Origin of the sequence: Mycobacterium sp. DL99, assembly GCF_004762045.1 — a bacterium.
GTDB lineage: Bacteria > Actinomycetota > Actinomycetes > Mycobacteriales > Mycobacteriaceae > Mycobacterium.
Genome location: NZ_SJOM01000007.1, coordinates 5,360,362 through 5,416,227, shown reverse-complemented (window position 1 = coordinate 5,416,227; position 55,866 = coordinate 5,360,362). Strand labels below are relative to the sequence as shown.

57 protein-coding genes, 1 tRNA gene and 1 pseudogene (1 of these 59 only partly in view) are annotated in these 55,866 nt (G+C 65.9%); 27 read left to right on the top strand and 32 right to left on the bottom strand.

Features of this window, described 5'->3' with window-relative positions:
* Positions 1-5: 5 nt before the first annotated feature.
* The 5 genes from EYZ64_RS26410 to EYZ64_RS26390 are packed head-to-tail and all read right to left on the bottom strand — an operon-like array spanning position 6 to position 6,199.
* Entirely contained in the window at positions 6-1,487 is a 1,482-nt protein-coding gene (locus tag EYZ64_RS26410) for an acyl-CoA synthetase (protein WP_135458167.1), read from the bottom strand.
* Complete coding sequence (locus EYZ64_RS26405; RefSeq protein ID WP_135458165.1) at positions 1,484-2,269, bottom strand: SDR family NAD(P)-dependent oxidoreductase; 786 nt, start codon at positions 2,267-2,269, stop codon at positions 1,484-1,486. Before EYZ64_RS26405 ends, EYZ64_RS26410 begins: the two co-directional genes overlap by 4 nt.
* Before the next feature lies 1 nt (position 2,270).
* Complete coding sequence (locus EYZ64_RS26400) at positions 2,271-3,824, bottom strand: AMP-binding protein (RefSeq protein WP_135460269.1); 1,554 nt, start codon at positions 3,822-3,824, stop codon at positions 2,271-2,273.
* An 18-nt stretch (positions 3,825-3,842) separates the two neighbouring features.
* Positions 3,843-4,580, bottom strand: coding sequence for a GntR family transcriptional regulator (locus EYZ64_RS26395; protein ID WP_135458163.1), 738 nt, complete (start codon positions 4,578-4,580; stop codon positions 3,843-3,845).
* A gap of 5 nt (positions 4,581-4,585) precedes the next feature.
* Entirely contained in the window at positions 4,586-6,199 is a 1,614-nt protein-coding gene (locus EYZ64_RS26390) for an SMP-30/gluconolactonase/LRE family protein (protein ID WP_135458161.1), read from the bottom strand.
* Between the two features lie 162 nt (positions 6,200-6,361).
* On the opposite strand from EYZ64_RS26390, the gene EYZ64_RS26385 reads away from it, so the two are divergent.
* The 13 genes from EYZ64_RS26385 (at position 6,362) to EYZ64_RS26325 (ending at position 20,299) form a co-directional block, all read left to right on the top strand.
* Positions 6,362-7,219 (top strand): SDR family NAD(P)-dependent oxidoreductase, encoded by an 858-nt coding sequence (locus EYZ64_RS26385; protein ID WP_135458159.1) that lies wholly within the window; start codon positions 6,362-6,364, stop codon positions 7,217-7,219.
* Between the two features lie 29 nt (positions 7,220-7,248).
* Positions 7,249-8,580 (top strand): aromatic ring-hydroxylating oxygenase subunit alpha, encoded by a 1,332-nt coding sequence (locus EYZ64_RS26380; RefSeq protein WP_135460268.1) that lies wholly within the window; start codon positions 7,249-7,251, stop codon positions 8,578-8,580.
* Positions 8,581-8,645: 65 nt separating this feature from the next.
* On the top strand, positions 8,646-9,818 hold the full coding sequence (locus tag EYZ64_RS26375) for an LLM class flavin-dependent oxidoreductase (protein ID WP_135458157.1): 1,173 nt from the start codon (positions 8,646-8,648) through the stop codon (positions 9,816-9,818).
* Complete coding sequence (locus tag EYZ64_RS26370; protein ID WP_135458155.1) at positions 9,815-11,662, top strand: flavin-containing monooxygenase; 1,848 nt, start codon at positions 9,815-9,817, stop codon at positions 11,660-11,662. The genes EYZ64_RS26375 and EYZ64_RS26370 overlap by 4 nt, the downstream gene beginning before the upstream one ends.
* Positions 11,659-12,501 (top strand): TauD/TfdA dioxygenase family protein, encoded by an 843-nt coding sequence (locus EYZ64_RS26365; protein ID WP_135458153.1) that lies wholly within the window; start codon positions 11,659-11,661, stop codon positions 12,499-12,501. Before EYZ64_RS26370 ends, EYZ64_RS26365 begins: the two co-directional genes overlap by 4 nt.
* Positions 12,498-13,418, top strand: coding sequence for an SDR family NAD(P)-dependent oxidoreductase (locus tag EYZ64_RS26360; RefSeq protein ID WP_135458150.1), 921 nt, complete (start codon positions 12,498-12,500; stop codon positions 13,416-13,418). The genes EYZ64_RS26365 and EYZ64_RS26360 overlap by 4 nt, the downstream gene beginning before the upstream one ends.
* Positions 13,415-14,566, top strand: a complete 1,152-nt coding sequence (locus EYZ64_RS26355; RefSeq protein WP_135458148.1) for a CaiB/BaiF CoA transferase family protein — start codon at positions 13,415-13,417, stop codon at positions 14,564-14,566. The genes EYZ64_RS26360 and EYZ64_RS26355 overlap by 4 nt, the downstream gene beginning before the upstream one ends.
* A gap of 33 nt (positions 14,567-14,599) precedes the next feature.
* Positions 14,600-15,754, top strand: coding sequence for an acyl-CoA dehydrogenase family protein (locus EYZ64_RS26350; protein ID WP_135458146.1), 1,155 nt, complete (start codon positions 14,600-14,602; stop codon positions 15,752-15,754).
* A 5-nt stretch (positions 15,755-15,759) separates the two neighbouring features.
* A complete protein-coding gene (locus tag EYZ64_RS26345; RefSeq protein ID WP_135460267.1) occupies positions 15,760-16,683 on the top strand; it encodes an acyl-CoA dehydrogenase family protein in 924 nt (307 codons plus the stop codon).
* Positions 16,680-17,843: an acyl-CoA dehydrogenase family protein gene (locus EYZ64_RS26340; protein ID WP_135458144.1), complete on the top strand. Its 1,164-nt coding sequence runs from the start codon at positions 16,680-16,682 to the stop codon at positions 17,841-17,843. The genes EYZ64_RS26345 and EYZ64_RS26340 overlap by 4 nt, the downstream gene beginning before the upstream one ends.
* Entirely contained in the window at positions 17,843-18,877 is a 1,035-nt protein-coding gene (locus EYZ64_RS26335; RefSeq protein ID WP_135458142.1) for an acyl-CoA dehydrogenase family protein, read from the top strand. The genes EYZ64_RS26340 and EYZ64_RS26335 overlap by 1 nt, the downstream gene beginning before the upstream one ends.
* Before the next feature lie 18 nt (positions 18,878-18,895).
* Positions 18,896-19,453, top strand: a complete 558-nt coding sequence (locus EYZ64_RS26330) for a hypothetical protein (protein ID WP_135458140.1) — start codon at positions 18,896-18,898, stop codon at positions 19,451-19,453.
* Positions 19,454-19,525: 72 nt separating this feature from the next.
* Positions 19,526-20,299 (top strand): VOC family protein, encoded by a 774-nt coding sequence (locus tag EYZ64_RS26325; RefSeq protein ID WP_286175143.1) that lies wholly within the window; start codon positions 19,526-19,528, stop codon positions 20,297-20,299.
* 38 nt (positions 20,300-20,337) lie between these two features.
* On the opposite strand, the gene vph is transcribed toward EYZ64_RS26325, so the two are convergent.
* Positions 20,338-21,201, bottom strand: a complete 864-nt coding sequence (vph, locus tag EYZ64_RS26320; RefSeq protein WP_135458136.1) for a viomycin phosphotransferase — start codon at positions 21,199-21,201, stop codon at positions 20,338-20,340.
* Complete coding sequence (locus EYZ64_RS26315) at positions 21,198-21,641, bottom strand: cupin domain-containing protein (RefSeq protein WP_135458134.1); 444 nt, start codon at positions 21,639-21,641, stop codon at positions 21,198-21,200. The genes vph and EYZ64_RS26315 overlap by 4 nt, the downstream gene beginning before the upstream one ends.
* 19 nt (positions 21,642-21,660) lie before the next feature.
* Between EYZ64_RS26315 and EYZ64_RS26310 the strand changes: the two genes are divergently transcribed.
* Both EYZ64_RS26310 and EYZ64_RS26305 read left to right on the top strand, forming a co-directional pair.
* Entirely contained in the window at positions 21,661-22,080 is a 420-nt protein-coding gene (locus tag EYZ64_RS26310; RefSeq protein ID WP_167857979.1) for a hypothetical protein, read from the top strand.
* Positions 22,077-22,682 carry a GNAT family N-acetyltransferase gene (locus EYZ64_RS26305; RefSeq protein WP_167857978.1) on the top strand — a complete coding sequence of 202 codons (606 nt, stop codon included), beginning with the start codon at positions 22,077-22,079 and terminating at the stop codon, positions 22,680-22,682. Before EYZ64_RS26310 ends, EYZ64_RS26305 begins: the two co-directional genes overlap by 4 nt.
* Here EYZ64_RS26305 and EYZ64_RS26300 read toward each other — a convergent pair.
* On the bottom strand, positions 22,679-23,125 hold the full coding sequence (locus EYZ64_RS26300) for an Hsp20/alpha crystallin family protein (RefSeq protein WP_135458132.1): 447 nt from the start codon (positions 23,123-23,125) through the stop codon (positions 22,679-22,681). The two genes, EYZ64_RS26305 and EYZ64_RS26300, sit on opposite strands and share 4 nt — an antisense overlap.
* A gap of 532 nt (positions 23,126-23,657) precedes the next feature.
* On the opposite strand from EYZ64_RS26300, the gene EYZ64_RS26295 reads away from it, so the two are divergent.
* The gene (locus tag EYZ64_RS26295) at positions 23,658-24,830 is read left to right on the top strand and encodes a Cmx/CmrA family chloramphenicol efflux MFS transporter (RefSeq protein ID WP_135458130.1); all 1,173 of its coding nucleotides are present in this window, start codon (positions 23,658-23,660) and stop codon (positions 24,828-24,830) included.
* On the opposite strand, the gene EYZ64_RS26290 is transcribed toward EYZ64_RS26295, so the two are convergent.
* From EYZ64_RS26290 to EYZ64_RS26280, 3 genes are read right to left on the bottom strand one after another with little or no spacing between them, the layout of a single operon-like run.
* The gene (locus EYZ64_RS26290) at positions 24,796-25,665 is read right to left on the bottom strand and encodes a winged helix-turn-helix transcriptional regulator (protein ID WP_210115699.1); all 870 of its coding nucleotides are present in this window, start codon (positions 25,663-25,665) and stop codon (positions 24,796-24,798) included. The two genes, EYZ64_RS26295 and EYZ64_RS26290, sit on opposite strands and share 35 nt — an antisense overlap.
* A 34-nt stretch (positions 25,666-25,699) precedes the next feature.
* Positions 25,700-27,151, bottom strand: coding sequence for a carotenoid oxygenase family protein (locus EYZ64_RS26285; protein ID WP_135458126.1), 1,452 nt, complete (start codon positions 27,149-27,151; stop codon positions 25,700-25,702).
* A gap of 2 nt (positions 27,152-27,153) precedes the next feature.
* Positions 27,154-28,368 (bottom strand): acetyl-CoA acetyltransferase, encoded by a 1,215-nt coding sequence (locus tag EYZ64_RS26280; protein ID WP_135458124.1) that lies wholly within the window; start codon positions 28,366-28,368, stop codon positions 27,154-27,156.
* 649 nt (positions 28,369-29,017) lie between these two features.
* Here EYZ64_RS26280 and EYZ64_RS26270 point away from each other — a divergent pair.
* Complete coding sequence (locus EYZ64_RS26270; RefSeq protein ID WP_135458120.1) at positions 29,018-29,836, top strand: mycofactocin-coupled SDR family oxidoreductase; 819 nt, start codon at positions 29,018-29,020, stop codon at positions 29,834-29,836.
* A 56-nt stretch (positions 29,837-29,892) separates the two neighbouring features.
* On the opposite strand, the gene EYZ64_RS26265 is transcribed toward EYZ64_RS26270, so the two are convergent.
* On the bottom strand, positions 29,893-30,612 hold the full coding sequence (locus EYZ64_RS26265) for a DUF1326 domain-containing protein (protein WP_135458118.1): 720 nt from the start codon (positions 30,610-30,612) through the stop codon (positions 29,893-29,895).
* A gap of 105 nt (positions 30,613-30,717) precedes the next feature.
* Between EYZ64_RS26265 and EYZ64_RS26260 the strand changes: the two genes are divergently transcribed.
* On the top strand, positions 30,718-31,155 hold the full coding sequence (locus EYZ64_RS26260; protein WP_135458116.1) for a rhodanese-like domain-containing protein: 438 nt from the start codon (positions 30,718-30,720) through the stop codon (positions 31,153-31,155).
* Positions 31,156-31,179: 24 nt separating this feature from the next.
* Here the strand turns inward: EYZ64_RS26260 and EYZ64_RS26255 are convergent, their stop codons facing one another.
* From EYZ64_RS26255 to EYZ64_RS26235, 5 genes are all read right to left on the bottom strand, one after another.
* Positions 31,180-31,563 carry a hypothetical protein gene (locus EYZ64_RS26255; protein ID WP_286175142.1) on the bottom strand — a complete coding sequence of 128 codons (384 nt, stop codon included), beginning with the start codon at positions 31,561-31,563 and terminating at the stop codon, positions 31,180-31,182.
* Between the two features lie 127 nt (positions 31,564-31,690).
* The gene (locus EYZ64_RS26250; protein ID WP_135458112.1) at positions 31,691-32,632 is read right to left on the bottom strand and encodes an oxidoreductase; all 942 of its coding nucleotides are present in this window, start codon (positions 32,630-32,632) and stop codon (positions 31,691-31,693) included.
* 372 nt (positions 32,633-33,004) lie between these two features.
* The gene (locus tag EYZ64_RS26245; protein ID WP_135458109.1) at positions 33,005-33,418 is read right to left on the bottom strand and encodes a hypothetical protein; all 414 of its coding nucleotides are present in this window, start codon (positions 33,416-33,418) and stop codon (positions 33,005-33,007) included.
* Positions 33,419-33,832: 414 nt separating this feature from the next.
* Positions 33,833-33,908: transfer RNA gene (locus EYZ64_RS26240), tRNA-Arg, on the bottom strand.
* A 267-nt stretch (positions 33,909-34,175) separates the two neighbouring features.
* Positions 34,176-34,790, bottom strand: a complete 615-nt coding sequence (locus EYZ64_RS26235) for a TetR/AcrR family transcriptional regulator (protein ID WP_210115580.1) — start codon at positions 34,788-34,790, stop codon at positions 34,176-34,178.
* A 127-nt stretch (positions 34,791-34,917) separates the two neighbouring features.
* On the opposite strand from EYZ64_RS26235, the gene EYZ64_RS26230 reads away from it, so the two are divergent.
* Positions 34,918-38,106, top strand: a complete 3,189-nt coding sequence (locus EYZ64_RS26230; RefSeq protein WP_135458104.1) for an arabinosyltransferase domain-containing protein — start codon at positions 34,918-34,920, stop codon at positions 38,104-38,106.
* Positions 38,107-38,150: 44 nt separating this feature from the next.
* On the opposite strand, the gene EYZ64_RS32115 is transcribed toward EYZ64_RS26230, so the two are convergent.
* Positions 38,151-40,322, bottom strand: coding sequence for a hypothetical protein (locus tag EYZ64_RS32115; RefSeq protein WP_167857977.1), 2,172 nt, complete (start codon positions 40,320-40,322; stop codon positions 38,151-38,153).
* Between the two features lie 261 nt (positions 40,323-40,583).
* Entirely contained in the window at positions 40,584-41,045 is a 462-nt protein-coding gene (locus EYZ64_RS26215) for an SRPBCC family protein (protein ID WP_135460264.1), read from the bottom strand.
* A gap of 130 nt (positions 41,046-41,175) precedes the next feature.
* On the opposite strand from EYZ64_RS26215, the gene EYZ64_RS26210 reads away from it, so the two are divergent.
* On the top strand, positions 41,176-41,685 hold the full coding sequence (locus EYZ64_RS26210; RefSeq protein ID WP_135458099.1) for a DinB family protein: 510 nt from the start codon (positions 41,176-41,178) through the stop codon (positions 41,683-41,685).
* A gap of 77 nt (positions 41,686-41,762) precedes the next feature.
* On the opposite strand, the gene EYZ64_RS26205 is transcribed toward EYZ64_RS26210, so the two are convergent.
* The 3 genes from EYZ64_RS26205 to EYZ64_RS26195 form a co-directional block, all read right to left on the bottom strand.
* Positions 41,763-42,218 (bottom strand): nuclear transport factor 2 family protein, encoded by a 456-nt coding sequence (locus EYZ64_RS26205; RefSeq protein WP_135458098.1) that lies wholly within the window; start codon positions 42,216-42,218, stop codon positions 41,763-41,765.
* Between the two features lie 25 nt (positions 42,219-42,243).
* Positions 42,244-42,849: an NADPH-dependent F420 reductase gene (locus EYZ64_RS26200; protein WP_135458097.1), complete on the bottom strand. Its 606-nt coding sequence runs from the start codon at positions 42,847-42,849 to the stop codon at positions 42,244-42,246.
* Positions 42,850-42,924: 75 nt separating this feature from the next.
* Positions 42,925-43,440, bottom strand: a complete 516-nt coding sequence (locus EYZ64_RS26195) for a MarR family winged helix-turn-helix transcriptional regulator (RefSeq protein ID WP_286175140.1) — start codon at positions 43,438-43,440, stop codon at positions 42,925-42,927.
* Positions 43,441-43,574: 134 nt separating this feature from the next.
* Here EYZ64_RS26195 and EYZ64_RS26190 point away from each other — a divergent pair, with 134 nt between their 5' ends.
* Complete coding sequence (locus tag EYZ64_RS26190) at positions 43,575-43,952, top strand: DoxX family protein (RefSeq protein ID WP_135458096.1); 378 nt, start codon at positions 43,575-43,577, stop codon at positions 43,950-43,952.
* 24 nt (positions 43,953-43,976) lie between these two features.
* Here the strand turns inward: EYZ64_RS26190 and EYZ64_RS26185 are convergent, their stop codons facing one another.
* Together EYZ64_RS26185 and EYZ64_RS26180 are read right to left on the bottom strand one after the other, a co-directional pair.
* The gene (locus tag EYZ64_RS26185; RefSeq protein ID WP_210115579.1) at positions 43,977-44,627 is read right to left on the bottom strand and encodes a DUF2182 domain-containing protein; all 651 of its coding nucleotides are present in this window, start codon (positions 44,625-44,627) and stop codon (positions 43,977-43,979) included.
* Between the two features lie 140 nt (positions 44,628-44,767).
* On the bottom strand, positions 44,768-45,403 hold the full coding sequence (locus EYZ64_RS26180; protein WP_167857976.1) for a DUF1326 domain-containing protein: 636 nt from the start codon (positions 45,401-45,403) through the stop codon (positions 44,768-44,770).
* Positions 45,404-45,533: 130 nt separating this feature from the next.
* Here EYZ64_RS26180 and EYZ64_RS26175 point away from each other — a divergent pair, with 130 nt between their 5' ends.
* The 3 genes and pseudogenes from EYZ64_RS26175 to EYZ64_RS26165 all read left to right on the top strand — a co-directional run bounded on the left by EYZ64_RS26175 (position 45,534) and on the right by EYZ64_RS26165 (position 47,590).
* Entirely contained in the window at positions 45,534-46,502 is a 969-nt protein-coding gene (locus EYZ64_RS26175; protein WP_135458092.1) for an NADP-dependent oxidoreductase, read from the top strand.
* Positions 46,499-46,894 (top strand): annotated as a pseudogene (locus tag EYZ64_RS26170) (nitroreductase family deazaflavin-dependent oxidoreductase); the annotation flags it as partial. The gene EYZ64_RS26175 and the pseudogene EYZ64_RS26170, both read left to right, overlap by 4 nt.
* 24 nt (positions 46,895-46,918) lie before the next feature.
* Positions 46,919-47,590, top strand: coding sequence for a class I SAM-dependent methyltransferase (locus EYZ64_RS26165; RefSeq protein WP_135460262.1), 672 nt, complete (start codon positions 46,919-46,921; stop codon positions 47,588-47,590).
* Between the two features lie 69 nt (positions 47,591-47,659).
* Here EYZ64_RS26165 and hchA read toward each other — a convergent pair whose 3' ends face one another.
* Together hchA and EYZ64_RS26155 are read right to left on the bottom strand one after the other, a co-directional pair.
* Positions 47,660-48,541 (bottom strand): glyoxalase III HchA, encoded by an 882-nt coding sequence (gene hchA, locus EYZ64_RS26160; RefSeq protein WP_135458090.1) that lies wholly within the window; start codon positions 48,539-48,541, stop codon positions 47,660-47,662.
* A gap of 64 nt (positions 48,542-48,605) precedes the next feature.
* Positions 48,606-49,421, bottom strand: coding sequence for an LLM class F420-dependent oxidoreductase (locus tag EYZ64_RS26155; protein ID WP_167857975.1), 816 nt, complete (start codon positions 49,419-49,421; stop codon positions 48,606-48,608).
* A 62-nt stretch (positions 49,422-49,483) separates the two neighbouring features.
* Here EYZ64_RS26155 and EYZ64_RS26150 point away from each other — a divergent pair, with 62 nt between their 5' ends.
* Positions 49,484-50,581 (top strand): glutamate--cysteine ligase 2, encoded by a 1,098-nt coding sequence (locus EYZ64_RS26150; RefSeq protein WP_135458086.1) that lies wholly within the window; start codon positions 49,484-49,486, stop codon positions 50,579-50,581.
* Positions 50,582-50,630: 49 nt separating this feature from the next.
* On the opposite strand, the gene EYZ64_RS26145 is transcribed toward EYZ64_RS26150, so the two are convergent.
* From EYZ64_RS26145 to EYZ64_RS26120, 6 genes are all read right to left on the bottom strand, one after another.
* Positions 50,631-51,857: an Nramp family divalent metal transporter gene (locus tag EYZ64_RS26145; RefSeq protein ID WP_135458084.1), complete on the bottom strand. Its 1,227-nt coding sequence runs from the start codon at positions 51,855-51,857 to the stop codon at positions 50,631-50,633.
* 93 nt (positions 51,858-51,950) lie between these two features.
* Positions 51,951-52,181, bottom strand: a complete 231-nt coding sequence (locus EYZ64_RS26140; protein WP_167857974.1) for a hypothetical protein — start codon at positions 52,179-52,181, stop codon at positions 51,951-51,953.
* Between the two features lie 54 nt (positions 52,182-52,235).
* Positions 52,236-52,502: a hypothetical protein gene (locus EYZ64_RS26135; protein ID WP_135458082.1), complete on the bottom strand. Its 267-nt coding sequence runs from the start codon at positions 52,500-52,502 to the stop codon at positions 52,236-52,238.
* A gap of 24 nt (positions 52,503-52,526) precedes the next feature.
* Positions 52,527-53,603 carry an NAD(P)H-dependent amine dehydrogenase family protein gene (locus EYZ64_RS26130; RefSeq protein ID WP_135458081.1) on the bottom strand — a complete coding sequence of 359 codons (1,077 nt, stop codon included), beginning with the start codon at positions 53,601-53,603 and terminating at the stop codon, positions 52,527-52,529.
* A gap of 8 nt (positions 53,604-53,611) precedes the next feature.
* Positions 53,612-54,403, bottom strand: coding sequence for an SDR family oxidoreductase (locus EYZ64_RS26125; RefSeq protein ID WP_135458078.1), 792 nt, complete (start codon positions 54,401-54,403; stop codon positions 53,612-53,614).
* Positions 54,404-54,536: 133 nt separating this feature from the next.
* Positions 54,537-54,818 (bottom strand): hypothetical protein, encoded by a 282-nt coding sequence (locus EYZ64_RS26120; protein WP_135458077.1) that lies wholly within the window; start codon positions 54,816-54,818, stop codon positions 54,537-54,539.
* A gap of 142 nt (positions 54,819-54,960) precedes the next feature.
* Between EYZ64_RS26120 and EYZ64_RS26115 the strand changes: the two genes are divergently transcribed.
* Positions 54,961-55,440, top strand: coding sequence for a glucose-6-phosphate dehydrogenase (locus tag EYZ64_RS26115; RefSeq protein ID WP_135458074.1), 480 nt, complete (start codon positions 54,961-54,963; stop codon positions 55,438-55,440).
* 173 nt (positions 55,441-55,613) lie between these two features.
* A protein-coding gene (locus EYZ64_RS26110; protein ID WP_286175138.1) for a hypothetical protein crosses the window boundary here: on the top strand, positions 55,614-55,866 show its 5' portion. Its footprint extends 50 nt past the window's final position; 253 of the gene's 303 nt are visible here — the first part of the coding sequence; it begins with the start codon at positions 55,614-55,616; its stop codon lies off the right edge, out of view.

Sequence of the window (55,866 nt, the reverse complement as noted above, 5' to 3'; positions counted from 1 at the left end):
CATGGCTACTTCAACTGGTCCCGGAGTTCCCGCTTGAGCACCTTGCCGTAGCTGTTCTTGGGCAGCGCGTCGATGAACTCGTAGCGCTTGGGCCGTTTGAACCGGGCGATGCGTTCCAGCAGGTGAGCGTCGAGCGCTGCCGCGTCGATCTCGCCGGTTCCGGCGGCGACCACGAACGCCACCACCACCTCACCCCAGTCCGCATCTGGTGCCCCCACCACGCCGGCCTCGACCACGCAGGGGTGTTCCAGCAGTGCTTCTTCCACCTCGCGGGGATAGATGTTGCTGCCCCCACTGATCACCACGTCCTTGGAGCGATCGCGCAGGGTGAGGTAGCCGCGCGCATCGAAGGAACCCATGTCGCCGGTGTGCAACCAGCCGTCCTTGAGCGTGGCGGCGGTGGCGACCGGGTTGTTCCAGTAACCCGACATGACGACGTCCCCGCGGCAGACGATCTCGCCGATCTCGTCGACCGCAGCTGGGGTGCCGTCTGCGGTGAGCACGGCGACCTCGACGCCGGAACGCGGATACCCCACCGAGCCCAGCGTCGCATCGTCGGCATCAATGTGGTCGCGACGGCGCAGCCCGGTGATCGTCATCGGCGCTTCGCCCTGCCCGTAGAGCTGCACGAAGATCGGGCCGTAGGCCGCCAGCGATTTCTTGAGGCTGTCGACGTACATCGGTCCGCCCCCGTACACCACGGTTTTCAGGTTCTCGGGCCGGGGCCGGCCGGTCTGGATCAGGCGCTGCACCATGGTCGGTGCCAGAAAGGCGCTACTGCCGGGGTGGTGGCCGCACAGATCCAGAAACTCGCCGGGTTCGAACGCCGCGGATTCGGGCACCACCTGACGGGCGCCGCGCAGCACGTAGGGCGGGATGTACAGGCCGGAGCCGTGCGACATCGGGGCGCCGTGGATCAGGCTGCAGTTCTCGTCCGGGTCATCGAAATCGGCCAGGTGCGCCACCGTCATCGCCATCAGGTTGCGGTGGGACAGCATGGCGCCCTTGGACTTTCCGGTGGTACCACTGGTGTAGAACAGCCAGGCAAGGGAGCTCGGGGCAGTGGTCGGCGGGTCTGCCGGCTCAGCGCCGAACCGGCCCGAGTAGCTGTCGGTGCCGATGGTCTCGACGGGTACGTCGGTTACCGTGGCCAGGCCGTCGGCGAGCTTGGCCGACGCGAACACCTGCGCCGCACCGGAATCGGCCAGGATGTCGGCCATCTCGCGGGGATGCAGCTTGTAGTTGATCGGCACGAACACGCACTCGGCCGCCCAGATGGCGAACATCAGCTCGACGATCTCGGGCCGGTTCTCGCTGGCGACGGCGACGCGGGTGCCGAGATCGCCGAGCGACTTCAGCGAGGTGGCCAGCCGCAGCACGCGGTCGCGCAACTGTGCCCAGGTGAGCAGTTGACGTTCGCCCAGGAAGACCGCGCCTCGGTCACCGAACCGGGCGGCGGCCTGATCGAGCACCGCGAAAACGTTCATGACTGAGACCCATCCTCAATCCATTTGGCGCGCAGCGCGAAATCGGAGAGATACTTCGTCGAGCTCCAGCCGCCGTCGACGACGATGGTCTGCCCGTTGATGAAGCTTCCGCCGTCGGAGCACAGGAACGCCACGGTGGCGGCGATGTCCTCGACCCGGCCCAGGCGGGTGTGCGGGGTCATCTCGGTCTGCATCTTGCGGAAGCCCGGATCGTCGAGACGTCGCTCGACCATCGGGGTGACGGTGACGCCGGGGGCCACCGCGTTGCACCGGATGCCCTGCGCGCCGTATTGGCACGCGATGTGGGTGGTCAGTGCGGTCAATCCGCCCTTGGCGGCCGAGTACGCTCCGCCGCGCAGCCCACCGACGACGGCGAAGGTAGAGGTCACGTTGATGATGGCCGAGCCAGGTCCCATGTGGGGCAGCACATCTCGCGCCAACCGAAAGGGCGCCCGCAACATGATCCCCAGGAAGCGGTCCAAGGTTTCGTCATCGGTCTCGTGCAGGGGTTTGGGGCTGCCGATGCCGGCGTTGTTGATCAGGAAGTCGATGCGGCCCCAGCGGGACAACGCCGCCTCGACGATGCGCTGTGGTGCGTCATCCTCGGTGAGGTCGACGGCCAGGGTCGCGATCCGGTCCGGGTCACCCACCGCTCGTTCGAGTTCGGCGAGCCGGTCCTGGTCTCGGCCGGTTCCGAGCACGGCCATGCCCGCGTCGGCAAGCGTGGTGGCACAGCCGAATCCGATGCCGCTGCTGGCTCCGGTGACGATCGCGACCTGCATTCTATTCGCCCTTCAACCGTGCTCGGATCTGATGCTTCAGTACTTTGCCCGCGTCGTTCTTCGGCAGAGCATCCCAGATCTCCACCTGCTCGGGTGTTTTGAACCGGGCCAGACCATGCTCGGCCAGGACCCGGCCCAGGTCGGTCACGTCGGGGCGCGGACCGTCGGCGGTCACCAGTACCGCGCAGGCACGTTCCCCGGTGCGGTCGTCGGGCAGGCCGACCACGGCTACCTCGATGATGCCGAGGTGACCGATCAGAAGGTCCTCGACTTCCTTGGGGGAGATGTTCTCGCCGTTGCGGATGATGAGGTCCTTGGTCCGACCGGTCACTTGAAGGTAGTCGCCGTCGACCCATCGCCCGAGGTCCCCGGTGCGGAAGAAGCCGTCCTCGTCAAAGGATTCGATCTCGTCCTCTGGGTGCAGGTACCCGAGCAGCATCTGCGGGCCTCGGGCCCGGATCTCGCCGGAGACCAGCCGGATCTCGGCGATGCCGGGACGGCCGTCGGTCTCCGCGGCGTGCTCGGTGCCCACGGGGATCAATGAGCCGACAGTGGTGACCGGAACCTCGGTGGAGCCGTACACCCGGCTGACCGCAGACCGCTCGAAGTAGTCCGAGGCCCGCCGGATGAGCGAGGGCGGCACCGATGCGCCACCGCAGATGAACACCTTGAGATCGGGCAGCCGGGTGCCGGATCGTTCGGCGGCCCCCAGGAGCTGCTCCAGAAACGGTGTGGCCCCGGCCATGTGGGTGCACTTGCGTTCGGTCAGCAGGACCACGCCGTCCTCGGCGTTCCAGCGCTGCATCAGCACGGCGGTGCTGCCCAGTAACAAGGGGCATTCGAAGGCGTAGATGGAGCCACCGATGTGGGCGATGGGGGACGGCACCAGGAAGGTATCCCCGGGATCGATCATCCAGTGCTCGCGCAGCTGCAGGATCAGTGCGTTGATCGAGTTGTGGCTGTGCAGAACGCCTTTGGGGCGTCCGGTGGTGCCTGAGGTGTACATGATCATCCGGACGTCGTCCGGGTCGAGCCTGGGCAGGTCCCGGTCGGGCGCGGCGGGCAGGGTGTCGAATGCGCGGTGCGGGCCCGGATCCCCGCGCAGCACCACCACTTCCGGAGGTGTGTCCATCTGACTGCACACCCGGGTGAGCATCGCGGCGTAGTCGTGGTTACCGAACTGGGCGGGGATGAAGATTGCGCGACTGTGCGCATCGTCGAGGATGAAGCACAGTTCCCGGTCGCGCAGTGAGGGCAGGATCGGGTTGACCGTCATGCCGGCGAGTGTGGCGCCCAGGTAGATGGTCGCGGCCTCGTGCCAGTTGGGCAGCATGAAGGACACCACGCTGCCCACCGGCATCCAATCGGTGAGCTGCAGTGCCAGTGCCCGTGCCCGGTCGTGCAATTCGCGGGCCGTCAGGGTGACGTCACCGTCGACCACCAGTACCCGGTCGGGGGTGTCACGCGCCGCGTCGGCGAGGGCGTCGGCCAAGGTGGTGGACACCCACAACCCTCGGGCGTAGGCGTCCGCCGCACGCGCCTCGTCCCGTCGCACCAGATTTCGCACGGTGCCTCAGCCCTTGACCCGGCGCATCGTCATGGAGTGGCGGAACCGGTCCGACGGGTGGGTGTTGACGGTGACCTGGGCGATCTCCCCGTCGGAGGTGGTGTAGGTGCGTTGCATCTGCAGGGCCGCGGTGCCTGCGGCGACCTTGAGGCCCGCGGCGAGCTCCGGCGACGTGACGATCGCTGAGATCTCCTGGTGCACTTGGACGATGCTGACCCCGAACAGATCCTCGATCAGCGGGAAGATCGGACCGGAATGTCGCTGCAACAGCCGCCCGACGGCGGCGAAGCTGCGGTTGATGAAGTACTCGGTGCGGCACACCGGTGCCGGATCGCCATCGGCTTGCCGGTAGCCACGGACCGCCAGCCATTGCTCGCCGAGCGGGAGTCCGGTGCGTTCGGCCAACTCGCCGTCGATCGTGACCATGGCGTTGGACTCGATGGTGAACTGGGCGCCGGTGGCGAAGGCCAGCAGGTCGTTGATCGAGACCACGTCCTGGGCATAGGTATTGGTCGCGGCCCGCTGGGCCACCGTGGTGCCGGCCCGCGGCCGCGACGTGACGAGGTTGTCGTCGCGCAGACGCCGCAGCGCCTCGCGCACCGTGTAGCGGCTGACTTCGAAGCGCTCGCACAGTTCGTGTTCGGTGGGCAATTGTGAGCCGACGGGGTACACCCCGTCGACGATCTCCTTGCGTAGGGTGCGTGCGACCTGGAGATAACGGTGGTCGGCGGGAGTGACGGTCATGGGTGTCAGCCCCTGCGCAGCGCCAGCACGCTGCCGTCGCCGTCGGCCGAGATGTACAGGGTTCCATCGCCTCCGGCGGTGATCCCGGCGAACGGGCCCTGCGGGCCGGAGAAGGGGGGCATGCCCTTGAGCGGCTTGGGGGTCACTCCGGGCGGCGGGCCGACCGGCAGCCCGGTGGCGATCGTGGTGCGGCCCGCATCGTTCAGGTCGTAGCCGATCAGTTCTTTGCTGCCCGAATCGACGATGTAGAGCACGCCGTCGCGCACGAGAATGCCGTGCGGCGTGTGCAATCCGTCGACGAGCGGGGCGGCACTCCCACCGCTCACCCGGAGAACGGCACCGGCCACCGACACCAGCGGTGCACCGTCGGGTCCGATCACCACCCCGACCGGGGTGTCCAGGCCGGAAGCCAGCACGCTCACCGAGCCGTCGCGCACCGAAAGCAGCCGTCCCGCACCCTGTTCGACGACGACCACCGAGCCATCGGGCGCCTGTGCCACGCCGTAGGGCTGGTCGATACCGCTGGCGAGTACCTGGCTCACCTCATCTTCGGCGCCGCCCGGGCGGAACCGAGCCACCGTATCCGCAGCGGTGGTGACGATGAATTCTCCTGGCCCCGAGGCGATCACCCCGCGGAGGAAGCCCGGATAGCCGGGGGAAAACAGCATTGCGGCGGTCTGCAGGCCACCGTCGGGGCCCACCCGGTAGAAGTAGGTGCCGTCGGCGACGTAGAGATCGCCGTCGGAGCCGACGGTCAGATCCAGCGGCCAGTTGAGCCCGCCCGGCAGCAGGGCCTCGGTGCCGCCGCCCGACAGGATCTCGGTGATCTCGCCGGTGAAGTTCGAGACGAACAGCCGGCCGTCGACAAAGGTGCAGTTGTCCAGGCCGGGGTTCAGCTGGGCCAGCAGCGTCTGCTCGCCGTTGCGCGGGTCGATACGCAGCACCTGGCCGCTGGCCACCTGGGTGGAGACGATCAAGCCGTCGGCGTCGAACTTGACCGAGTCCGGTACTCCGAGCCCGCCGGCCACCACCTGGGGGGAGCCCCCGTCAGGATCGATACGCCAGATCTCGTTCGCGCCCATCACCGGGAAATACAGCAGCCCGTCCGGGCCCACCTCCATGGCATTGGGCGAGGGCACGTTCTCCAGCAGGACGCGCGGGGCGCCGCCGGACAGGTCGAACTCCATCAGCCGGCCGCCTTCGCGGCATTCTCCGACGAACAGCCGACCCTGATGGACGGTGATGCCGTTGGCCGAGGGGATGTCGTCGCGCAGCACGCGGGTGGTGCCGTCGGCTGCGCGCACGCTGACCCGGCCGTCCATCACCTCGGTGGCGTAGAGGTTGCCGCTCGAGTCGAACGCCACGTCGTCAGGGGCGATGATGTCGCCGCCCTTGGCACTGACGGTTTCCAGCCGGCCGGTTCCCAGGTCGAGCGCGCTGATCTGGCTGCCGGTGACCTGGGCGACGTAGATACGGCCGTCCGGGCCGGTGCGCAGGCCGTTCGCGCCGAAAAGTCGGCTGGGGCCCGTGACCTGCTCCAGCGTCCAATTCTCGGCCACGGACGGGTTTGCGGTGTACCTCGCGTTGGCGATGCCGGGATTTGCCGATAGGGCGCTCATGACCTCGGACGTTAGCAACTTGCCGTAGTCCAGACAATAGCCATCGAAACCTCAGATCCACCCTTGACGGTTGAATAACTGCTGCGGAATAGTGTTCTCCAATATGAAGATCGTCATTTGTTGTCCGGACAATTAAGACAATCGAGTCGGCAAGGGTTGCGAATGGACAGTTCCCTGAGCTTGGACGGCCGGGTTGTGGTGGTGTCGGGCGCCGGTGGTGGCGGCATCGGCACCACCGTCACGCGGATGGCGGCCGAGGCCGGGGCCACGGTGGTGGCGGTGAGCCGATCGCGGGACAACCTCGACACGCACGTCGCACCGCTGGCCGACAAAGGACTGAACGTGGTGACGGTGGCCGCCGACGCATCCACCGATGAGGGCATCGCGACGGTGCTGAATGCGGTGCGTCGCGTTCAATCTGACGGGCGGGGGACGCTGTACGGGCTGGTGAATGTCGCCGGCGGCGCGGCGCCGTCCACCTGGATGCCCGCCACCCGGGTGTCACGGGCCGACTGGCGCGAATTGTTCACCGCGAATCTGGAAACCATGTTCTTCATGAGTCAGGCGGTGGCCGAAGAGATTCGCGGCCAGGGGACCCCGGGCTCGATCGTGTCGGTGTCCTCGATCAGCGGAATGAACACCGCGCCCTATCACGTCGCCTACGGCACGGCGAAGGCCGCGATCGTGGCGGCCACCCGCACGATGGCCGCAGAGCTTGCCGCCGAAGGTATCCGGGTCAATGCCGTTGCTCCCGGGGTGACCGAAACCGCCGCCTCGGCAACTTATGTCGATGCCGACCCTGACCGTGACCAGCGGGCGATCGCGATGGGCCGGCGCGGTACTCCCGAGGAGCAGGCCGGGGCCATCCTGTTCCTGCTCTCGGATCTGTCGAGTTACATCACCGGCCAGACCATCCTGGTCGACGGCGGGCTCAACCTGCGTTGGACCCATCTCGGCGCCGACAACACCTCGCTGTTCCTCAAGGACGACGACTTCCGCGCGGCCATAAGGAGGCATTAGTGACCGAACCAGAAGAACTGTCCGACCCGATGACCATCGCGGTCGATGCCTACATCTCACCGGAATACGCACGCAATGAACGGGATCGGCTGTGGCGCAAGGTGTGGCAGCAGGTCGGCCGGATCGAGGATCTGCCGGAGGTGGGCAGCTACCTCACCTACGACATCCTCGACGATTCGATCTTGGTGGTACGCACCGCGCCCGGCTCGTCGGCGGGATCCTTCGCCGCCCATCACAACGTGTGCATGCACCGCGGGCGGCGGCTCGTCGACACCCCGGCCGGCGCCAAGAATGCCTGCGCGCGCACCCGTAAGTCGTTCATGTGCGGGTTCCACGGCTGGACCTATGACCTGAAGGGGGCCTGCACCCACATCCGGGAGCAGGACGATTGGCAGGGCGCACTGACACCGGAGAACACCCACCTGTCCGGAGTCCGGGTCGACACCTGGGGTGGCTGGCTGTTCATCAACATGGACCCCGACTGTGAACCGTTGGCGGACTTCCTGTTTCCGGCCGCCAAGATCCTCGACCCGTTCGGTCTGGAGAACATGCGCTACAAGTGGCGCAAATGGCTGAACTTCGACTGCAATTGGAAAGTCGCGATGGAGGCCTTCAACGAGACCTACCACGTGTTCACCACCCATCCCGAGTTCAACCAATTCGGCGAGTTCAAGGGCTGGGCCAAGGCGCAGGGCCGGCACTCCAACATCGGCTACGACGCGCCGAAGGACATGGAGGAGACCAAATCCAAGATCCGGCTCGGCACCGGTGATCCGCGCATCTCCACGGCCGAGATGCAGGTCTACACCATGGAAGAGACCAACGCGACGACCACGCAGACACTGGTCAACGCGGCCAAGCGGCTGGTCGACGAGCTGCCCGAGGGCACGCCCGCCGACAAGGTGCTCGAGCACTGGCTGTCCTCGGCCCGCCGCGACGACGAGGCCCGCGGCGTGGTCTGGCCGACGATCCCGCCCGACATCCTCGGACAGAGCGGCACCGCGTGGCAGATCTTCCCGAACTTCCAGATCGGCCAGGGCCTGACCAGCGCACTGTGCTACAGCGCCCGGCCCGATCCGAGCTACGACCCGGACAAGTGCATCTTCGAGGTGAGCGTGTTCGAGCTCTATCCCAAAGGCGAAGAGCCGCAGACCGAATGGGAATACACCCCGTCCGGCAGCCCGAACTGGCGCTCGGTGCTGCCGCAGGACTTCTCCAACATGGCCGCAGTACAGCAGGGCATGAAGTCCGCAGGATTCCCCGGGACCAAGCCGAACCCGTACCGCGAACGCAGCACCGTCAACCTGCACCACCAACTTTCCAAGTACATGGGCACCGGAGAGCCCACCGACATCCAGTGATTTGTGGAGTCTCAGCCGTCGCGGACACGGCTAGAACTCCACAAATCGCCCACTAAGGAGACAACATGAAGGTCAATCTGGGCACGGGGGCGCAGAACTCCCACGACTGGGAGCGTGTGCTCGCCGGTGACTTCAACACCCCGCCGGCCACCCCGGACTACAAGTGTGTGCAGGCCGCGCTGGCCCTCGGCGATCTCGCCGAGCCGCTCGGCTTCGACGGGATCTGGTTCCCCGAGCACCACGGCACGCCATATGGCATGACACCCAACCCGATTCAGGCCCTCACCTATTTCGCCGGACGCACCGAGCGGGTCAGCCTGGGCACGTTCGTGGCGGTGGTGCCGTGGTGGAACCCGATCCGGTTGGCCACCCAGATCGCCTACCTCGACATCGTCTCCAACGGTCGCTACACCACGATCGGATTGGGCCGCGGGGTGTCCAAGGGCGAGTTCGCCGCGGTGGGCGTTCCGCGTGAGGAGAGCCGCGACCGCTTCAACGAGACGCTCGACATCCTCAAGCTGGCCTTCTCCGGTGAGCGGTTCTCCTACGAGGGCAAGATCTTCTCGTTCCCCGAGATGTCGCTGCGCCCGGAACCGATCAGCATCGACCTGTTCGACCGCATCTACAGCTCGTCCTCGACGGCTGAGTCGCTGGAGATCCTGTCCCGGCGCGGCATGGTCCCGCTGTTCGTCGGCAACAAGCCGATCACCGATGCCGGTGAAGAGGTGCGCAAGGTCAACACCTTCCGCGCCGAGGAGGGCTTGGGCCCCTGTCAGCCCAAGAACGTGATGTTCATGTACTGCGTGGGCTCCGAGGACGAAGTTCCCCAGACCGAGGAATGGATCTGGACCGCCAACCGGGACGTCAACGTGCACTACGGTTTTGCCGACGCATCCAACTTCCAGGGTGTCAAGGGGTACGAGGCCTACGCCGCGCGGGAGGCCAGTGCGACGGCCGTGCTGGCATCCGAGGTCGGCAACCAGAAGAAGGGCGGCCCGCCCGGATACCACGCGTCCAACCTGCTGATCGGCACCCCCGAGACGGTGTTCACCAAGCTCAAGGCCGCGCAGGAGGCCTGCTCGTTCTCCGAGGTCACCATCGTTCCTCAGTTCGGCACCATGCCCTACGAGAAGGCCATGGAATCGGTCAAGCTGTTCGCCGCCGAGGTGCTGCCTGCGGTGCACGACATGCCCGCCCCGCTGCACGCCGCCGCACTTCCGGAGAAGGCCAACGTATGAGCCAGCCGAACACCTGCGGCCCCACCGACACTCCCGCCGATTTCGACATCGACGCAATCCGGGAGCGTTACGCCGCCGAGCGGGCCAAGCGGCTGCGGCCCGAGGGTGCCGACCAGTACCTGGAACTGGAAGGTGATTTCGCGGAGTTCTACGAGGTCGACCCGTACACGACGGTGACCGAGCGAGACCCGATCGTCGAAGACGCGGACGTCGTCATCCTCGGCGGTGGCTTCGCCGGCCTGCTGGCCGGAGCGTATTTGAAGAAAGCCGGTGTCGAGGGGATCCGCGTCATCGAGATGGCCGGTGACTTCGGTGGGGTGTGGTACTGGAATCGTTTCCCGGGAATCCAATGCGACAACGACGCCTACTGCTACATCCCGTTGCTCGAAGAGCTCGACTTCATGCCGTCGAAGAAGTTCGCCGACGGCGCCGAGATCTTCCAGCACTGCCGCAACATCGGTAAACACTTCGGTCTCTACGACGGTGCGCTGTTCTCCACCCAGGTGCGCGAACTGTGTTGGGAGGATGACACTCAGCGCTGGCGGATCAGCACCGACCGGGGCGACGACATCCGGGCCCGCTTCGTCGTCATGGCCCAAGGTTCATACAACCGTCCGAAGCTGCCGGGCATCCCGGGCATCAAGGACTTTGGTGGCCACGTGTTCCACTCGGCGCGCTGGGATTACGACTTCACCGGCGGGGACGCCGACGGCGGCCTGCACAAGTTGGCGGACAAACGGGTCGCCCTCGTGGGCACCGGCGCGACGGGTATCCAGCTCGTGCCGCATCTGGGCCGTGACGCCAAGCAGCTCTTCGTCTTCCAGCGCACCCCGTCGTCGGTCGACCAGCGTTCCAATCCAGCCACCGATCCGGCCTGGGCCGCGACCTTGCAGCCGGGATGGCAGGAAGAGCGCAAGCGAAACTTCCACAACTGGTCGCCGTTCGTCGGGGTGGTGTTCGGCGAGCCGGATTTGGTCTGTGACTTCTGGACCGAGCTCGGGCGCAATCTGACGGCGCGGATCGCGGCCAGCGGTGACCCGGCATCGGTGACCATCGAGCAGATCATGGCGTTCCGTGAAGAAGAAGACTTCAAGATCATGGAGCGGCTGCGGCGTCTGGTGGCCGACATCGTCGAGGACCCCGCGACCGCCGAGGCGCTGAAGCCGTACTACCGATTCATGTGCAAGCGGCCGACTTCAAGCGAGCAGTATCTGGCTACCTTCAACCGTCCCAACGTGAAACTCGTCGACGTGTCGGCATCCAAGGGTGTGGAAAGACTGACCGAGAAGGGGATCGTTGCCGACGGTGTCGAGTACGAGGTCGACTGCGTGATCTTTGCGAGCGGATTCGAGATCTCCACCGAGATCAGCCGCCGGTTCGCGATCGAGCGCATCGTGGGCCGCGACGGATTGTCGTTGTTCGACTACTGGCAGAACGACTACAAGACCCTGCACGGGATGACCAGCCGCGGATTCCCCAATCAGTTCTTCATGGGCTTCATCCAGGGCGGCGTCTCGGCCAATACCACTGCGATGTTCGAACAGCAGGCCAAGCACATCGCCTACGTCATCGCCGAGGCGCAGAACCGGGGTGCCACCACGGTCGAACCCACACAGGATGGCCAGGACTCCTGGGTCTCGACGGTGCGCGAACTCTCGATCGACAACTCGGCGTTCGAACTGTCGTGCACGCCCGGGTATTACAACAACGAGGGACGCGGTGGCGCAGAGCGCAACGGCGCGTTCCTCGGAGATTTCTACTCGCCAGGGTTCTATGCCTTCGACGATCTGATCGCGCAGTGGCGGGCGAATGGCGACCTGGATGGATTAGAGCTCACCACATGACGACGACAACTGCCCTGCAGACCCGGGATATCAAGCCGCGCATCGGAACCGAGATCCGGGCCGACAAGGCCACGCTGCTCTCGGGTGAACACTCCGGGCGGATCCGTGAACTGCTTGAGCAGCGCGGGGTTCTGGTGTTCCCGCAGATCGGGTTCACCGACGACGAGCAGATCGCGTTCACCGAGACTCTCGGCACGTTCGCCCCGGAGCACCACGGCGAGAAGCTCTACAAGGTCTCCCTCGACACCGAGGTGAACAAGCAGGCCGACTATCTCAAGGGTTCGCTGTACTGGCACATCGACGGAACGATGAACGAGGTGCCGATTCTGGCGTCGCTGCTGCAGAGCGTGGCACTGGGCAACCCGGAGGAAGGCGACACCGAGTTCTGCAACACCTACGCCGCCTACGACGACCTGTCCGACGAGGACAAGGCCGACATCGAGGGTCTGCGGGCGATGCACTCGGCGTGGAACACGCTGTTCTACTACGACCCGGAGCCCAGCGCGAAGACTCTGCGCCGCATGATGGCGATCGGTGACCGTGAACTGCCGTTGGTGTGGACCCACCAGTCGGGCCGCAAATCACTGGTTCTCGGCGCCACCGCGCGCCACATCGTCGACGCCGACGGCCCGATCGACTTCCGCAAGAGCGCCGAACTGCTGGTACGGCTGCGGGATTGGGCCACCCAGCCGGACTTCACCTACCGGCACAAGTGGACTGTCGGCGACCTGGTGATCTGGGACAACACCGGGACCATGCACCGGGCCACGCCGTATGACCCGACGTCGGGGCGGCTGTTGCAGCGCACCAAGCTCGAGGGCGAGGAGCCCTTCGCTTGAGCACCCTCAGATTCGACGAGCGCGTCGCAGTCATCACCGGCGCCGGCCGGGGACTGGGCCGCGAGTACGCCCTGCTGCTCGCGTCGAGGGGCGCGAAGGTTGTCGTCAACGATCCCGGTGGCGCTCTCACCGGGGACGGCATCGACTCGGCGCCCGCGCAGGATGTCGTCGACGAAATCGTCTCAGCCGGTGGGCAAGCCGTCGCGGTCACCGATTCGGTGGCGACACCCGAAGGCGGCCAGGCCATCATCGACACCGCGATCGAGCGCTTCGGTCGCGTCGACATCGTGATTCACAACGCGGGCACCGTCCGGCGCGCATCGCTCAAGGAGATGAGCTACGACGATTTTGAAGCCGTGCTCGACGTGCATCTGCGCGGCGCGTTTCACGTTGTGCGCCCGGCATTTCCACTCATGAGTGAAGCCGGATACGGCCGGGTGGTGCTGACCTCGTCGATCGGCGGGTTGTACGGGAACCATGAGGTGGCCAACTACGCGGCGGCTAAGGCCGGGATCCTCGGGCTGTGCAATGTGGTGGCGCTGGAGGGCGCCGCCGACGGCGTGTTGTGCAATGCGATCGTGCCGGGCGCGGTGACCCGGATGGCCGAAGGACTGGACACTTCGGCGTATCCGCCGATGGGCGCGGACCTGGTGGCACCGGCCGTGGGCTGGCTGTCACACGAATCCTGTTCGGTGACCGGCGAATTCTTCGTGGCGATCGCCGGGCGGCTCGCCCGCGCCGTCGTCGCCGAATCGCCGGGGGTCTATCAGCCGTCGTGGACTGTGGAGGAGGTCGGTGAGCAGATGGACCGCATCCGCGATGCAAGCGAACCGGTGATCTTCCCGGTGGTTCCCGACGGTCACGCCGATCACATCCGGTACAGCTTCGGACGAGCAGCGGAAGAGGTCGACTCATGACATCCGGTCCACTGCAGGGTGTTCGGGTCATCGACCTCACCGCCATGGTGATGGGGCCGTACTGCACGCAGATCATGGCCGACATGGGCGCCGACGTCATCAAGGTCGAGACACCGGCGGGCGACAACACCCGCTACATCTCGGTCGGACCCGCCCCGGGCATGAGCGGGGTGTTCGTCAACGTCAACCGCGGCAAGCGCAGCGTGGTGCTGGATCTGCGATCGGAGCAGGGCAAGGCCGACCTGCGCGCCCTGATCGCCGACGCCGATGTGTTCATCCACTCGATGCGTGCCAAGGCCGTCACCAAGCTCGGCTTCGGCTATGACGACGTGGCCGCGATCAACCCGGGCATCGTCTACACGAACTGCTACGGCTATGGCCGGCGCGGACCGGACGCCGACCGGCCCGCCTACGACGACACCATCCAGGCCGAATGCGGATTGCCCGCGGTGCAACAGCAATTGACCGGTGAGGCGTCCTACGTCGGCACGATCATGGCCGACAAGGTGGCCGGGCTGACCGCGCTCTACGCGACCACGATGGCGCTGTTCCACCGGGAGCGCACCGGCGAGGGCCAGGAGGTCGAGGTCAGCATGTTCGAGACCATGGCCTCCTTCATGCTGGTCGAACATGCCAACGGCGCCATGTTCGACCCCCCGCTGGGCCCGGCGGTGTACCCGCGGGCGGTCACCCCCAACCGCAAGCCGTACGAGACCAAGGACGGTCACATCGCGGCGCTGATCTACAACGACAAGCACTGGAACGCCTTCATCGACCGGGTGCAACCCGCTTGGAACACCGAACAGTTCGCGTCCCTCGAGCAGCGGGCCAGGCAGATCGACACGGTATACGGGCTCGTGGCCCAGACCCTCAAGGAACGCACCACCGCGGAGTGGCTGGATCTGTTCGCGGAGTTGGAGATTCCCGCGGCCCCCATGCTCACCCCGGACTCGCTGTTCGAGAACGAGCACCTCAACGCCGTCGGACTGTTCGAGACCATCGATACCCCGCACGGCCCGGTCCGGATGCCTGGTGTGCCCACCTGGTTCTCCCGGACCCCGGGCCACGTCGCCGGGTACGCACCGGAACTGGGCGCCGATACCGCCTCGGTGCTTGCCGAGCTCGGCCCACGCGACATCGCCGGATAACGGGCGGACACAGCAGGAACAGGAAGGCCAGGAGTGGATTTCGATTTTGGCGAGGCGGCCGACACACTGCGGGGTGAGTTGCGCGCGCTGATCGCCGACCAGGTGCCCGCCGATTTTCTCGGCGCGTTCACCGATGACCCCGCCGATCTGGCGGTGGCGCAGCAGTTCTGCCGGACGCTGGCACAGCAGCATCTGCTGTGCATGTCGTGGCCGAAGGAGTTCGGCGGCGGCGACGCCTCGGTCTGGGAGCAGACCGTCGTGCGTGAGGAGATGTGGGCGCACCACGAGCCGCGCGGTGCCCAGTACATGGGCGTCAACTGGGTCGGGCCGATCATCATGCGGCACGGCACCGAGGAACAGCAGCGTAAGCACCTGCCGCCGATCGCCAATGGTGAAGTGATCTGGTGCCAGGGCTTTTCCGAACCTGAGGCCGGGTCCGACCTGGCCTCGCTGCGCACGTTCGCCCGCCGGGAGGACGACGGCTGGCGGGTCAACGGTCAGAAGATCTGGACTTCCTACGCCACCATGGCGCAGTGGATCTTCCTGCTGGCGCGCACCTCAAAGGGCGAGAAGAAACAGCAGGGCATGACTATCTTCCTGGTGCCGATGGATTCCCCGGGAATCCAGGTGCGCCCGATCCGCACCATGATGGGCCCGCATCACCTCAACGAGGTGTTCTTCGATGACCTCAAGGTGACCGAGGCCGATGTGCTCGGCACCGTGGACCAGGGCTGGTCGATCGTGCAGGATGTGGTGTCCTTCGAGCGCGTCGGCATCGCCCGTTACGCGCGCTGCGAGCGACTGCTGCAGGCCGCGCCAGAGGTGCTCGGAGACAAGTGGGAGCAACTGCCCGCCGAACTGCGGGGCCGGTGGACGCGGATGCTCACGCATTGCCGCCGGGCCCGGCTGATGGCCTACCGGGTGGTGTCGATGCAGGCCACCGGGCGGGTGAATCCCGGTGACTCCGCGGCATATCGGATCGCGGTGACGCGGTTGGATCAGGAGAGCGCCGAGGTGCTGATGGAGATGGCCGCAGCCCTGCCGCGTGGCGGCGACAGCCGAGCCGAGTACTTCCGCGCCGAGGTCGAAGACCATTGGCGGTACTCGCAGGCCTCCACGGTGTCCTCGGGCAGCATCGAGATGCAGCGCATCCTGCTGTCGCGGACCATGCTGGCCGGAAAGGCGTGACGGCGATGATTCTGGATCTCAGCGATGACGCCAAAGAATATGGCCGCGAGGCACTGAAGGCATTCGAGTCAGCTGGCGGTGATCAGCTGCTGGCCCAGGCCGACGCGAAGCCGGACACCCGGTCCGGGCTGGTCACTCCCGTGTTGGAAGGCCTGGGTGTATTCGAGCTCGAACCACGCAGTGATGCGGACTCATTGGAAGCCGCGGCGGCGGTGTGCCGCAGTGCCGGATATTGGGCGCTGCCGTATCCGGTGGCCGAGCGATTGGCGCGCCCGGCGGATCTCGACGTCGACGGGCTGGTCGTCATCGACGCCGCTGCGCCCGAGGCCGCGCTGCAGGGGCTGGACAACCGTTGGGTCGCAGTCACATTGGATGGCACACGCAGCACCGTGACCGCCACCGGTGCCTCCGGTCCGTCGTTCGCCACCGCGCTCGAGCTCTCGACTGTGGACAGCACGGGCCTGGCTGACGTGGCGCTGGCCCTGGTGCTGCCGTCGTGGACCTTGCTCGGCATGCTGGACCGGGCCATCGATCTGACGGTCGCACACGTCAGCCTGCGCAAGCAGTTCGGTCAGCCGCTGTCGTCGTTCCAGGGCGTGCAGTTCCAGCTGACCGATGCCGAGGTGGAGCGCAGCGGCGCTGACATCCTGGCCAAGTACGCGCTGTGGAGCCTGGTCATAAACCCCGCCGACGAGGCGATCAACGATGCGCTGGCCTTGCGCCTGGCCGCGATCGAGGCGGCCGAGGTGGTGTTCCGGGTGTGCCATCAGCTGCACGGGGCCGTCGGCTTCTGCGATGAAACCACGCTGTCCTGGCTGTCGCGTTACAGCCAGCCGTTGCGCCGCTTGCCATTCGGGGTGTCCAGAACCCGCGACACCCTGACCGCCCGGCTCGGCCGGCGCGGACTCACCGGATTGTTCTCGTCATGACCGACCTCGACGAGTTCAGGGCCATCGTGCGGGACTGGTGCGCGGCCCACGTCCCGAAAGACTGGCGCGCCAACCAGACCGGTGTCGGAGACGACGAGTTCGTGTCGTTCCAGAAAGCCTGGTTCGCCGAGTTGCACACCGCCGGATATGCGGTTCCGCACTGGCCGGCGGAATGGGGTGGCGGCATGTCGGTGGCCCAGCAGATCGTGCTGTACCAGGAACTGGCCGCGCACGATGCGCCCCGGCTGGTGCTGGCGTTCGTCGCGATCCACCACGCCGCCTCCACACTGCTCGCGGCAGGCTCCGAGGAACAGCGGCGCCGTCACCTGCCCGCGATCCTCGACGGTGAGATCTGGGTGCAGGGGTTCTCCGAACCGGAGGCCGGATCCGATCTGGCCGCGCTGCGCACGACTGCCCGCGCCGACGGTGACAATTTCATCGTCAATGGCCAGAAGCTCTGGGCCAGTGGCGCTATGCACGCCGACTGGTGTCTGCTGCTGGCCCGGACCGATCCGGAAGCGCCGAAACGGCACGGGATCTCCTACTTCCTGATGGACATGGCCACACCCGGCATCGACGTGCGGCCCATCCGCAATGCCGTGGGGGATTCGCATTTCTGCGAGATCTTCCTCAACGACGTCACAGTCCCCGCGGCCAATCTGATCGGCCCGGTGAACAAGGGTTGGCAGGTGGCCCAGGCCACGCTCGGCGCCGAGCGCGGCATGACCATGCTGGAGTTGTCGGAACGGCTGGGCAATGCGGGCTTCAACTGGCTGCTCGAAGCCGTGCCGGTCGAGGATCCGGTGGTGGCGGATCGGTTGGCGCAGTTCGAGATCGAACTGACCGGCCTGCGTGGGCTGTGCCGGGATCTGGTGGAACGCACCGAGGCAGGGCAGGCCGGCCCGGCCGACGCCTCGATCGTCAAGCTGTACTACAGCGAGCTGTTGCAGCGGATGACCGGATTCGGCGCCGAGATCGGTGGCCTGAACGCCCACACCGTGCTGGCCAAACCGGCCTCCAGCGGGTGGGAGTCGGGTGCCTGGATGCTCGATTTCATCGGATCGTGGGAATGGACCATCCCTGGCGGAGCCAGCGAGATCCAGCGCACCATCATCGGTGAGCGTGGTCTGGGCCTGCCCCGAGAACCGAGTGCGGTGTGATGAGCGAGTTTTCAGAGCTGCACGACGAACTGCGTTCGGTAGCAGCTGATCTGCTGGCCAAGGACACCATCGACTGGCCACTGCTGGTCTCGGCGGGGTGGGTCGGACTGGACGCCCCCGAGGAGGTCGGCGGTGCCGGCGCGACATTCGCCGAAGTGGCGGTGATCTGCGAGGAGATCGGTCGAGCTGCGGCACCCACCAGCTACCTGGGCGGTGCGGTGCTGGCCATCGGTGCGCTGAACGCGTTGCAACCCAACGAGTGCCGTGACGCATTGTTGCAGGCGGTGGTGGCCGGGAACTCCCGTGCCGCACTGGCCCTGCCCGGGGCAGGCGAGCCAGCGCCTTTCGAATTGGCCACCACCAGGCTGGGCTGGCGTGTCCACGGCCGGGCCGCCTTTGTGTCCGATGCGGCCGGAGCTCAGCGGCTGCTGCTGCCCGCCCGCGACGCCGACGGTGTCCCGGTACTGGTGGACGTGGCCGCGGAGGCACCCGGGCTGACGGTCACCGAGCAGCCCGTGCTCGACGAGACCCGCAGGCTCGCCACCGTGACGGCCGAGGGGGTGGAGGTCGACGAGGACGCGGTGTGGCGGTTCGACGGGGACCCAGAAGTGGTGCTGGGTGCGCTCACCGAACGTGCCGCGCTCGCGGTGGCCTGCGACAGCCTGGGCGTCGCGCAGGCCATGCTCGACGCGACGGTGTCCTACACCGGGGTTCGCCAGCAGTTCGGCCGTCCTATCGGCTCGTTCCAGGCCGTCAAGCACGCCTGTGCCGACATGCTCGTGCGAATCTCGGTCGCCAGTCAGCTGGTGAATGCGGCCATCACGGCGCCGGCACCGCTCATGGTGGCCATGGCCAAGGCCAACGCCACCGAGGCAGCCGTCGAGGTGGCGGGCAAGGCCATGCAGTTGCACGGCGGTATCGGCTACACCTGGGAGAGCGGCGTGCACGTCTATCTCAAGCGGGCCGCGCTCAACCGTTCGCTGTTCGGCTCGCCCGCCGAACACCGCAGAAGGATCGCGCAGCGCTACCGGTGAGCTGCGTACAGTAGCCGCGTGCGGGGGATGGGTGGCGTTGCCGCCGCGATCGGTGTTTGCCTGTGGCTCCTGGTGGCGGCGGGGTTCGGGTTGTCCGACTATTACCGGTTGCGTCCGTTTCTGTTTCATCCCGTGATATTCAGTGTCGCGGGCAGTCTGGCACTGGCCGCGGCACTCGGTTTGTTGATCCGCCATCAGGTGCTCAAGTGGTCGACCGTCGTTCTGGTGGTCCTGGCAGGCCTGGGCTGGGGCGGCACCGTGTTGTTTGCGCTGTTGCTTGCCGGCGGACACGAGAGCGAGGTGAAACGGCTCCCGTCACCGGACGGCGGCATGGAGCTGGTCGTGTTCAGTGGCGGCGGGTTCACGATCGACCCCATGACGTCGGTGCGGGTGTACACCAACAACGGTCTGCTGTCGCGGCAGAACTATCTGGGCTGCTTCAACGGTAAACGCGACGGGCTCAAAGAAGTCGAATGGACGGGTCCGCGGACGGTGCGCATCGAATTGTCGCGCGGCGGGACGATCACCATCGTGCTGGATGACGCCGGGCGGCCGGACCAGACAACCAGCTGCTGAAACGGCGATGAGTTTCCGTCACGGCGCCGGTCGATACGAATGACCGACCACTCACCGCTAAGGAGAAATATCGTGGTTACCCGTCAGCGCGCGCCGCTGGGCGCCCCCAACTGGATCGACCTGACCACGTCCGACGTCGAGCGCGCCCAGCAGTTTTATGGTGCGGTGTTCGGCTGGACGTATGAGACCGGCGGCCCCGAGTACGGCGGCTACGTGACCGCATCAGTCGACGGCAATGTGGTCGCCGGTCTGATGCGCAATGACCCGCAGTGGAACGCCCCGGATGCGTGGACCACCTACCTGCACACCGCCGATGCCGATGCCACGGTGGCGGCGACCATCGCGGCCGGCGGGAGCAACTGCGGCGGCGTGATGGACATCCCGGCCAAGGGCCGGATGGCGATGATGACCGACACCGCCAACGGGTTCTTCGGGATCTGGCAGCCGGGCGGGCACGAGGGCTTCGCAGTGTTCAACGAGGCCGGCGCGCCGGTGTATCACCAGCTGACCACCAGCGACTACGCCAAAGCGTTGGACTTCTACCGGACGGTGTTCGGCTGGACCACCCAGACCGTTTCGGACACCGACGAATTCCGTTACAGCACAGCATCATTCGACGGCGAGGAACTGGTGGGCGTGATGGACGGTTCAGCGTTCATCCCCGAGGGCGCGCCGTCGGCGTGGACCACCTTCTTCGGTGCCGATGACGTGGACAAGACGATCGAGCTGGTCGTGGCCAACGGTGGCTCGGTGGTGCGTGCGGCCGAGGACACCCCCTACGGGCGGCTGGCCGCGGTGGCCGATCCGACCGGTGCCGGGTTCAATCTGTCGTCGTTGCAGGGCTGATCGCGTGTGATCCGGGGTGCGCGGCGTACCCCGGATCTTCAGCGGTAGTTGGTTAGGCCATCAGCGAGTTCTTCCTCGTCGCCGTCGCGGATTGCGTAGAGGGCTTGCTGCAGAGCGAATGTGTCGCGGATCGTGGCGATGCGTGCAGGGAGTGCGTGGCTTGACCAGTTACCTGGAGCGAGTACTCGTTCCAGGAATTCGGGGCTATAGCTGGCACTGATCGCTGCGAGGTCCTCGGCGGGGTCGCTGAGGGTGACATCGTCCCAGTCGAGGACCCCAGCGAGGTGCGGCAGGCCGTCGCGCCACTCCCACAACACGTTCTCAGCTCCGAGGTCGCCGTGCACCACTGCTTGGGTGAGATGGGGGAGGTTGTCGAGTGCTGCGAGTTCTCGCTCCGCTCGTAAGCGCCCGTTGTGGGACATGAGCTGGAATAGCTCCGCGCGTACGCTCTGTGCGAACTGGTGCCAGCGGCCTTCCAGGGCCTGAGGGAGCAATGCTCGTACCATCTCGTCGGTGCCGGCTCGGGCCAGATCCGACAGCAGCGTGGTGTACTGAGCCGCCACGGTTCCGACCACTCGGTCATCGTTGAGTGCGTCGTTCTCTAGCGGTTCCCCAGGGATGCGGGTGAGCACTAGGAATGGTGTCTCATCGGTGCCGTGGGCACCGCCCTGGAGGAGCGGCTCGGGTGTGCGGAAGCCGAAGTTGAGGCCTGCGAGTGCGCGTAGTGAGGTCACCCGCCCGGGCAACCGCTCAGCTGCTGCCGGAGTGCGGGGAAGGCACACGACGCGATCAGATCCGATGACCACGACGTGGAATTGCCCGTGACGTACTGAAAGGTCGTCGGGTTTGTCGTCGGGTAGCAGACGGCTCAGCAGAGTGCGGTGTGTGGCAACGATGCTCATTTAGTCGCGGCGAGCGCGAAGTCGGCGAAGTCGAAGCCGGGCACCACCACGCAACTGACCAGTGCGGGCTCGTCGTCGCGAGGCTTGGCGCGTTGCCAGTGGCCCGGCGGCACCAGCAGTTGCGGGTGCTGCCCGGCGGCGATGTCCGGGCCCAGCAGAAGGCTTGTCGCGGTGTCTCTTTCCTCACCGATCTCCAGCACGAGCGGGCTGCCCCGGTGGTGGAACCACAGCTCGGCGCTGCGGACCGTGTGCCAGGCCGACTGCTGGCCGGGCATCAGCAGGAACAGGATCGAGGTGCCGGCGCTGCGCGGCCCCGAGTAGCCCGTCGGCAGCGAGGCCTGGCTGACCGTCAGTTCGCTGCGCCAGGTCTCGCGGTACCAGCCCCCCTCGGGGTGAGGGGCGAGATCGAGCTGTCTGGCCCAGTCGGGTAGTTCGGTCACACCCGATAGTCTCGTCGCTATGGTTCGTCTGCGTCCAGGTTGGCTCGTGGCACTGTGTGCCGCGGTCCTGGTGGTCGTGGCCTGGTTGCCGTGGCTGACCACCAGTGCCAACGGCGGGGGTCGGGCCAATGCGATTGGCGGGGCGGTGGGCAGCATCGTGCTGCCTCGTGGTTTTGGTGCCGGGCAGCTGATCGTTCTGCTGGGGGCAGGCCTGATCGTGGCCGGTGCGATGGCCGGGCGCGGCCTGTCGCAGCGGTGGGCTTCGGCTGCGGGACTGGTGATTTCGCTGGCCCTGGTGGCATTGACGGTGTGGTACTACACGCTCAACGTCAAAGGGCCGGTAGCTGCGGGTTACGGGCTCTACGTCGGGGGAGCGATGGCCGTGCTGGCCGGGTTGTGTTCGGTGTGGTCGCTGTTGTCGACGTTAGGACGCTCGTGAGTGAATTCGTGACGCCGGTGGAGATGGCCGGGCAACGATGGGTGACGCTGGAGCCGTTGACGACCGGGCACATCCCTGAGATCGACGTTGCCGCTGCGGACGGTGAGCTGGGGACGCTCTGGTACACGATGACGCCGCGGCCCGGCGGTGCCGCCGAGTGGGTGCAGCGCATGTTCGAGCTGCGAGCTGCCGATCACGGCGTCACCTTCGTGGTGCGCAACCTCGACGGCAAACTGGTGGGGTCTTCCAGCTACCTGCATGTTGACGGCCCGAACCGAAGGTTGGAGATCGGGCACACGTGGTACACCGCTGCAGTGCGGCGCACCGGGATCAACGCCGAGACCAAGCTGTTGATGCTCGGCCATGCTTTCGACGAGTTGAATTGTGTGGCAGTGGAATTCCGCACGCACTTCTTCAATTTCGCCAGCCGCGCGGCGATCGAGCGGCTCGGTGCCAAGCTCGACGGAGTGTTGCGCAGCCACCAGTTGGCGCCCGACGGCTCCCGTCGTGACACTGTCGTGTACTCGATCCTGGACATCGAATGGCCCGCGGCGCGGTCCAGCCTGAAGTTCAGGCTGGACCGCCGTGGCAGGACCGGCTAATCCGCGTCGACAGTGGTTTCGATCGACTTGCGGTCGGTGCCGTGCGCGACCTCGATCTTGCGAGGCCGGGCGCGTTCGGCCACTGGGATGGTGACGGTGAGGACACCGTTCTCGTACGTGGCGGAGATGGCCGACGTATCGATCCCGTCGCCGAGCGACAACTGGCGTCGGTAACTGCCGAAGAACCGCTCATTCGCCAGCCATTGGACCGACTCCTCCGTGCGTGCGGTCCGATGCGCCGAGATGGTCAGCGTGCCGTTGTCGACATTGACGTCCACCGAGCCCGGATCGATGCCCGGAAGGTCGGCCGTCAGAACGTAATGGTCACCGATCTTGCAGAGGTCCATCGGCATGAACCGCGGTGTGCGAGTTGACCCGGAATCGCCTGACAGCAAACTCCTGGTCAGAACATCAAGGTCGCTGAACGGATCAAAACGAAGCACAGTAATTCACCTCCCGTAACGTCTCAGAGCCCGCCACCCTGGCAGGCAGCCAATCACTGTGCATCGCCGATATTAGCACTCGACCATAGTGAGTGCCAGATCTTTTTCTGATGGTTTTTCGGTGATTTTTGCATGTCGCAGGAGCGGGGCTCCGGTGGAAGGCTTTCATCGAGCGGCGGTTGAGGCGGCATGGCGCTTCCGTACCGCTGCGGACTCGAGCGGGAATGCCGCGCGCCCTGGCAGGGGGTATGACGCTGGCGTCTCTTGCCAGCCGGCGGGGGAGTCCGACACAGCCATCAGCAATCTCTTCCCGGGAGGTCGCGGTGACCTGTGCCGGGTGAAGTCGGTTGCGCTCCGGGCGCGGGTGTTTAGTAGGGTGGCAGCATGTCGAGCCCGGAAGCGCATGAGATGGGGGCTTTCGGTCACGCCGTCAGCCCCCTGAATCACTGACACTTCAGTCTTTCCGCGCCTGTTGGGTGCTGGCCGTGGTGACGAGACGTCTCCTGTTCGTTCTCTCGCCTCGGAGTCCTCGATGCCTCTTGCTCTCTATCTTCTTGCTTTGGCGGTTTTCGCCATGGGCACTTCGGAATTCATGCTTGCCGGGCTCGTTCCGGATATCGCCGCCGGTCTCGGCATCACGGTCGGCGCTGCTGGCCTACTGACCTCCGCGTTCGCGGTCGGAATGGTCATCGGTGCGCCGGCCATGGCCGTGCTCGCGCGTCGGTGGCCGGCCCGCAGGAGCCTGCTCGGCTGTGTGGTCGTCTTTGCGCTCTGCCACACAGTCGGCGCGCTGACACCGAACTTCACGATCCTCCTCGGCACCCGTGTCGTCGCCGCACTGGCCAACGCCGGATTCCTGGCGGTCGCGCTCAGCACGGCCGCCGCGCTGGTAGCGGCAGACCAGAAGGGACGCGCGCTGTCGGTACTGCTCGGCGGGACGACTGTGGCGACCATCGCGGGTGTGCCCGGCGGCGCAGTGCTGGGTGCACTCTTGGGATGGCGGTCAGCGTTCTGGGCGATCGCACTCCTGTGTCTTCCCGCCGCACTCGGCATCCTGCGCGGGATTCCCGGTCGTTCTGAAGAGAATTCGGGCCTCTCGGGTGATGGCCCTCCGCTGCGTGATGAGCTCGCTCAACTCAAATCGCCGAGACTGGCATCGGCCCTACTCCTCGCCGCCCTGGTCAATGCGGGCACGTTCGCCGTCTTCACGTTCTTGGCGCCCATCGTCACCGACATCGCCGGCTTGCAGGAGCTGTGGGTGCCGGTGGTGCTGGTGCTCTTCGGGTTCGGGTCGTTCATCGGGGTGACGGTGGCCGGCCGATACTCCGACCAGCGTCCCCGCCTCGTCATCGGGGTGGGTGGCCCGCTGTTGCTCGTCGGCTGGATTGCGTTGGCCGCCTTGGCGACTCATCCGGTGGTGCTGCTGATTCTGGTGTTGGCACAAGGAATCTCGGCGTTCGCGGTGGGGAGCACCCTCATCGCCCGGGTGCTCTACGCGGCCTCCGGGGCTCCGACGATGGGCGGCTCATACGCGACGGCGGCGCTGAACATCGGAGCCGCCTGCGGCCCGGCGCTAGCTGCCGTCTCGCTCGCCGGCCCGGCGGGGAACCTCGGGCCGGTGTGGGCGGCTGTTGCGCTCACCGCGATCGCCCTACTGACGGTGCTGGCCATCATAATTCGACGGCGGACACCGCTGCCCCGGTGAGCCGATCGCCGCATTGATCGCACCTCAACACCGCAGAGAAGCCGTGCCCGCGGTCGGTGTGCGTGAGGATCACCGCGGGGCCTTCGGGGGTGGGGAACGAGCGTTGCGCCCAGGCCAGCGCCGTCACGAGCACCGGCAGGAACGCGGCGCCCTTGGGCGTCAGCCGGTACTGCGGGTCCTCGTCGGCGGTGGTGAGAATGCCGTTGGTCCGGAAGGTCTGCAAGCGGTCGGCGATCGATGCGGGCGGTGCGGCCAGTATCCGTTGGAAGTCGGAGAACCTGGAGGTGCCGGTGAAGGCGGCGACCATGATTGCGAAAGCCCAGCGGTTACCGAGCACGCTCATGGTTTGGGGGAACAGGCCGGAGGGGGAGTCACGCCGGTCGTCAACGGATCGGCGCCGGGTCGTCACCTCTGGCAGCGATCGCGACCAGCCCCCGCTCGGCCCCCACGCGGCGGCCACCTCACCGGCCGTCGCTGGGGCTTCGCAGTCGGCACACGTGAGCACCGGCGTGAAATCGGCGCCGCAGGCCAGGTGCCGCATCGCGGGCAGTGGCTCACGATGTTCGGGCACCCAATGGCGTTCCCATTCCCAGATCGACACGAGCACCGGCCACAGCGCCCGACCACGCGCGGTGATCAGGTACTCGTCGCGTGGCGGCCGCTCCTGATACCGGTGACGTTGCAGCAGACCGTCTTCAGTCAGGGAACCCAGGCGGCGGGTCAGCACCGAGTTGGAGATCGGCAGCCGGGTCCTGAACTGCCCGTAGCGGGTGGCGCCCAACATGGCCTGCTGCATCACCAGCAGCGTCCACTCGTCGCCGACCAGGCCCAGCATCTGCCCGACGGCATTGGTGCCGCCGGCGGGTGTGTCAGTCACGCACCAGCCATCGGCGCAGCTCGTCACCCGGTGCCCAGGTGGAGTGGGTTCCGCTGGAAACCCGTTCCGGCAGAGCGAGTTTGCACACCGGCCCATCTACGACCCGGGCCGCCTCGAACACCAGGCAGTAGGACGCATCGTCATTCATGTCGGTGGTGATGGTGACCAGGTAGCCATCGTCCTCGCCGCGGCTGCCCACCCGGGGCGCCATCGCGGTCTCGCTGCCGTACACCCCGTCCTCGAAGGCATAGCGTTGCTCGGACCCGGTGTGCAGGTCGTGGCGGACCAACCCGTCGAACAGGAACCAGCCCGGCTTACCCGTGGCGGCATAGGCGTAGCGGTAGTTGCGTCCGGCGTAACCGGGGTTGATCATGCCGAATTCGGTGATGCTGTCGGATAATTGCTCCTCGCGGGTCTGGCCGGTGACGAGGTTGAACCGCCAGCGGTGCAGCCTGGTCTGCATCTTGTCGAGCGCCAGGGCCGGTGCCGCGTTGCCCTGAAAGAATCCGTCGAGCACGATGTCGTCGCCGTCCTCGTAGGCGTTGGTGAAGTGCAGGACGTAGGTGGTGTCGGCCTCGAACCACTTGACGTCGCCGGTGGCACCGCGGCGGGGGAGGACAGCGAACCGGGATGGCATGTCGCGGTGCAGTTTTGGCAGGTGCACGTTGTTCTTCAGGAACTCGGCATCCCAGAACAACGGAAAGTCGTTGAGAATCACGTAATTCTCGGTGAACGCCATGTCGTGAGGCAACCGGGGCCCGGGCAGTTCGACGTCGACGTAGTGCACCAGCCGGTTGTCGGCGTCCACCACGCCGTAGTGCATGTACGGCGCCTGCTTGCCGTAGTTGAAGAACAGCAGTTCACCGGTGGCGTCGTCGGCCTTGGGATGTGCCGACACACCCCAATCAGCGGGGAAGGCCCCACCCCAGTCCTCCTTGCCCAGGGTGTCGCCGGTGTACGGGTCGACGCGGTACAGGTCTCCACACTGGTAGAAGCTGGTGAGCGCGACCCCGCGGTGCACCGTCACATCCGTGCTCGAGGCATCCTTCATCAAGGTGCGGGCACCCCAGCCGTGGTCGCGCCGGGCCAGCTCGACGGGCTCGGCGATACCGGGCCACAGCGGCCCGCCCGCCTCGTTTTCGGCCAGGAAACCGTCGGTGCGGATGAACCTGTTGCGGTAGAACGCTTTTCCGTCGCGAAAGCCGACGATGTGCAGCATCCCGTCCCCGTCGAAAGGGTGGTAGGTCTGAAACGCCGGATGCAGCGGGTTCTCGGTGTTGCGCAGGTAGACACCGTCGAGGTCGGACGGGATCTCGCCGTCGACGACCCGCAGATCGTCGGCATCGAATTCGGTGGTCTGCGGCCGCCACGCCCCGGTGCGGTAGGGGTGGGTGTCATCCTCGGGCAGGGTGGACAGGAACTTGGTCACGATCTCGGTGTGCATGTCTACTCCTTGCTCGCCGACACGACAAAGCTGACGGTGGTTGCGGTGCTGCCGCCAAAGTTCAAGGTGCCGAAGTTCTTTGCGTTCTCGACCTGGTATGGCCCGGCGGTGGCGCTGACCTGTTTGGCGGCGTCGAGCAGCATGCGGACCCCGGTCGCGCCGACGGGGTGGCCGCCGCCGATCAGCCCACCGCTGGGGTTGATCGGCAGCCGGCCGCCGATCTCGATCTCGCCGTTCTCGATGGCCTTCCAGGATTCGCCGGGGCCGGTCAGCCCGATGTGGTCGATGGCCAGGTACTCGCTGGGAGTGAAGCAGTCGTGGACCTCGAACCCGTCGAGATCGTCGAGCCCCACGCCGGCACGGCCGAAGGCATCCAGCACGGCGTGGCGTACGTGCGGCAGCAGGTATGGATCTGTGGCGCTGTGGTCGAGCTTCTGCCGCAGGCCGAGCCCGACAGTGCTGTGGCCCCAGCCGTCGATGCGGGCGATCGGCCGGGTGTGTGGGTGCGCGCGCAGATAGGTGTCGCTGACCAGCACCAGCCCCGCTCCGCCGTCGGTCATCTGGCTGCAGTCGAAGCGGCGCAGCCGCCCTTCCACCGGCGGATTGGTCGCGTCGTCGTCCCCGATCGGATCGGGCACCGTCCAGTCGCGGGTCTGGGCGTTCGGGTTCGCGCGCGCGTTGCGGAAGTTCAGCGCCGCGATCGCGCGGAGATGCTCGGCATCCAGGCCCCAGCGTTGGTCGTAGGCGTCGGCCACCTCGGCGAACATCGACGGCCAGACGAACTTGGCCCCGTCGGCTTCATGGCCGGTCCAGGCGGCGGCGCCGAGGTGGGCTGCGGCGGCGTCGCCGGGCACCGTCTTCTCCAGTTCCACCCCGATGACCAGGGCGTTGTCATAGGCGCCCGAGCGCAGGTCGGCGATGGCCGCGAGGATCGCGATGCTGCCTGACGCGCATGCGGCCTCGTGACGGGAGGCCGGGGTGCCCCACAGGTCCGGATGCGCCGTGGCCGGCATCGCCCCCAGGTGGGCCTGGCCGGCGAACAGTTCACCGAAGGCGTTTGCGACATGAACGACGCCGACGCCGGTGGCGTCGACTCTGGCGCTGCTCAAGGTGTGGTCGACGACCTCGCGGGTGAGCTCTGCGAAGTCGATTCCCTGGCGGGAGAGATTGCGCGCGAAGTCGCTCTGGTAACCGCCGAGAATCCAGACGTCCTCCATGAAGCCGAAGCTACTACAACTAAGAGAGTGACTCGGGCGATTGAAACAAATAACGCCGTGGCGAAAATCCATGCCTGGATTCCCGCCACGGCGTTACCCGTGGTTAAGCCGACTTAGTCGTCGTGACCGTGGCCATGCCCGCGGCCGCGGCCGTGCCACCCGTTGTCGTACCAGCCCCAACCGGGACCCTCCACGCAAGCCTGTACGTAGCCGTACGGTCCGGTCGCGCAGATATTGGGACCGGCCGATGCAGGAGCGGCCCCAGCGACTGCCACTCCGACCGGCACCGCCAACGCACCCAGCCCGACTGCAGCGGCCCTCATCAGTTTCGAACGGATCATTTTCACCTCCGGGTTGTTTGCTGTGGTGGAGCTCAGAACCCCCGACTGTAGATAACATTAGTGCATCTCACGATGTTCCCGGGAATTGCCTGGGAGCCTGCCATGCAGCCAATTTGCTCTCCGGAAGCTCTCCCCGGTCACGGCGTTGAATTCATTTGCCAAGGGAAATAGGGGTGTCGGATGGCTTCTCGGGGTGTTGCCAGCCACCTGCTGTGACGCCTGGGTCGCGTGGTGTGGCAGGGGCCTTCGACGAGTTTTGCCGAGGCCGGTGGTCTCCATTCAAGGACCGAACTACAGGAGGGGTATTCGTGGGAGCGCTGGACGGCAAGACGGCTCTGGTGACCGGAGGGGCGCGCGGGCAGGGGCGTGCGCACGCCACGACGTTGGCGCGTGAAGGCGCCGACATCGTGGTGTGTGACATCGCGGCGCCGGTCGAATCGGTCGACTATCCGTTGCCCACGCCGGCCGACCTGCAGCGGACGGTGGAGGAGGTGTCCGCGCTCGGCCGGCGCTGTCTGGCGGTGATCGCCGATGTCCGCGACCTGGCGGCCATGCAGTCGGTGGTGGACACCGCGGTCACGCACTTCGGAGGTATCGACGTGGTGCTGGCCAACGCCGGGATCGCCAGCAGTGAGCCGATCGCGACCATGTCCGAGCAGCGGTGGCAGACCATGATCGACATCAACCTGACCGGCGTGTTCAACACGTTCCGGGCCGTGTTGCCCCATCTGGTCGAGCGCCGGGCCGGGCGCATCGTGGCCACCTCGTCGATCGTGGCGGGCACCGGCGCCACCAACTCCGGTCACTATGCCGCGGCCAAGGCCGGGGTGGTGGCCCTGGTGAAATCGGTGGCATACGAGGTCGCCGAGTACGGCATCACGGTCAACGCGGTGCTGCCGTCCGGGGTGAACACGCCGATGATCCACAACCCGGCGACCTACAAGGTGATCCGGCCGGACCTGGAGAACCCGGGCCTCGGCGACGTCGAGGAGATGTTCGCCCAGGGGCGGCCGCGCCCGGGTCTGCTTGAGCCGCAAGACGTCGCCGATGCCGTGCTGTACCTGGTGTCGGATCGGGGCCGCCTGCAGACCGGGGAGTCGATGATCTTGTCCAACGGGTTGAACTGACCCGGGCCGACGCCGGGCGGAGGCTCAGATGCTTCCGCCCGTCGTCGGCGACCGACTCAGCAGCCGCAGCTGCAGGACGACGAAAGTTGCGCTTCCTCGGTGGCCTCATCGGACTCCGAGCCCTCGGGCCCGGGACGCCAGTCGAACGGGAAGTGCTTGCTTGAGCCGCCGCTGTGCTCATGTGACCAGTCGAAGCCGACGGCGTGGTCCTCTTTGACCACTCCCCACGTGGCAACCTGGCCCGGACCGACCTCCGCGCCCGGCGCATTGGTTGTGGTCACGCGGCGGTTCGGGTCAGCTGTCGGACCGGTCAGCGCCTCCACCTTCAGGTCGACCTTGCCGGGAATCTCGGCGCGCCAGTAGGCGAGGTCCTCGGCGGCGTCGAAGTTGATCGGGGCGTATTCGATGCCGCGCAGTTCCTCGATCAGGCTGCCGAATTCGGCCGGCCAGCCGCCTTCCTTGCCGGTGAAGATGCGCTCGAGTGCATCGCGCTGAGCGGCGTCGCCCTTTTCGTCGATGTAGAACATCAACTTCATCGTCGCGTTCGGGTCGCCGATCCACATGTTGCCGGCGAACTCGCCAAGGGCGATCACGCTCAGACCCGCCAAATCGGTGTCGCCGTAGTGCCCTTCGCGGACGTGCCACACCAGGGTGAACAAGCAATCTCCGTGCGTCGGCTCCTGGGCGAAGCTGCACGGGCACGGCAGCTTGCAGCTGCACACGTCGAACCATTCTCCGCGCAAATGCCAATCGACCTGCGTCGACGAAGTTGTCATCGATCCTGCTCCTTCTGTTTATACCCCTAGGGGGTATGTGACCAGGCGACCGTAGCAGCGGTGAAGCCCGGTGCGCAAGTACCCCCTAGGGGTATCATTGGCGCCATGTTCAAGCGGATGTGTGTAGGAGCGTTGACCGTCGTCGCCTCGGTGTCCCTGGCCTCATGCAGCGCATCAACCGGCCCGCCGTCAGCGGCCACCATCGAATCCGGCACGGTGAACGTTGCGCACCATCGGCTGGTCGGTGCTGACGAATTCGCCACCGCTATAGGAAGATCCGACACGCTGACCGTCAACGTCCACGTGCCCTACCAAGGCGACATCCCCGGCACCGACCTGTCGATTCCATTCGATCGGGTCGCTGAGCAATCCGACCGGCTACCTGGTGATCGCGATGCCACGATTGCGATCTACTGCCGAACCGGGCCTATGAGCGCGACTGCCGCTGAGACGTTGAGGTCGTTGGGCTATACCGACGTGGTCGAACTCGAGGGTGGAATGAAGGCCTGGCAGGCTAGTGGTCGTCCCCTCGTCGGAAACTGAGCCTCCAGCAATTGAACTGACGTATCAGTCCGAGGACAGGGTGAGCAGGCGCCGCAGGATCCACACGACCCGGGCGAGCGACGCGACGGCCGCGACGGCTGCCCCGAGGATCGTCGCCTGCAGCCACCAGTAACCGGTATCGAGATTGGCGTCGGTCATCAGCCCGGCAATCGCCACCACGAACAACGTGAACAGGGCCGGGAGCACCGACACGAATGCGGTGCCCACCCGGCGTTTGTCGTCGGCGGGTAACAGCTTGTCCACGGTGGTCATCGGCGCCCGCAGCAGGTTGACCAGGATCGAGACGCTGGTCAGGGTGAACCCGCCCATCGTCGCCGCCACCGTCGCCAGAATCTGGTAGGCGGTTCGGCGGGTGTCGTGGGGAACTTCGGTCAGGGCCCACGGCATCCAACCGACCCTGCCCAGTGCTAGCCATACGCCGACGACGATTAGGGCGAGCAACCAGTCCGTCCATTGATGACGAACCCAGTTGTGCTGCAGCCTTTCCCGAAGGCTGAACTGCACGACCGGACGCTTATTCTCGTTCATCGTCGGGTATCTCTATGAATGTGTCGGAATACGGCGATGGGTTGCCGGGAACCTCAGCCACGGCCGAAAACAGATACTCGCGGTTGCGAGTCAGCGACTGCCGCAACAGCTCTCGCGCATATGCGGTGGAACGCTCCGGATCGTTCAACCGGTCGGCATCGACCTGGGTCTTCTCGACGAACCGGTCTTCGAGTAGGTCGACCGATTGTGGAGTGCCGCTGATCGATCCGACGACGCGCGCGCTCTCGAACTCCGACAGCGCGCCCGAACCCCGCAGGGTGTCGATCAGTTCGCGGATCCGCCGGCGGATCGCATCCTTCTGTGTTCCGGTGCCGCGACGGCCGACCGAGATACCGATGCGGACGACGCCGTCCTGGGCCAGCGCGCGGGCGCCGTCGAGCGCCTGGACCCAGTCACCACCCACGAGTTCCCTATTGATGCGATTGGCCGGGATTGCGACGTCCACCCTCGACACGCTCATCTCGTCAAGTGCCTGGTCGAGGTTCTGGGTAAGCACTGGCTCGATGCCCACTTCGATCTCGAGCTTGTGCTCGAGATAGTCGACCAGCCGCCGGGACCGGGGACCGTCACCGCTTGTCAGCATGGCAACGATGTTGCGCTCACCGAACAGGCAATAGGTCGGTTCCAGCAGACCCTCGTCGGGAGTCAGCCCGATCGCGCGCCGGGCGCCGGCGGCGCTGCCGATGCTGGGCAGGTTTTCCCGCCGCACCTTGTCGAGGATCAGCATCCGATCGTCACGCGTGCCGTGTGCAATCAGCAGCATCCCGTCGGGGCAGCGGCGGTAGCGGTTGAGGCCGTCGGCCTCAGCTCGCGTGAGCCGCCGAACCACCTGCTCGGCCGGAAACTCACCGGGCAGCGGAGCACCGTCCGGCTGCAAAAGCCGCCAGTACTGCACCGTGCGGTTCACTCTGTCATCCCCCTGAATGGTCGATCTGCCGCTGACGTTACTGACGCCTGCCGACAAGATCGGGGACTCGCGAAGCCTCACCCGAGGCAAGACAAAAGTTGTGGTGCCCCCGGCAGGATTCGAACCTGCGACAACCGGCTTTTACAGGCGGTAGTGATTGATAGATGTGCAAGATCGATGATCTGCTCCGCACAACCGATGACCGGTGGATGATTCTGGCGCCGAAACACTGCAGGAACGGAGTCCGCGAGCTCGAGTCGCAAGCTCATTCAGCAGACCCAAGCCAGCCCTAGGCTCCAGTCGGGCGTTGTTTGTCGTTTGGGTGGTCTGGGCTCCATCGTTGGCGTCCGTTGCTGATTAGACCGGACGTATCTAGGCGGAGCCTTCGCCTGGCTTGGCGTACCGCAATTCGTCGGGGAGCTGCTCGAAATACTCGGGCGTGTACTCGTCATACGACAGAACCAGGGTGGATGCAGGCGTGTGGATGTCGACATACTGATGTCCAGCGTGGTCGGCGGGCTCAGCCAGGTCATCGAGGATTTCAACCGCAGTTGCCCGATCTAGGCGCCATTCGATGCGGCCATCACCCAGTTCGATATCGGCTGCACCGGACTCCATGCGGAACTCGTGGGTGACTCCGTCGTGTTCCAACTGCGACCACCCACGCTGCACCGCATCCTCCAACGCGGCATGGATGACAGCCGCACCTGCGGTGTCCATTGCCAGCATGACAACGTCATCGCCCAGCATGAAATCAGGAAGAAACTGGGCGTGGATAAAGCTCATCAGTCTCTCCTTCACTGCATTGTTGTGATTGGAAACAGCAATCTTCGTGCATTCACAAATCGTCGTCGAGCTCTGCGCACCGGGCCTGTCGGCATGTATTGCCGCCGACCGTCTCGACTGGCGTTCGAGGATCTCGATGACCTAGGAACAAGTACTTGGCCTGCGGCCCGGGTCCACACCGCTGCCGCGGATCTGCTGGACCGGGCCATTAGCGATGAAAAAAAACGCTGGATCGCTGCCGATCGTCGCTGATCACCGCCAAAACAGCCTGATACCGCTGCTCCACCACGCTCAACTCCCTCATCTAGGGAGTGTCAAGGATCAACCGAAGTAGCTGTAAAGCATCAGCCGAAACATTGTCAGGCATCACCCGACATCGAAACGTCAAGCATCACCCGACGTCATACAACGTTGTGGTGCCCCCGGCAGGATTCGAACCTGCGACACCGGCTTTAGGAGAGCCGTGCTCTATCCCCTGAGCTACGGGGGCGGGGGACCTATCGAAATAGGTGTCTAAAACCCATAGGGACGACTCATGGTAGTTGGCCAACCGTCAATCGGTCGCATCGGGGCCGTCGCGACGTGGTGTTTGTGTTGCGGGCGCGGCTGATGTGCTGTGTGGGTTGTGAGCGACTGCCCGGAGGATGCGTGGCGAATCCGATCGCCATACTGATCACGCCGCGACGCAGGTCGGCGGCGCCAGCCCGATCGATGGTTGTCTGTGGCGGTGCCGGCTCGGGATCGGTGTTGTTGGCCGTCAACGTGTTTCCTCAGAGCCGGCCGGGCCGGCGGGAGTGAACGGTGCGAGCAGGAACTCATCGACGAACCTGGCGAAGGTGTCGTCGACGAAGGCGGGGTCGGGAGCGGTGAAGTACTCGATGATGAAGCCCTGGAAGGCTGCCAGCGCGATGCGCGAACGGGTTTCGGCGACGTGGTCGGGCATGCCGAGCGCTTGCAGGCGGGCTTTGGAGTTGCGGGTCAGTAAGGACAGGGTGTCCCAGGTGTATTCGCGATAGGGGCTGTCGAGTCCGCATGCGGCGCCGAAGACTTGCAGCACGACGCGCAGGCTCTGCTGGCGTTCCCCGCGGGTGCAGTCATGCCAGTCGTCGAAGCACCATTCACGATGTGCCGCAATCGACTCCGGAAGATCCAACTCCTCGGTCCGGGGTATCGCCGCACGCTGCTGACGGTTCAGGACTTCGAGAATGAGTTGTTCTTTGCTGCCGAAGTAGTAGACCAGCATCCGAGCGCTGGTTCCCATCTGGGAAGCAAGCTCGCGCAGTGAGGTATCGACCACCCCGGTGCGCGCCAAGATCGCGCCCGCAGTGGCCAGTAGTTCCTCGCGTTTAGCGTGGTCGACCGGCCGTGGCACGCTTGACTGTAACAGTTGCTTCGGATACTGATGATGCGATGCGCGCGAACACGACGGTCGGGGAGACCCGGTGAGCTTGGTGCGCGATACCGCCCCTCTTACCGGCGGCGCTCCCGCTGAGGAATCGGTGGCGCGGTCGGACCGCCCGTTGCGGGTGACCCGGCTCGTTGCGATCATCGCGGGCCTGGTCGGGTTCGTGGCCAGTGTGCTCATTCCGGTGTTGCCGGTGGTGCAGACCACGGCGACACTGAACTGGCCTCAAAACGGGCAGTTGGGCAGTGTCACCGCGCCGCTGGTCTCATTGACACCGATTTCGTTGACGGCGTCGGTGCCGTGCACGGTGATCCGTGAGATGCCAACTGCGGCTGAGCTGGTGCTGGGGACGGCGCCCTCGGCCGGCAAGCAGGCGATGCTCAACGGATTGTTCGTGACGGCCACCGCGCAGCGCGTCGACGTGATCGCCCGCAACGTGGTTGTCCTCAGCGTGCCCCGCGCCCGGATGGACGACCCGGCATGCCGGCAGCTGGAGGTGTCCTCATCGACGGCGGGCACGTTCGCTTCGGTCTCCGGCCTGATCGATCCCGACACCGGCACCGCGCTACGTGGTGGGTTCGCCGACCCGAACTTGCGGCCACAGATCGTCGGAGTGTTCACCGATCTGACGGGTCCGGCGCCGCCCGGGCTGTCGTTGTCGGCGACGATCGACACGCGCTTCACCAGCTCCCCGTCACCGCTGAAAATGGCGGCGATGCTGGCCGGAATCCTGGGCACTGTCGTTGGGCTGCTGGCATTGTGGCGGCTGGACCGCCTCGATGGCCGCCGCGCGCAGCGGCGCATTCCGGCCCGGTGGCGCTACTTCACCGCGGTGGACGCGACCGTCGTCGTGGTGTCGGTGTTCTGGTTCATCGCCGGCGCGGGATCTTCCGATGACGGCTATCAGTTCGGCATGGCCAACACCGCCAGCCATGCCGGCTACATGGCGAACTACTTCCGCTGGTTCGGTAGCCCCGAGGACCCGTTCGGTTGGTACTACGAGCTCATCGCCGCCATGACCCATGTCAGCCACGCCAGCCTGTGGCTGCGCTTGCCGGACCTGATCTGCGCGTTGGTGTGTTGGTTGCTGCTCTCACGTGAGGTGTTGCCCCGGCTCGGTCCGGCAGTGGCTGGTAACCGCGCGGCGGTGTGGGCGGCGGCGCTGGTGTTCATCGCGGCGTGGATGCCGTTCAACAACGGGCTGCGTCCCGAAGGTCAGATCGCCACCGGCGCCCTGATCACCTACGTCCTGGTGGAACGCGCCATCGTCACCCGCCGCGTCACCCCGGTGGGGCTGGCGATCGTCGTGGCCGCATTCACGCTGGGTATCCAGCCGACCGGGATCATCGCGGTAGCCGTGCTGCTGGCAGGTGGGCGCCCGATCCTGCGCATCATCGTCGCCCGCGCGAAAACGGTGGGGATCTGGCCGGTGCTGTTGCCGCTGGCCGCGGCCGGGGTCGTGGTGCTGACGGTGATCTTCGCCGATCAGACCATCGCCGCGGTGCGCGAGGCCACTGAGGTCCGCACGGCCATCGGACCCGCTCAGCCCTGGTACACCGAGAACCTGCGCTACTTCTACCTGGTTCTGTCGACGACCGATGCTGCCCTGTCGCGTCGTTTCGGAATTCTGATCACGATGGCGTGTCTGTTCCCGTCGATGCTGGTGTTGTTGCGGCGCAAGCGGATTCCGGGGATTGCCACCGGCCCGGTATGGCGGCTGATGGGTGTCATCTTCGCGACCTTGTTCCTGCTGACGTTCGCGCCGACGAAGTGGATCCACCATTTCGGGCTGTTCGCCGCAGCCGGGGCGGCGATGGCCGCGGTGGCCACCGTGCTGCTCGGCCCGACGATATTGCAGTCGGCACGCAACCGGGTCGCCTTCTTGGCGACCGTGTTCTTTGTTCTCGCTTTGTGTTTCGCGTCGACCAACGGCTATTGGTACGTCTCCAGCTACGGGGTGCCGTTCAACGACAGTAGCCCGCACTGGGGTCCGGTCACCGCCAGCGCCATCCTCTTCGCGTTGTGCCTGCTGACTGCCGGCTACGCCGGTTGGCTGCACCTGGCCTCACCGACGCGGCCGGAGCCTCGATTGACCCGCGTGCTGACTGCCGCACCCGTGCCGGTGGCGGCGGGGTTCATGGTGGTGGTGTGCGCCGGCTCGATGCTGACCGGAGTGATCAAGGAGTACCCCAGCTACTCCAACGGCTGGGCCAATCTGCGAGAGCTGGCGGGCGGGTGCGGGCTGGCCGACGATGTCCTCGTCGAACCCGACCCGAACACCGGATTCCTGGCCCCGCTACCCGGAGGCTACGGTCCGCTGGGCCCATTGGGTGGCAGTGAATCCGTCGGCTTCGGCACCAACGGAGTGCCCGAACACACTCTGGCCGAGGCGATCTGGCAGAGCCAACCCAAATCCGGAACCGATTACGACTGGGAAGCTGCCACCGCCCTGGACCAACCTGGGGCCAACGGTTCCAGCGTCGCGCTGCCCTACGGCCTGGACCCCGCGCGGGTGCCGATGGCGGGTAGCTTCACCGCCGGGCCTCAACAAGTCAGCACATTGACCTCGGCGTGGTATCGACTCCCTGCTGCGGACAACGACCACCCGCTCGTGGTGATCACCGCTGCCGGCACCATCACCGGGAACAGTGTGCTGTCCGGGCACACCACAGCCCAGACCGTCGCCCTCGAATACGGCACACCGGGCCCCGACGGCACCCTCGTGCCCGGTGGCCGGCTCACCCCCTACGACATCGGCCCCCAACCTGCTTGGCGCAACCTCCGTTTCCCCCGCGCCGAGATCCCCGCCGATGCCCGCTTCGTCCGGGTAGTTGCCGAAGACCGTTCGCTCAACGTCGGTGACTGGGTGGCCGTCACTCCGCCCCGGATGCCCGAATTACGTTCGGTGCAAGAGTATCTGGGCTCCACGCAGCCGGTTCTGCTCGACTGGGCCGTGGGATTGGTGTTCCCCTGTCAACAGCCCATGCTGCATGCCAACGGCGTCGCCCAAGTCCCCGAATACCGGATCTCCCCGGACTATCCGGCGAAGATCGAGATGCCCGACACCTGGCAGAGCGGCGAGAACGGCGGGCCGCTGGGCATCACCGACCTCCTGCTGCGCGCCCACGTCATGCCCACCTACCTGTCCCGGGACTGGGGACGCGACTGGGGCTCGCTGCGCCGATTCGACCCCATCGTGCAGGCTTCCGAGGCCCACCTGGACCTCGGCACCGCCACCCGCAGCGGCCTGTGGAACCCGGCGCCGATCCGCATCGGACCATAGCGAGCGTGAGGTCAGGCGTCAGTGACCGTGCGGGACAAGGATGTTCAGCACATCGGAAATGATGAACACTTGGGTCCCTTTGTCCTTGGCTGTTCGGGCGACTGACGTGGGCCCGGATCGGATCGCGGAGCCTCACGTTCCGGCGGTGCCTGCCGCTCGGGCTTCTGCCGAACGGGCGCCTCACGCTGGGGCGGTGCCTCCCGGACCGGTGCCTCTCGGACTGGTGCTTGTTGGACCGGTGCCTCCCGGACTGGCGCTTGTTGGACCGGGGTCTGAGGAACAGGTGCTTGGGCCGGTGGTTCCGGTGCGGTCTTCTGCCGCGGCGGCTCCGGAGCCTGGGTGGGTCGTTCCGGTGCGGTGCGCTCTTGCGGTGGCTCTTGCCGCGTCGGCGCCTCCCGTACCGGAGCTTCCTGTGCTGGCGCTTCCTGTGCTGGCGCTTCCGGTGCGGGTGCCTCACGAACAGGGTTGTCCCGGTGCGGTGTTGAGTCCTCGCGGGGCGGTGTCACCACAGGGTCTGACGGGCTGTCCGTTTTCGGTTCGGCCGGAGGTGTCAACTCAGGTTTGGACGGGGTGTCCGGTCTCGGCTCGGCCGGCGGAGCCCCGGCACGGTCTGGTGCGTCCCCCTTCGGGGGTGTCGGCATCTGCTCAGCGGAACGATCGGGGTCCGTTCTCGGCGCCATGTTGTCCGGTGCGGGCTCTGGCTTTTCCCGCGGTTTGTCGATCGTCGGGGGTGTGTCGGCGGGCGCCGGCGGGAGTTTGGGTGCGGAAAACTCGGGTGACACCTTGGACGGTGGCGTAGCCGGCGTGGCTGCCGTCAATGCCGGTGGTGCGAACGTTGTTTCGTGGCTGGCCTTGGGTGCGGCGGGCCAGTTTTTCAGGGGGGACGCCGGCGCCTGCTCGGTGAGGATGGTCGGCCGCGGGGCGAGTTCTCTGGTGAAGTCACGGGTGGATTTGTCCGCGAGGTTCTTCATCAGCGCCGCGGAGCTGCGGGTCGTCTTGTCGTTTGAGATGAACTGCGCCAGTGAGGCATTCAGGTTCACCACCGGAGATGAGACGCGGATGTCCACCTTGATGACTGGATTGGGGGTGGCCGGCCGTGCCCAGTCGCGGTTACGCGGATTGTGCCAATCCCGGTTCCTGTTCCAGTTTTGGTACCTGTCCGGGTTGAATCCGTGGGCCCGGTTCCATAGCGCCCGGCGGTACACCGGATCGTGGTTCTGGAACTTCCACTGGTAGTACTGCTTGTACGGGTGGTGGCGGTCGTACCAGTCTTGCTTGCGGGGGTCGCCGGGATGGTCGCGGCGCTGGCCCCATTCGTTGCAGCCGTTGCGGTCCCAGCCGTGGCGGTCGTAGCCGGCCCAGTTGTAGCCGCCCCAGTTGTACCCCCAGTGGTCATAGCCCCACCGGTCATAACCCCAGCGGTCGTAGCCCCAGCGGTCGTAGCCGAGGAAATCGAAGCCGTACTGGTTGTAGCCGCTGAGGTCGTAGTTGTACCAGCCAGTTTGGTTGTAGCCGTATAGCTGTCCCCAGGACGGGTCGTAGTAACCGAGGTACCCGAGGTTCGGAGTCGGCGGAGGATCCGCGGGCTGGGCCCAGCCGGCTACGGGCTCGACCGGAACGCCGGGTGGCGGTGGGATGAAGTCGTCGCCACCAGCGCCCGTGTACCCCCATGTCGGCGCGGCCCCGCTTGTCGGCGCGGCCCCGCTTGTCAGTGTCGCGTCGGGAATTTGCGGTGCCGCAGCTGGTGCGGGCAGAGCCACCAGTTGTTGCACCGAATCTGGGGTGTACTGCAGAAGTTGTTGTGTCAGTTGCAGATAGAGGTTCTGCAGACTGGTGCGCTGCGGAGACGGGGAGACGTAGTCCAGGCCTTGCTTGGCCTCATTGAGTGCCGTGCGCGCGTCGGTCAGCTGATCGGCGGTCGGCTGCTGTCCGCTTCCGAGGATGTCCTGCGCCGTCTTCAGATCATCGACGACGGCGGTCAGGGCAACGCCTTGCGCGTGCTCGGGGAAGATCGCCTTCTGGACATCCCACAAGGTGCCTCCCGGCGAGGTCGTGTACGTCGCGCCGAGTAGCCCGGCGACCAGCAACACGACTAATCCACCGGCGATGGCGGCTTTGCCTCGGCGTGACCGGGGGATGAGCCGGCGGCGCGGCGGCAGCGGCTCGACGGGCCGCAAAGTTCTCAAGTCGACGGGTGGGGGGCTGAGAGCAGTCATTCCGACCTCCTCGATGATGACCGGTGCCTGGTCACATCACTCCCGACCGCGTGATTTCCAGATGTACAAGTGCCAATGGTGGGCGCCAAGATGTATGCCTACGCAATATTAAGCATAACTAAATGTCACGCCGGGCCGCTACACGGACCAGGGCCCTGGCGGAATTCTCATCAATACACAGCTTGCGCAAAGGTGCGCACAGGAAGTTGCGTCTGGCCGGCTCGGGGGAGGTCGATCGACAGGGGCACCGGGCTTTGGCGCCTACTGCCCCGAGCCCTCCACGACGGCCTTGATCCGTTCCAGCGTCTTGCGCATGTCGCGGACGTTGCGGCGCTGGCGGAGTTGACCGCCGAGAACCGAGAACACGGCGGTGAACGCTCCCGGCGGCATCCGGAAGGACTCGGTGACATCGGTGTCCGTTCCGGCCGGTGCCAACTGGTAGTGCCAGGTGTTGACTGCCCGGTCACCCATCATCACCGCGAAGCCGAATTCACGTCCGGGATCGCAGGCCGTCACTTTGCAGGTGGTCCAGTAGACGGGTCCGATCTCATTGCGCTTCACGTGGCCGCGGAACCGCGCGCCGAGTGCTGGCCCGGTCGCCCCGCCGAGCCACTCGGCTTCCATTACCTCGGGCGAGAACTTCCCGGTGTTGCGGACGTCGGAGATGAGGTCCCAGATGCGGTCCGCCGGCGCGGACATCCGCACCGTGACCGAGCCTTCCATGGCCATGGTTTCCCCTCCCAGACACCCTGAACGCGTTCGATCCAGCGCAACATATGCACCGGCGTCAGCACAAGGCCTACCGTCCCGGCGGCGGTGGCGATGTCGGAGTGCGATGGCAGCATCACGGGGCATGACGTCGATCCAGCGGCCGATGCCGCCACTGAATGCTGATGAGCGCATGACGCTGGAGAGCTGGTTGGACTTCTATCGCGCCACGTTGATGTTGAAATGCGACGGCCTGGTTGATGCGCAGCTGCGTTCGGCGTCGGTGCCGCCGTCCGGGCTGACCTTGCTGGGGCTGGTGCAGCACGCGGCGGAAGTCGAACGTAACTGGTTCCGCAGAGTGCTCACCGGTGAAGACGCGCCACCGATCTTCGGACCCCGGGATCCGAACGGCCATGACGGTGGCTTTGAGGTATCCGCGCAATCGTCATTCCGCGTCGCCGCACAGGTCTGGCGGGACGAGGTCGAGCAGGCACGTCTCAACTGTGCCGAGCGTCGGCTCGATGACACCGCCGCATTCATGGATGGCGAGGTCAGTTTGCGTTGGATCTACACGCACATGATCGCCGAGTACGCCCGCCATTGTGGGCATGCGGACCTGATCCGCGAACGCATCGACGGGCAGGCGGGTGTCTGAGAACGGCGCCTGCTGGCGGAGTTGCCCTGCGAGTACCGAGAACGGCTCCCGGAGGCATCCGGACATGTCAACCCAGATCAGCTCGGGTCGGTGGCGTCAGGTTCGAAGGTGCGTCCCTCAAGTGCTGCGGAGACCCGGAGCGGGTCGAGGTAGTCACGCCAGTGGGTGACTTTCCGGTCTTTGACCGTGGCCACCGAGATGTACCTGTTGCCGTACGGCTTGCCGGTCGCCACCACGCGGCCTGCCGATGAGTATTCGAGTACGACCGTGGACGTCGATGGTGAGTGATGCGTCCGCAGGTCGTAACAGCGGTCGAGGAAGAAGGTGTCGCCGTAGCCCCGGTACAGCTCGACCAGGTTGTCGCGGCCCACGACATGGCGTGGGTAGCCGGGGACCGTGATGATGAAATCGAAAACGACGTCCTCGGCCAGTAGGTCGAAGAAGTGCTCGCCGTCGACCAATCCCGCGAGGCCCTGCTCGATGATCCGAAAGAACGGATCGAGTGCACGGAAGTCTTCGATGTCGTCGATCACTGAATTTCTCCCTGGGTCGAGGGGGTCAGTCCTGCTTCAGCAGATGCAGGCCGGACAGGGGTCCTCCGTCGATCTGCATGAGCCGACCGCCGTCGCGCAGGGGCCCGATATCGACTGCGGCGAACCCGAATTCATCGATGAGAGCACCGACGGTGGCCTTGGCGTCGTCGTCATCGCCGGCGTAGAAGACAACTTGGCGGCCGGCTTCGTGGCGGGGATCTGCGTCGATATAGGCGGCGTACAACGTGTTGAATGCCTTGACGACCCGCGCGCCCGGCGCGTGGGCGGCGATGATCTCGCTGCCGGTCTGGTCGCCGAGTTCGGCGGGAACCAGTGCGCCGTCGACAACCTCGAAAATGTTGGTGGTGTCGACCAGGATGCGACCATCCCAGTTCGGCAGGGAGTCGAGGACGTCGGTCGCCACGGACCAATGTGTTGCCAGGAAGACGATGTCGGCCTGCGCCGCTTCGGCCGCGGTCCCGGCCGTGGCCAACGGGCCGAGATCGTCGACGACGGCGGCAAGCGATTGCGGCCCACGGCTATTGGATATGGTCACCGGGTATCCGGCCTTGACGACATGCCGGGCGAGTGCGAGTCCGATATTCCCCGCGCCGATTGTTCCGAATCGCATGGTCTCCTCCTGGTGACGATTGAAGATTCAACTCACGTAACCGTGGCGGGGCGCCCAGTATTTCCGACGGCATCGTCAGCCGCGACGTGCCCGGTCCTCCCACAGCGGGCGCTCGCCGGTCGTGTTGAGCTGTTCGAGGATGACTTCCGACGCGCGCCCCAGCTGGCGCAACTGTTGTGGGGTCAGTGGGTCGATCACCAGCCGCCGCACGGCCTCCACGTGACCCGGTGCACTCGCCGCCACTTTTTCGTGGCCTTCGTCGGTGAGTGTCACCAGCGTGACGCGGCCGTTGCCGGGGTCGGGGGCACGGGTTACCCAGCCCCGATTTTCCAGGGCCGATACGGCGTGCGAGGCCCGTGACAGCGATCCGTTGGCGAGTAGTGCCAGGTGGCTCACTGCCATGGTCCGGTCGGGGGCCTCGCTCAGGGCTGCGAGTACGAAATAGCCGAACAGCGACAGCTTCGAGTCGCGGCGCAACTGGGTTTCCAGCGCGCTCGCCAGGGCCATCATCGTCGCGCTGAACGGCAGCCATGCCGTGAGCTCGGCCTCGCTGAGCCAGCGGGTATCCGCTCCGTCGGACGCGTCAGTCACGGAATTCAGGGTAATCCCTTGACTTGATGTTTCCCGTGTGAAGCAAATCGGAATAATTTGAAACTTCAACTCATTGCTGACGTGGTGGGGCCGCTACCGGCACTGAGCTTCACCCGACAACTGAGGAGAACACCATGAACATCGCCTTGTGGATCGCCGCCATCGTCCTGGCTGCGGGCTTTGTGGGAAGCGGTTTGATGAAACTGGCTGTGCCCAAAGACAAGCTGGTCAGCTCCGGGCAGGGCTGGGCGCAGGATGTGAGCCCGGCCGCCATTCGTGCCATTGGTTCTGTCGAGATCCTCGGCGCGGTGGGGTTGATCGTGCCGGCGGTAACGCACATTGCCCCGGTGCTCGTTCCGCTGGCGGCGATCGGCTTGGCGCTCGTCATGGTCGGCGCGGCCACCGTTCACGCCCGCAGGAAGGAATGGGCAAACATCGTCGTCAACGTCGTGCTGTTCGCTTTGGCGGTGTTCGTTGCCTGGGGCCGGTTCGGGTCTTTCCCGCTCGGCTGATGAAACTGACCTGGGGCGTGACGGTCAGATCAAGACCAGACTCGTCACGCCGACCAGGATCATCGCGCCACCCGCGAACTGTCCGCTCCTGACGCCGAACGGAAGCGTCTTCTCCAACACGACGAAAAGGGCGATCGCGGCGATCCACAGCAGGTTCATCACCCCGCCGATGAACAACAATCCCATCAGGATCCAGCAGCAGCCCACACAGAAGGCGCCGAGTCGCAGGCCCATGCGGAAGGCGCCGAGGTTGCCGGTGCGCCAGTATTTCGACATGAAATGTGCTGGCGCCCGGCAATTCTGCAGGCATGCATTCTTGAGCGGGGTGAACTGATAGACACCCGCGGCGATCAGCAGAACGGCTCCGAGGACATGACTCGTGGACACCATCATCGGGGAGAGCAGTGTGGCCCGCTCCAGCGCGTACTGCGCGATGGTGGCCAGGAGACTGAATGCCGTCCACATCGCGATGTAGCCGGCGACGAAGATGGAGGTCGGGGCCACCGGGGTTTGCTGGGCCGCGGCCTTTCGGGAAACGGCGGCGTACATCAGGGTCATCGGCGCCGCGGTGGGAACCATCATCGCGATCATCATCACGGCCCACATCGTTAGCCTCAGGCCGAATTCGGTTGCGGTCCAGGGCTGTACGCCGGTCATGGCGTCCATTGACGCCATCGACTGACCATTCATGCCCGTTGGCCCGGTCGCCGTCCGGTGCGCGCTCAGCGCGACGTAAATCCAGGCCGCGACGGTGATGCCGGCCATGCCTGCGAATACGGCCAGCCGGTCCCGGGAACGCCCGACCCGAGACGTGGTCAGCGGATCAGTCCGTCCTGGTTCATGTGCAGAACGTTGAATTGACAGTAGCTGTCGCTGAAGTCGAGATCGATTCCCGCCCGGGCGGTGGTCCAGCCGGTGCCCATCTCGGCATAGATGTAGCGCGGCCCATCGGGCGTGCTGAGGCGAATGTTGTTCGCCAATGCTCCGCGGCCCAGGCCTGGGAGTGGCGCCCCGCGTGATTCGACCAGTCCCTTGATCTTGAGGCTGGCCGTACGGTGATCGACATCGATCGACAGTTCGATCGGTGCGTACAGCGTGCCCAGCACGGTCGCCATCATGCTGTTGTACACGAAGAAGTGCGTCGCCCCCGGGGCGGTTGATTCGCCGTGCAGAATCTTGCGAAGCGCTTCTCGCTGAGCCGGATCCGCCCGTTCGTCGATGATGACCTGCTGGGTGCCGCCACCCTCGTGGACCTCACCCGGCCAGGACATGAGCGATGCCCAGTCGAGGCCGTCCAGGCTCGTGTCGTTGAAGTTCCCTTCCTCGATGTGGCCGGCCATGAACGCTTCGCAGTGTCCATGGGTCGACTTCGCACCGAACTGGCACGGGCAGCCCCAGGCGCAGTTGCAGTTCTCGAATTCGGTACCGCGGATCAGCCATCGATCAGCCATGGGATTCACCTCGTTTCTCCCGATGCTGCTGATTGTCGTCGGATTGGGCGACCATCGGTGTGTGATCGCCGACACGAGATTACATGAAATTTCATATTGAAATTTCATGTAAGGCGCCTACTCTGATGTTATGGCTAAAGCAGTGCAGTTCGATTCGTATGGCGGCGTCGAGGTCCTTGAGGTGCGCGACGTACCGCGTCCCGTTCCGGCGCCCGGCGAGGTTCTCGTCGAAGTCCGGGCGGCCGGCATCAATCCGAGTGAGGCGGTGATCCGCAGCGGCGCGCTGGCGGACCAGTTTCCAGCCGCCTTTCCCTCCGGCCAGGGCAGTGATCTTGCCGGAGTGGTGGTTGAAACGGGCGAAGGGGTGAGTGATTTCGCGGTGGGCGACGAGGTGATCGGATTCTCGATGAGCCGGTCGAGTCACGCCGAATACGTGAGCGTGCCGGTGACCCAGGTGACGGCCAAACCGTCCGGGGTCTCGTGGGAGGTGGCCGGCTCATTGTTTGTCGCGGGTGCCACCGCATATGGCGCGGTGCAGGCCATTGAGCTGGCTCCGGGGGAGACGGTGGCGATTGCCGGTGCGGCCGGCGGGGTCGGTTCAATCGCGGTTCAACTTGCGAGGAAGGCCGGGGCGACCGTCCTCGGCATCGCCGGACCGTCCAACGATGCGTGGCTCGCCGACAATGGCGTGGTTCCGGTCAACTATGGCGACAGGCTGGCTGCCCGGTTGCGTGCCGCGGCGCCCTCGGGCCGTGTCGACGCCTTCCTCGACTTCTTCGGCGACGGCTACGTCGCCATGGCCGTCGATGAACTCGACATCCCGGCCGACCGGATCGACACCATCGCTGACTTCGCAGCCGCGGCACAGTACGGGGTGATGACCGCGGGCGGTAACGAGGCCGCCACCGCGGCGGTACTCGCCGAACTGGCCGGCCTCATCGCGCGGGGTGAGCTGGATGTACCGATCGCCGGAGTCTTCGCCCTTGAGGACGTGCGCGACGCCTTCCTGGAAGTTGAACGACGGCACACCCGGGGCAAATTGGTGCTGCGGGTTTCAGAACAGATGAGCGCCGACACCGAATCCGAGGAGGAACAATGAGCGATGGTCTGGACTTCAACGCGCGCAATATTGCTGAGTTCCGCGCCAACCATGGCCACGTCGGCGGCCCGTTCGAAGGTGCGCCAATCCTGGTGCTGCACACTGTCGGTGCCCGCAGCGGTGAGGCGCGCACCAACATCATGATGTATATGGCCGATGGCGAGCGCTATCTCGTTTTCCCGTCCAACCGAGGCGCTGACTACAACCCTGCCTGGTACTGGAACCTGAAGGCGAATCCCGAAGTCCGTATCGAGGTCGGCGACCGCATGCTCGAGGTACGTGCCACTGATCTGCAGGGCACGGAGCGGGACGACAAGTACGCGTTGCAGGCCGAGCGGTATCCCGGATTCGCGGAGTATCAGCGAATGACCTCGCGGATCATTCCGGTGGTCGCACTCACGCCCGCCGGTACCCCGATGACTGAAGCGGACCTCAATTCCGCGCGCGGATCTTCTGAATTTCCGCACATCGATTTCGATGCCCTCTACCGAGGGGAAAGTCCGGGTGAAGGCATCGCCCCCGTCGCTACGCCGCCATGGGACACCAAGGCGCCCAGCGAGAGTGTCATCAGATGGCAGTCCACCGGCTGGATCAACGGTGATGTCCTCGACGTCGGTTGCGGGTACGGGGACAACGCCGTCTACCTGGCTGAGCACGGTCACGCGGTCACTGCGTTGGATATATCGCCGACCGCACTGGCCACCGCCGAGGAGCGTGCCACGGAAGCCGGGGTCGACGTGAGATTCGCAGTGGCCGACTCCACCCAACTGGACGGCTACACCGGCGGGTTCGACACCGTGATAGATGTCGGCATGCTCCATTCACTCGATGACCAGGGTCGACGTCGCTATGCCGCTGCAGTTCACCGGGCCACACGGCCGGGTGCCACCTTGTTGCTCAGTTGCTTCTCCGATGCCAACCCGGTCGGTAAGGACCCGCGCCCGGCGGTGTCCGAGGAGACGCTGCGCGCCATCCTCGGCAGCGCCGGATGGGACATCACATCGATCGAACCTGCCACCGTGCCTGGCGAATTGGATGGGGCAGAGGCAGATATGGCGTTCTGGTATCTCCGCGCCGAACGCCGATAGGCGCTCTGAATGACGTTGCGAGCGAAGCTGTGCCTCTCATGGATGCACTTCAGATAGCTTTCAACCAGCTCAGGCCTGACGCTCCAGCCCGAGCGCATCGAGCAGGCAGTTGACGGCCAGTTTGCCCAGTGCGTCGGATGCCAGCGGGCTGTCACCGGTGAGCAGTCGGCGGTCTTGATACACGGTGCCTGCCATCTTGTCGTTGACGATGGTGAGCCCCTGCTTGGCCAGCAGGTCGGCGACGAGCCACTGCAGGCGCCCGGGCAGGTACCCGATGTCGATGTTGGGACCCTCGTCGAGCGAGTCGGGGAACACGCACACCGAATATCCGGCCAATGGTGACTGGGACTTGCCGAGGCCGGCGGCCAGGAGTGCCGCCGGACCGTGGCACAGGGTGATGATGAACCGGCCGTGGTCCACCGCCCAGTTCAGCGTCCGGCCCACCGCTTCGCTGCCCGGCAGCCCGACGACGGCACCATGGCCGCCGGGAATGAAGACCGCCAGATAGTCGGAGGCTCTGAGATCGTCGACCAGGTCGGACAGCTTGAGGGGTTGTTTGAGCTTGGGTTTGAGGGCCTCATAGGTCGACATCACGGCTGGGTCCTCGTGGGGCAGAGCCCACAACTCAAGCTTGGCCGGGTACCCGGAGATGGTTGCGACATCGACATCGAACCCGGTCTGCATCAGGTGGTGCAGCGGCAGCAGCATCTCCACCGGATGGTTACCGGTGGAGAACATCTTTCCGTTCTGGCACAACACATATCGCTCTTCGGTGGCGATCATCAGCACCTTCCACCGGCCCTCGGTGTAGGCGCCCTTGTGCTCGACGCCGGTGAAGTCGGTCTTGGCTGAGGTGTACTGACTCAACGAGTAGGGCGACGGGAAGTAGGCGTTGTCCTCGGCCAGATCGGGGCTGGGCACCTTGCTGAGGTTGTCTGAATCTTGTGACATCGCGTTCACCACTTCTTATTCGTCAACCTGGCTTGGGTCTGTACATACCCCGATCGGGCGCTGCCTATCGGAGTTCGGCGATCACCTTCCCGAACGCCTCGGCGTGGGCGATCTGCACGATGACGTAGGTGATGCCGTACTTCTCCCGCAGCCCGCGAATGTGGTCGGCCATGGCGCTGACCGACCCTGACAGGACTCCGGGGTGCCGCAGGAGTTCCTCGTCGCTGAGCCCCGGCAGGAAATGGCGGGGGACGTTGAGAATGGGCATCTCGCTGCCGGGAGCGGGCATCGCGGTGACGGCGATGTTGAGCTCCAGCTCGTCGAACCGGTTGCCGGCAGCTTTTCGTAGGAAGCCAATTCGGTCGGCCAGCGGGTCGCCGTCGACGTGATCACCACCGGTGAGGCCGATGATGTCGGCGGTCTGGGCGGCCACCGTCAGCAGGCGGTCGCCGTTGCCCGCGATGAGGATCGGGATGTCGGGTGCATGGTCGCGCAGGTACTCGGTGGTGTGGCGCAGATAGTCGATACGGTCGCGCGCGCTGGGGAAGGGTAGCTCGGCGGCGTCGAACTCTTCGCGCACGTACCCCGCGCCGAGACCGAGGTCGAACCGGCCACCGGACAGATCCCGCAGGGCGGTGGCGTCGCGCGCCAGCAGCGCCGGTTTGTAGAAGCCGGCGTTGAGCACGAACGTCCCGACCCGCAGCGTGCTGGTCGCCGCGGCGATCGCGGTCAGGGTCGGGAACGGGGCGGGCGCGCCCAGATGGTCGGGAACGTTGAGCACGTCGAAGCCGAGGTCTTCGGCACGCCGGGCCTCGTCGGCAATCTGTGACTGGGATTCGACGGTTCGCAGGCTGACACCGAAGCGGAAATCGTTGGGCATCACCCGATCTTAGGCACGGCGGCTGCAGGTTTGGAGGCGTCTACAGCGGGCAATTCTGAGCCGTGACAAGTCATCCGACGGTGGGCGTGGAGGAGGAGTTCCTGCTCATCGACCTACAGCGCGGCGAACCGATCGCCCGTAACAAGCAGGTCGCCGCCAGTGCCGCCGAGCACGGGGTGGACCTGCAACTGGAGCTGACCAGCTGCCAGATCGAGACCACCACGGACGTGATGGACAGCAGCAGCGCGTTGCGCTCCGAGCTGACCAGGTTGCGCCGGATTGCCACCGATGCCGCCGCCGCCAGCGGCGCGCAGCTGTTGGCCGCCGCCTTGCCGCCGACCGTGCCGCACAAGTTCCCGGTGACGCCCACCGCGCGCTACCGCAGGATCGCCCACCGGTTCGGCATGATCGCCCACGAACAGGGCATTTGCGGCTGCCACGTACATGTCGCGGTGCCCGACCGAGAGGCCGCCATCCACGTCAGCAACTGGCTGCGGCCGTGGCTACACGTGTTGTTGGCGCTGACCGCCAATTCGGCGATCTATCGCAACACCGACAGTGGCTATGCCAGCTTCCGCAGTGTGCTGTGGTCGCGGTGGCCGAGCTCAGGGCCTCCGCCGTATTTCGATTCGGTCGCGCAGTACGACGCCGCCGTCGCCATGCTCGAGCGGGCCGGCGCCGCGCTGGACGACGGCATGATCTATTGGGATGTCCGGCCGTCGGCGAATTTCCCGACCGTGGAAGTGCGGGTGTGCGATGTGCCGGCCACCGTCGCTGAGACCGTGTTGGTCGCCACGCTGATCCGCGCCGGGGTGATGACGGCGCTGCACGCGTACGACGCGGGCGAATCGGTTCCGCACCTGGCGGACTACCAAATCCGTGCGGCACATTGGGAAGCCGCTCACGACGGCCTGAACGGCGACTGTATCGATCTGCTCGGAGACCAGTCGCCCGTCCCGGCGCGGGAGTTGCTCGGCCGGTTCGTCGAAACGGTGCGGCCGGCCCTGTTGCAGTTGGGCGACTACGACATGGTCCGTGGCGAGCTAGGCCGCGTCGTCGCCGAGGGCAACGGTGCGATGCGGCAGCGTCGGGCCTGGCGGCGTCGTGGTGAAATCGCTGATGTGATAGGCGAATTGGCGGCTGCTGTGATCAGCGATTAGCGCTGCCCAGCGCCGCAGGAACTCGATCCAGGCGTGCGGAAGCAAGCATTCAGCCCGTCACGGTCAGATAGATCAGCACCACGTTGAGCACACTTATCAATCCGGCCACACCCCAGCCGAGGGCCGTGGTGACGCGGTGGTTGACGTCGTCGCCCATCAGGGTCGTGTTACTGGTCAACCGCACCAGCGGGATCAGCGCCAGCGGTATGCCGAACGAGAGCACGACCTGGGACAGCACCAGGGCGCGACTGGGGTCGACGCCGATGGCCAGGACGGCGAGAGCCGGGATCAGGGTGACCACGCGACGCAACAGCAGCGGGTAGGAGCGACGTAGCAGCCCCTGCATGATCATCGCGCCCGCATACGCGCCGACCGAGGTCGACGCGAGGCCGGAGGCCAGCAGTCCGATCGCGAACAGCAGGGCGACCGTCGGGCCCAGGGTGTCGCGGACCGCGGCGTGGGCTCCCTCGATGGAGTCGGTGTTGTCGCGCCCCTGCAGGTTGATTGCCGCGACCAGCAGCATGGCCAGGTTCACCGCGCCTGCCAGCAGCATCGCGAGCCCGACGTCGTAGCGCGTCACCCGCAGCAGACGTCGTCGCCGGGGGCCCGGTTCGGGGTGGCCGTGCCGATCACGGGCCAGGCCGGAGTGCAGATAGACCGCGTGCGGCATCACCGTGGCGCCGAGCATCGCGGTGGCCAGCAGCAGGCTTTCGGTGCCCTGGAACCGGGGGATCAGCCCGGCCGCGACCTCGGCCGCCGGGGGAGTCTCGACGAACAGGCTGGTCAGAAAGCCGATCGCGATGATCATCAGCAGTCCGGTGATCACCCGCTCGAACACCTGCTGACCCCGGCGGTTCTGCACGCTCAGCAGCAGTAGCGACACCACCCCGGTGATGACTCCGCCGAGTAGCAGCGGCAGGTCGAACAGGAGGTGCAGGGCGATCGCCCCGCCCACGACTTCGGCGAGATCGGTTGCGACGGCTACCAATTCGGCCTGTATCCAGTAGGCGATACGGGACGGGGTGCGCGTGTGGTCGGCGATCACCTCGGGCAGCGACCGGCCGGTGACCAGGCCCAGCTTGGCCGAGAGGTACTGCACCAGGCCGGCCATGGCGTTGGCCACCACGATGACCCAGACCAGCAGGTAGCCGAACTGCGCGCCCGCGCTGACATTCGCGGCGACGTTCCCGGGGTCGACGTAGGCGATCGCGGCGACGAAGGCCGGCCCGAGCAGCATCCAGCTCGGCGTCGTGCGCGCCTTGGTGTCCTCTAACAACGGCTCCGCTTTCTATCCGGGTATGCGAATAGAAAAGTTAGGGTAGCCGAAACTTTCCGGCGAAGCCACGTCGGGGGGTGGTCACCAGGGGTGTCACCAACCGACGACGATGCCGCCGAAGCCGAACATCCAGCCGTACCCGGGGCCGTAGTTCCTCATGGCGGGCGGGGAGGTCACGATCTGAGTGCTGCCATTGGTCTGGCACAGCGTGGTGTTGGGTGAGGTGTTGGTGCACTTCGGTGCGGCCGAGCCGGCCGGAGCAGTCAGAATCGCCAAACACGGCACCGCCAGCAGCGCAGCCAGGTACCGAACTATGTTCGTCATGACCTACTCCGATCCTGGAGCAAGTCTACGTCTGAACGGCGCTGTCAGCGCTGGTCAGAGCACGAAAAAATCGTCGTCCCAGGGGAACATCCCGTAGCCGGGCTGCGGCGGAGTCGAGTCGATCTGGACGTTGCCCTCGGTTGCGCATTCGGTGGTCTGTCCACCCTCGACCGAGCTGCCGCCGGTCACCTCGCACTGCGGCAGCAGGCGGGGCTCGCTGGGAGCGCTGGGTTCGGCCGAGGCCAGCGGGGCCAGGGCGATCGCCGCGGAAGCGCCGCCAACCATCAGGAAACCGGTAAGTGTGCTGAGGAGAATTTTCATCGCGGCGCTCCTTCCAGCGGGGATCTACCCGGCAGCGTACAGACCCCGGCCGGTGATCAACGGCAGATCGAGAGTGGTCCGGATGCCCGGCTTGGCGTCCACCACCGCCGGGATCGCGTTGACCACCCGCGCCGCCGTGGCGACCAGCCCCGCGTGGTTGTGGTCGCCGTTGGGGCTGCTCAGGCGCAGGTCCAGGTGGTAGGACGGTTCACCGGTCACCACGACCCGGTATGAGCCGCCCTCCTGCGCGGGCTGCGGCCACTCGGGGCACAGGTCGTCGCGAAGCCGTGTCACGTGCTCCAGCACCACGGCTGCCTTGCCGTCGCGCATACCGCGCACCTCGAAACGCAATGCGGCAGTGGTGCCCGCCGGGATATGGCCGGCCGCGATGTCGAAGTCCTCCGGCGCCGGTACCCGGGTGTGCTCCTCGGTCACCTCGTCGAGTTCGATACCCAGGCCGGCGGCCAGCTGACGGACCACCGAACCCCAGGCCAGGGTCAGGACTCCTGGCTGCAGCAGCATCGGAGTTTCGTCGATCGGCTTGCCGAAGCCCATCACGTCGAACATCACCGCCGCGCTGTCGTACGTCGCGTAATCGACGATCTCCATGCAGCGGATCTGTTCGATCTGTTGGCAGGTGCCGGCAAGGGCAAGGGGCAGAAGGTCATTCGCGAAGCCGGGGTCGATGCCATTAACAAACAGGGTCGAAGATCCCTCTTGCGCCGCCGTCTCGATGGGCTCGATCAGCTCAGCCGGCAGCACCTGCCACGGGTACTGCAGGAACACCGCGGAGCTGGCCACCACGTTGACCCCGGCCGCCAGGATGCGCCGGTAGTCCTCAAGGGCCTCGGGCAGCCGGTTGTCGGCAAGGGCGGTGTACACCACGCAGTCCGGTTTGTCGGCCAGGATCGCGTCCAGGTCGTCGGTGGCCAGGATGCCTGTCGAAACATCAAGGCCGGCAAGCTCTCCGGCATCCTTGCCGGCCTTGGCCGATGAGGACACCCACACGCCGGTGAGTTCGTAGTCCGGATTGGTGACGAGCTGCTTGAGTGCGTGCTTGCCGACGTTTCCGGTGCCGACTGCCGCTACGCGAATGGGCATTCTTCTCCTCAGAGGTCAGGGATGGGCAGGTCGAGGTTGGGCATGTTCAGGCCGCCGTCGACTTCGAGCACTTTGCCGGTCAGATAGCTACCCGCCGGGGAGGACAGGTACACCGCGGCGGCGGCGATGTCGGTCGGATCGCCGAGCCGGCGCAACGGGGTGGCCTTCTCCATCGGGTCGCGCAGGGCGTCGTTGGAGGCGACGATGTCGAGGGCCGAGGTGAGGATCGAACCGGGCGCGATCGCGTTGACGCGGATGCGGGGGCTCAAGTCCAGTGCGGACAACCGGGTGTAGTGCGCGAGGGCGGCTTTCGCGGTGCCATAGGCGGCGAATCCCCGCCCGGCCAGGCGCCCCACCGTGGAGGTGATGTTGATGATGCTGCCGCCGCCGGAGTGTTCGAGCATCAACGGCACCGCCGCACACGTCAGCGCGTGCGCGGTCGACACGTTGAACGTGAACGCGTTGCGCAGATCCTGGGTGGACGTGTTCAACAGCGGCGCGGGCATGGTGCCGCCGACGTTGTTGACGACGATGTCTAGTTTGCCGAACGCCTCCACCGCGGCGGCCGCGAGTTCGGCGGTGGCCTCCGGGTGCGCCAGGTCGGCGACGACCACATGCGCCCGCCGCCCGGTCTCGGCGATCTGACTTGCCACCTCGTCGAGTTGGGCTTTCGTGCGGGCCGCGATGAGCACGTCGGCGCCCGCTTCCGCGAATGCCAGCGCGGTTGCCGCGCCCAGTCCACGCCCTGCCCCGGTGACGATCGCAACCTTGTCGTCGAGTCGGAATCTGTCCAGAATCACGTGCGCTCCGTTCCCTAGCTCGGCGCCACGCTAGCAGGGCACGACAGCGTCCGTGGGTGGTTTCTGAAACACGTTCTAGTTGTCCTGTGGCGCTCGCCCGCGCGAATCGGAATCTCCCTGGAGGCGGGGAACGCTAGTACAAGTTGTTCGGGCAGGTGACATCGACATAGACGGTGTCACCCGGCATCGGCTCGGGACTTGACGAGGGGTTGTTGACCCGGACCACGGTGCAATCCGACAGCTGCTGCGTGTTGAACCCGCTGAGCCAGTTGATGTTGACGGTGTATCCCTCCGCCTCCAGATCCCTGACGACGGCATCCGCTCCGTCGGCGCCCGCGGGCGGCGCAGCGGCGCCGGCATAGGCGGTGCCGGCTAGGGCGAATACGACCGCGACGGCCCTGGCCCTCGGCAACATTCCCCAAGTATGAGGTGGTGGCCTGGGAGGTCGGGGCCGAACGGGCGCACGACGATGCGCATCTGACCCAGCGCGTCAAAGGACCTCCGCCGCGGCGGTGACGGGCGCACACTGGAGGTGTCAGTTCAAGGTGGGAGCCGCGATGACCCAGCAGCGATATGATTTCTTCGGCGATCTTTTCGCGCGGTACTTCAGGCCCGCGATCGATCAGTACCCGTCGGCGGCGGGCACCCTTGTCCACCGCCTGCTGGCCTGTACCGACGACCTGCAGGACCGATTGGCTCAGGCCCGTCTGGCAGCGGAGGTGTGGGGTGAGGAGGAATTGGGTCACCCCGGCCATCGCGTGCACCCGGCATCGGAATTTTTCGTCATCACCCAGTGCGGCCTGATATACGGCGCGCGTTTCGCCGACGCCCGTCACGGTCTGTACTACCTGGCGACCCCGCACACGGTGTTCGACGCGTTCGTCGACCAGATCGAGCACACACCGCTGAGCCTGGGCTCGGTGGTCGTGGTGGATCGTCGCTGCAGCCATGACCTCGAATCCGCTCATCCCATGGATGCCGCACTGCGCCGGATCCTGGACGAACACGAGGCCCTGCGCGTCGACGTGCCTGCCTGACGGCGCTCCGAGAGCGCTCATGTTAACGCCGTATTTCGGCGGCGTTCTCTGCGTGTGAACCGGTGTGGATTCGGTATGAGATTGTCCGACAACGGATTTCGGCGTTTTAGGTTTAGCCCACTTACCGAAACCGAGAGGACGGGCTGAACCCAGTGAAACGGAACTTGAGAAGCGTGTGTGTCGCCGGCGCCGGGCTGTGTGGGCTGGGGGCGGCGTTGGCCCCGCCTGCTGTTGCCGCGCCCACTGAGTCGACCGCGAGTCAAACCATCAGTGACCTGGAAAGTCAGGGCTACCGGGTGATCTTGAGCAAGGTGGGCACCAGGGCCATCGACGACTGCACCGTGAGTGCCGTTCGTCAAGGTCGTTCGGTCACCGCACCGCAGGTGCCGCCGGGCGCGGCAAGCATCACGTCGTTCAACCCCGGAC

Bases quoted from the DNA above. Each gene is read 5' to 3' on its own strand.
- EYZ64_RS26410 (WP_135458167.1), bottom strand. From the start codon at position 1,487: ATGAACGTTTTCGCGGTGCTCGATCAGGCCGCCGCCCGGTTCGGTGAC.
- EYZ64_RS26405 (WP_135458165.1), bottom strand. From the start codon at position 2,269: ATGCAGGTCGCGATCGTCACCGGAGCCAGCAGCGGCATCGGATTCGGC.
- EYZ64_RS26395 (WP_135458163.1), bottom strand. From the start codon at position 4,580: ATGACCGTCACTCCCGCCGACCACCGTTATCTCCAGGTCGCACGCACC.
- EYZ64_RS26390 (WP_135458161.1), bottom strand. From the start codon at position 6,199: ATGAGCGCCCTATCGGCAAATCCCGGCATCGCCAACGCGAGGTACACC.
- EYZ64_RS26385 (WP_135458159.1), top strand. From the start codon at position 6,362: ATGGACAGTTCCCTGAGCTTGGACGGCCGGGTTGTGGTGGTGTCGGGC.
- EYZ64_RS26380 (WP_135460268.1), top strand. From the start codon at position 7,249: ATGACCATCGCGGTCGATGCCTACATCTCACCGGAATACGCACGCAAT.
- EYZ64_RS26375 (WP_135458157.1), top strand. From the start codon at position 8,646: ATGAAGGTCAATCTGGGCACGGGGGCGCAGAACTCCCACGACTGGGAG.
- EYZ64_RS26370 (WP_135458155.1), top strand. From the start codon at position 9,815: ATGAGCCAGCCGAACACCTGCGGCCCCACCGACACTCCCGCCGATTTC.
- EYZ64_RS26365 (WP_135458153.1), top strand. From the start codon at position 11,659: ATGACGACGACAACTGCCCTGCAGACCCGGGATATCAAGCCGCGCATC.
- EYZ64_RS26355 (WP_135458148.1), top strand. From the start codon at position 13,415: ATGACATCCGGTCCACTGCAGGGTGTTCGGGTCATCGACCTCACCGCC.
- EYZ64_RS26345 (WP_135460267.1), top strand. From the start codon at position 15,760: ATGATTCTGGATCTCAGCGATGACGCCAAAGAATATGGCCGCGAGGCA.
- EYZ64_RS26340 (WP_135458144.1), top strand. From the start codon at position 16,680: ATGACCGACCTCGACGAGTTCAGGGCCATCGTGCGGGACTGGTGCGCG.
- EYZ64_RS26335 (WP_135458142.1), top strand. From the start codon at position 17,843: ATGAGCGAGTTTTCAGAGCTGCACGACGAACTGCGTTCGGTAGCAGCT.
- vph (WP_135458136.1), bottom strand. From the start codon at position 21,201: ATGAGCATCGTTGCCACACACCGCACTCTGCTGAGCCGTCTGCTACCC.
- EYZ64_RS26310 (WP_167857979.1), top strand. From the start codon at position 21,661: ATGGTTCGTCTGCGTCCAGGTTGGCTCGTGGCACTGTGTGCCGCGGTC.
- EYZ64_RS26295 (WP_135458130.1), top strand. From the start codon at position 23,658: ATGCCTCTTGCTCTCTATCTTCTTGCTTTGGCGGTTTTCGCCATGGGC.
- EYZ64_RS26290 (WP_210115699.1), bottom strand. From the start codon at position 25,665: ATGCTGGGCCTGGTCGGCGACGAGTGGACGCTGCTGGTGATGCAGCAG.
- EYZ64_RS26285 (WP_135458126.1), bottom strand. From the start codon at position 27,151: ATGCACACCGAGATCGTGACCAAGTTCCTGTCCACCCTGCCCGAGGAT.
- EYZ64_RS26280 (WP_135458124.1), bottom strand. From the start codon at position 28,368: ATGGAGGACGTCTGGATTCTCGGCGGTTACCAGAGCGACTTCGCGCGC.
- EYZ64_RS26265 (WP_135458118.1), bottom strand. From the start codon at position 30,612: ATGACAACTTCGTCGACGCAGGTCGATTGGCATTTGCGCGGAGAATGG.
- EYZ64_RS26260 (WP_135458116.1), top strand. From the start codon at position 30,718: ATGTTCAAGCGGATGTGTGTAGGAGCGTTGACCGTCGTCGCCTCGGTG.
- EYZ64_RS26255 (WP_286175142.1), bottom strand. From the start codon at position 31,563: ATGCCGTGGGCCCTGACCGAAGTTCCCCACGACACCCGCCGAACCGCC.
- EYZ64_RS26245 (WP_135458109.1), bottom strand. From the start codon at position 33,418: ATGAGCTTTATCCACGCCCAGTTTCTTCCTGATTTCATGCTGGGCGAT.
- EYZ64_RS32115 (WP_167857977.1), bottom strand. From the start codon at position 40,322: ATGACTGCTCTCAGCCCCCCACCCGTCGACTTGAGAACTTTGCGGCCC.
- EYZ64_RS26215 (WP_135460264.1), bottom strand. From the start codon at position 41,045: ATGGAAGGCTCGGTCACGGTGCGGATGTCCGCGCCGGCGGACCGCATC.
- EYZ64_RS26210 (WP_135458099.1), top strand. From the start codon at position 41,176: ATGACGTCGATCCAGCGGCCGATGCCGCCACTGAATGCTGATGAGCGC.
- EYZ64_RS26200 (WP_135458097.1), bottom strand. From the start codon at position 42,849: ATGCGATTCGGAACAATCGGCGCGGGGAATATCGGACTCGCACTCGCC.
- EYZ64_RS26190 (WP_135458096.1), top strand. From the start codon at position 43,575: ATGAACATCGCCTTGTGGATCGCCGCCATCGTCCTGGCTGCGGGCTTT.
- EYZ64_RS26185 (WP_210115579.1), bottom strand. From the start codon at position 44,627: ATGGCGTCAATGGACGCCATGACCGGCGTACAGCCCTGGACCGCAACC.
- EYZ64_RS26180 (WP_167857976.1), bottom strand. From the start codon at position 45,403: ATGGCTGATCGATGGCTGATCCGCGGTACCGAATTCGAGAACTGCAAC.
- EYZ64_RS26175 (WP_135458092.1), top strand. From the start codon at position 45,534: ATGGCTAAAGCAGTGCAGTTCGATTCGTATGGCGGCGTCGAGGTCCTT.
- EYZ64_RS26165 (WP_135460262.1), top strand. From the start codon at position 46,919: ATGACTGAAGCGGACCTCAATTCCGCGCGCGGATCTTCTGAATTTCCG.
- hchA (WP_135458090.1), bottom strand. From the start codon at position 48,541: ATGTCACAAGATTCAGACAACCTCAGCAAGGTGCCCAGCCCCGATCTG.
- EYZ64_RS26155 (WP_167857975.1), bottom strand. From the start codon at position 49,421: ATGCCCAACGATTTCCGCTTCGGTGTCAGCCTGCGAACCGTCGAATCC.
- EYZ64_RS26140 (WP_167857974.1), bottom strand. From the start codon at position 52,181: ATGACGAACATAGTTCGGTACCTGGCTGCGCTGCTGGCGGTGCCGTGT.
- EYZ64_RS26135 (WP_135458082.1), bottom strand. From the start codon at position 52,502: ATGAAAATTCTCCTCAGCACACTTACCGGTTTCCTGATGGTTGGCGGC.
- EYZ64_RS26130 (WP_135458081.1), bottom strand. From the start codon at position 53,603: ATGCCCATTCGCGTAGCGGCAGTCGGCACCGGAAACGTCGGCAAGCAC.
- EYZ64_RS26120 (WP_135458077.1), bottom strand. From the start codon at position 54,818: ATGTTGCCGAGGGCCAGGGCCGTCGCGGTCGTATTCGCCCTAGCCGGC.
- EYZ64_RS26115 (WP_135458074.1), top strand. From the start codon at position 54,961: ATGACCCAGCAGCGATATGATTTCTTCGGCGATCTTTTCGCGCGGTAC.